Consider the following 55,056-nt stretch of genomic DNA (forward strand, 5'->3'; position numbering starts at 1 on the left):
ACCCGCTCTCCAAGCTGCTGCTCGACGGCAGCTTCGGGCCGAAGGACACGATCGTCGTCACCACCGACCCGATCCAGGCGCCGGGGCAGTTCAGCTTCCGCAAGGCCGGGGAACAAAGCCTGGAGGCCGTGGCCTAACCTCGATGCTCAACTTTCTTTTGCGCCTCGTTCTGTTCTTCCTGGGCCTCCTGTTCGCGGCCAGCCTCGCAGTGGCTGTGCTGTTGCTGGCGGCGGTCTGGGGCCTGCGCTACGGCTGGGCCCGCCTCACCGGGCAGCCGGTCCAGCCGTGGGTGATGCGCTTCGATCCGCGCCATGGCTTCGATCGCTTTCGGGCTGCAGCGCGCCCGGCCGAGCCCACCGCGGCCGACGTGGCCGCGGCGCGAGCGCGCGGCCAAGCCGCGGACAGCCCGGTGCGCCTGCGCGAACCGGGCCGCGTGACGGACGTGGAAGCGCGGCCCGTGTCCCGCGGCGAGTAGAAGCCCCATCGCTCGCACCGCGGGCGGTCGCCTAGACTCCGGCCATGAACGTGCGTTTTCTCGAGGCCTTCATCTGGGTTGCCAAGCTCGGCAGCTTCAAGGCGGCTGCCGACAAGATGCACACCACGCAGGCCGGCATCTCCAGCCGCATCGCGACGCTGGAGCAGCAGTTCGGCGTCAAGCTCTTCGACCGCGAGCACCGCGGCGTGATGCTCACCTACCACGGTACCGAGCTCATGCCCTACGCGGAACGGATGATCGAGATGCAGGCGCGCATGATCGGTGCCATGGGCCAGGCCGACGCCTTCTCCGGCATGCTGCGCATCGGCGTGATCGAGACGGTGGTCCACACCTGGCTGCCCGATCTGCTGTCGCGCTTTGCCGAGCGCTACCCCAATGCGACGCTCGAGCTCGATTCGGATATCACGCCGCACCTGCGCGACGACCTGCTGCGCGGCACGCTGGACTGCGCCATCCTTTCAGAAGAAATCACGCCGGGCTTCATCGACAACCGGCGCATGGTGAACTTCGCGATGCGGTGGGTCGCGAGCCCGAGCCTGGCGCTGAAGTTGCCCGCGCGCAAGCTGCTGTCTTTTGCCGACATCGCCGAGCAGCCCATCATCTCCTTCCACCGCGAGTCGGGCGTCTACCGCAACATCGCGCAGGGCGCGAGCGGCTGCGCCAACCTGCGCGTGAGCTACTTCTCGTCGCTGGGTGCGATGGTCGATCTCGCGCGCACGGGCTTCGGCACGGCGCTGCTGCCGCTCGCGGTGATCCAGGAAGACCTGCGCCTCGGGCGCCTGGTCGTGCTCGACGTCGACCCCTTGCCGATTCCGCTGCCGCTGGTGGCCAGCATGCGGCTGGAACCTGCGTCGCCGCTGGCCGAGGCGCTGGTCAACATGGCCCAGGCGGCCTGCGACCAGTTCGTCGCCAACAGCCGCGAGGACGTGCTCGCGCCCTGATCCGGCACACCAAGCGCCCATTGCTGGGGCAGAGGCATGCGCCAGGGTCGTGCATCAGAAAATCCTATAGCCCTCCAAAAAAATTTCCCGTTTGACCCGGCCGGGGTGCGCGACAACACTGCGCGCCATGCACAAGGTCATGACAGGCAAATTACATCGCGAGTTCTTCGCGATCCGGCCCGATGCGGCATCGACCACGTGGGCGCCGGTGGCTTCCTCCGCCGGCCGCATCGAGGAACTCGTGCTCGCCGACAACCTCGACGCGGCGGCCCGCACCGGTTCGCGCACGCGGCTCGCGCGCTGGGCCGCCGGCGCGCTGATCGATCGGCCCGTGATCCATGACTTTCACGAGGAGGTCTTCATCGTCGAAGGCGAACTCGTGGTCGGCTGCGATGCCGAAGGGCAGGGCGGCGAAGCCTTCGGCCCCTACACCTTCGCCTGCCGCCCGCCGGGCGTGTGGCACGGGCCCTTCGTGTCGCCGGCGGGCTGCGTGATGCTCGAATTCCAGTACTACGGGTGAGGCAGCCGTCCTGCCCGCCGCTCCCCCTTCCTCGTTCCATTTCTCTTTGTCTCCAGGAGTTCCCGATGAAGCGTTCCCTGCCTCCTCTTGCATGCCTTGCGACCGCCACGATGCTGGTTGCCGTGTCCGCCTTCGCCCAGGTGCCGGCCGGCCCGAAGATCGCCGTGCAGGCCATCACCCAGGTGGCGCCCAACTTGCCGCAATACACCAAGGTCGATCAGCCGATGCTGCGCGACGGCATGGCCAAGGCCACCAACGGGCGTGTCGAAGTCACGCTCTCGTCCTGGCCCGAGCGCAATGTCAACGGCCCCGAAGTGCTGCGCCTGGTGCGCTCGGGCCAGGTCGACATCGCCGCCGCGCCGCTGACCACCGTGTCGGGCGACGTGCCGATGCTCGACGGCGTGGACCTGGCCGGCATGAACGCCGACATCGCGCAGGCCCGCAAGGTGGCCGACGCGATGGTGCCGGTGGCCAACAAGGAACTCGAACGCCTGGGCATCAGGCTGGTTGCGACCTATCCCTTCTCGGGCCAGATGCTGTTCTGCCGCAAGCCGGTGACGAGCCTGGCGGACCTGAAGGGCCTGAAGGTGCGCACCAACGGCCCCTCGGCGGCCGATCTCATGAAGGGCCTCGGCGCACAGCCCGTGTCGCTGGCCTTCGGCGAGGTCTACGCCGCGCTGGAACGCGGCACGGTCGACTGCGGCATCACCGGCGCGGGTTCGGGCAACGGCGTGAAGTGGCCGGAGGTCACGACGCACCTCTACACACTGCCGCTCTCATGGTCCACCTCGGGCTACTTCGTCAACCTGGCCTGGTGGAACAAGCTCGACCCGGCCGTGCGCGCGCAGTTCGAGAAGACGATGTCCGAAGTGCAGGAGGCGCAGTGGAAGCTCGGCGTCGAAGCCACCAACGACGGCATTGCCTGCAACGTGGGCCGCGCGGCCGACTGCAAGCTGCACACGCTGGTCAAGAAGCCGATGGTCGAAGGCAAGCCGCAGGCCGACGTGGCTGCCACCCTCAAGAAACAGCTCGCCGATGAGGTGCTGCCCGGCTGGATCAAGCGCTGCGGCGAACGTTGTGCCGCGGTCTACAACGACGTGATCGCGCCGATCACCGGCATCAAGTACGCCGCGAGCCGCTGATGTTCCGCGTGCTCGAATGGGTCAGCGACAAGGCGATGACCATCGCCGGCTGGTGCTACCTGGCCATCACCGTGCTGATCTGCTTCGACATCGGGGCACGGCGCTTGCTGGGCTTCTCGACCGAGGCGACAACCGAAGTGACCGGCTACCTGATGGCCATCGGCATGAGCTGGGGCCTGGCCGGCACGCTGTTCGAGCGTGGCCATGTGCGCATCGACGTGCTGGTGCAGAAGCTGCCGCTCAAGGTGCGCGTCTGGCTGCACCTCGCTTCGCTACTCGCCCTGCTGGTCGCCACCGGCTTCTTTGCCTGGGGCGCGTTCTCGCTGGCCAAGGACTCGTGGGACTTCGGCGCCACCGACCTCTCGGCACTGCACACGCCGCTGGCGATTCCGCAGGGCTTGTGGGCCGCGGGCTTGGCACTGCTGCTGCTTGCAGGCTTGGTCATCGCCTCGCGTGCGCTGCGCCAGCTGGCCGGCGGCGATGCCGATGCGATGGACCGCATGCTGATGGCGCGCACCTACATCGACGAAGCCGCCGAAACGCTCGAGGCTGTCGCTGAGGCGCAGCAGGGCATGCAGCCCGTCGCCGCCGCGGGAGCCGACCGATGATCGCCATCGTCTTCATCGTCGCGATCGGCCTCCTGATCGGCGGCGCCTCCTTGTTCGGCGTGCAGGGCCATGCCGCAGCGGTGGCCTCGGCCGGCGTGCCCTGGTGGGCGCTGGCCGCGGTGCTGCTCGCCTTCGTCGGCTTCTTCGCGGGCGGCATCTACGTCGGCGCCGCGCTGGCCGTGCTGTCGCTGCTGGCGGGCTTCGGCCTGTCGGACCGGCCGTTCTGGAACTTCATCGGCGAGATGATCTGGGGCCCGTCGACCAACTTCGTGCTGGTGTCGGTGCCGCTCTTCCTGCTGATGGGCGAGATCATGCTGCGCGCCGGCCTTTCGGAGCGGCTCTACCGTGCACTCAACATCTGGATGGGCCGCCTGCCCGGCGGCCTGCTGCACACCAACATCATGGCCTGCGGCGTGTTTTCGGCGGTGGCCGGCTCCAGCGTGGCGACGGCCGCGACCATGGGTTCGGTCGCGCTGCCGTACTTCGAGAAGAGCCACTACCCGCCGAAGCTGGTGCTGGGGTCGCTGGCGGCCGGCGGCGCCTTGGGCAACCTGATCCCGCCGGGCATCACCTTCATCATCTACGGACTGATCACCGAAACCTCGGTGGGTGCGCTGTACCTGGCGGCGGTGGGGCCGAGCATTCTGGTGGTGCTGCTGTTCACGGCCGTCATCCTCTACTACAGCTTCAAGCTCGAACTGCACGGCGACGCGGCTTCCAAGACCATCTCCTGGAAGCACCGCATCGCGAGCCTGTCGGACCTGGTGCCGACGGCGCTGCTGATCGCGCTCGTGCTTGGGACCATCTACGCCGGCTGGGCCACGCCCACCGAATCGGCCGCGCTGGGGGTGGCCGGCAGCGTGGTGCTGGCTCTGGCGGACCGCAAGCTCACGTGGAAGATGATGGCCGAATCGATGCGCGCCACCGCGCGCACCACCTCGATGATCGCGCTGATCCTGTTCGGCGCCTATTTCCTCAACTACATCCTTTCGTCGCTGGGCATTCCGCAGATGCTGGCGAAGTTCCTCACGGGGCTGCCCTTTCCGGGCTGGGTGATCATGCTGGTGATCATCGGGTTCTACCTCGCGCTGGGCACCTTCATGGAAGGGATGTCGATGGTGATCACGACCATTCCGCTGCTCTTTCCGGTGGTGACGGCGCTGGGCTACGACCCGGTGTGGTTCGGCGTAGTGATCACCATGCTGGTCGAGATCGCGATGATCAGCCCGCCGGACGGCACCGTGCTCTACGTGCTGCAGGGCATGCGAAGGCAGCCCGGGCCGATCACGGACGTGTTTTCCGGCGTTCTGCCCTTCATGGGCGTCTACATGCTCGCGATCGTCATGCTGATGGTGTTTCCCGCCGTCGCACTGTGGCTGCCGGGCGTGCTCATGTAATTTCTTCACGGACTTCATTCATGACATCGAAGCTTCATTTCGCCTGCGAGTCGATCGCCGGCGACGGCACGCGCTCCGCACAACTGATCGCCATCGCGCCGCAACGCCTGGTCGTCGCGGGCTGGACCGGCCGCGACGCGGCCGCCATCGCGCACCACATCGAGGAACTCGAGGCTATCGGCGTGCCGCGGCCGTCGGGCGTGCCGCTCTATTACCGTGTCGGCGCCAACCTGCTGACGCAAGCGAGCGCTATCGAGGCGCTCGGCGACGAGAGCTCCGGCGAGGCAGAGCCGGTGCTGTTCTTCGCGCGCGGTGAATGGTGGCTCAGCGTCGGCTCGGACCACACCGACCGCAAGGTGGAGGGCTACTCGGTCGCCGTTTCCAAGCAAATGTGCGCAAAGCCGGTGGCCACGGCGGCGTGGCGCTGGGCAGACGTGGCCCCCTACCAGGACGAGCTGCTGCTGCGTTCCCGCATTCTCGAAGACGGGAAGTGGGTGAGCTACCAGCAGGGTAGCTTGGCGGCCATCCGCCCGCTGGCCTCGCTGCGCGACGGCATCTTCGCGGGTGCGACAGGCGAGGAGGGATCTTTCATGACCTGTGGCACGCTGGGCGCTCTGCCGAACGCGCGCGGCGAGGGCATCCGGCCCGCGCCCGAGATGGAAATCGAGATCCACGATCCGCGCCTGAAGCGCAGCATCGTGCATCGCTATGCGGTCCAGCCGTTGCCGGTGGTGGCTTGATGAGCGGCCAGACGATCGCCGCGCTGCGCAGCCGCATGGCGCGCGACGAGATTTCGCACGAGCACCTGGTCGCACAGGCGCTGGAAGGCGCCGCGGCCGCCGGCGCGCAGCATGTGTTCACGCAGCTGTATGCCGAGGCCGCGCTGGCCGTGGCGCGCCATGCCGATGCGGCGTTGCGTGCAGGCATCGCGCTGCCTGCGCTCGCTGGCCTGCCGGTGTCGATCAAGGATCTCTACGACGTGGCCGGCGAAACCACGATGGCCGGCTCCATCGTCTGCCGTGACGAGCTGCCGGCCACGGCCGACGCGCCGGCCGTGGCGCGGCTGCGCGCGAATGGCGCCGCAATCGTGGGCAAGACCAACATGACGGAGTTTGCCTTCTCCGGCGTGGGCATCAATCCACACCACGGCACGCCGCGCAATCCGGCGGATGCCGCGGTGGCGCGCATCCCGGGCGGCTCCTCCTCGGGCGCCGCCGTGTCGGTGGCGCTGGGGCTGGCGGTCGCCGGCCTGGGTTCGGACACCGGCGGCTCGATCCGCATCCCGGCTGCGCTCTGCGGGCTGGTGGGCTTCAAGAGCACCCAGGCGCGCACGCCGCGCAGCGGCGCCCTGGAGCTGTCGCGCACACTCGACACGGTTTGCGCGATGGCGCGCAGCGTGGAGGACTGCCTGCTGGTCGATGCCGCCATCGCCGATGCGCCGCTGGCCGTGCGGCAGCGGCCGCTCGCGGGCATGCGCTTCGCCGTGCCGCAGACGCTGATGTTCGACGGCATCGAGCCTGCAGTGGGTAGTGCCTTCGAGCGCGTGCTGAATATCCTGTCTGCCGCCGGCGCGCTGATCGTCGACCTCGGGTTGCCGGAACTGGCCGAGATCGCGCAGCTCAACGCGCCCGGCGGCTTCTCGGCGGTCGAGGCGCATGCCGTGCATCGTGAACGCCTGGCGCAAGCACGGGAGCGCTTGGACCCGCGCGTGGCCGCGCGCATCGCGACCGGCGCCGCGGCCAGCGCCGCCGACTACATCGCGATGCAGGACAAGCGCTGCGCCTGGATCGCGCGTACCGAGCGCGCGCTCGAAGGCTTCGATGCGCTGCTGTGTCCGACGGTGCCCATCGTCGCGCCGACTATCGACGAACTGGTGCGCTCGGACGAGGCCTTCTTCAAGGCCAACGGGCTGCTGCTGCGCAACACCTTTGCGATCAACTACCTGGACGGCTGCGCGTTCAGCCTGCCGTGCCATCGTGCGGGCGAACTGCCGGTGGGACTCATGCTGTCCTCGGTGCAGGGCGACGATGCTCGGCTGGCCTCGGTGGCGCTGGCGGTGGAGGCGGCGCTGAAGTAACGCCTATCGCCGCTTCTCGTAGGTGCCTACCAGCTCCGCCTGCGCGAGCACGTGTCCCTTCATCGCCTTCTCGAGCGCGGCCTTGTCCGGGCGCTCGAGTTCCGGCAATACGGCATCGAGCGCGTAGAGCTTGTGGAAGTAGCGATGGCGGCCGATGGGCGGGCAAGGCCCGCCATAGCCGGTACGGCCCCAGTCGTTGACGCCCTCGCGCGTGCCCGTCGGCAATGCCGCCGGCTTGACCGCTTCGGGCAGCCCGCCGGCCTCCGCGCCGATGTTGTAGAGGACCCAGTGGACCCATGTCATCTTGGGCGCCGCGGGATCGGGCGCATCCGGGTCGTCGACGATGAGCGCGAAGCTCAGGGTCGCCGCGGGTGCGCCACTCCACGCCAGCGGTGGCGACACGTCCTTGCCTTCGCAGGTATGGAGGGCCGGTATCCCGCCGTCCGGTGCGAACGCGGTGGAAGTGAGGGTCAGGCTCATGGGGGTCTCCTTTATGACGGCAGGGATTGCGCTGCCCGCACGGGGATGCGCCGACGGCCGAAGCAGTGTTCGAAGGCGCCGAAGCGGCCGGCGATCGGCGTGCCGCAGCGCGGGCATTCGCCGCGCGCATCGAGTTCGCAGTCCAGCACGAGATACCAGTCGCGGCGCACCAGCGGCGCGCGGCAATGCGGGCAACGGGTCGTCCCGCCTTCCACGTCGTGGACATTGCCGGTGTAGACATGGTGCAGCCCGTTGGCGAGGGCGATGGCGCGGGCGCGCGTCAGCGTGGCTGGCGGCGTCGGCGGCACGTCCATCATCTTGTAGTCAGGATGGAAGGCGGTGAAGTGCAGCGGCACGTCCGGCCCGAGGTGATCGGCGATCCAGCGGCTCATCGCGTCGATCTCGGCATCGCCGTCGTTGTGGTCCGGGATCAGCAGCGTGGTGATCTCGAACCAGCAATGCGTCTCGTGGCGAAGGTACTGCAGGGTGTCGAGCACTGGCGCGAGGTGGGCGCCGGTCTGCTGGAAATAGAAGGCTTCGGTGAAGCCCTTGAGGTCGACATTGGCCGCATCCATCCTGGAATAGAACTCGCGCCGCGGCGCGGCGTGCATGTAGCCCGCGGTCACGGCGACGCTGAACAGGCCCAGCGCGTGGCAGGCATCGGCCGCGTCCATCGCGTACTCGGCGAAGATCACGGGGTCGTTGTAGGTGAAGGCCACGCTCAGGGCGCCGCGCTGGCGCGCCAGTTCGGCGATGCGTTGCGGCGATGCGGCATCCATCAGCCGGTCCATCTCGCGGCTCTTGGAGATGTCCCAGTTCTGGCAGAACTTGCATGCCAGGTTGCAGCCTGCGGTGCCGAAGGAGAGCACGCTGGAGCCGGGATGGAAATGATTCAGCGGCTTCTTCTCGATCGGATCGAGGCAGAAGCCCGAGCTGCGTCCGTAGGTCGTCAACACCATTTCGTCGCCGACGCGCTGGCGCACGAAGCACATGCCGCGCTGGCCTTCGTGCAGCCGGCAGTCGCGCGGGCACAGGTCGCACTGGATGCGCCCGTCGTCCAGCCTGTGCCACCAGCGCCCGGGACGGCTCGCGCTCATGATGCCGGCGCCTCGAATGCGATCGCCGCGTAGCCGACCACACGACGGCGGTCGCCCGCGGTATCGCCGGAATTGCGCAGGTCCAGCAGGCGCGGCTGCAGGCCGTGGCTGCGTGCCGCCTGCAGCGCGCCGTTGATCGCCAGCGCGCCGCAGGCCTCCTCGGGAACCAGGGCCCCGTCGAAGGCGAGGATGCGCTGCACCGTCGCGCGGTCGCGCGCCTGCGCCTGCGCATACGGCAGGTAGTGCGACAGGTCGGAGCTGACGACGATCAACGTTTCGTCTTCGCCCCACAGCCGATCCAGAACCTGGGCCAGCTCGGAGGGGTTCGCGCCGCCGACGAGCAGGGGGACCAGCGCGAAGCTGTCCAGCGCCATCTGCAGGAACGGCAGCTGCACCTCCAGCGAATGCTCGAAGGCGTGAGGCCAGTCGTCGTGCACGACCTGCGGCGGGCTGCCGAGCCGGGCCAGGGACGCATGTTCCAGCGCGATCCGGCCGAGCGGCGTATCGAAGGCGTCCGCTTCCGGTGCCGCCAGCGCGCGCACTGCGCAGCGATGGGCCGGACCGATCAGCACGACGCGCGTGATCCGTTCGCGCCACGGTGCGAGCAGGGCATAGGCCCGTGCGGCGACGACGCCGGAATACACGTAGCCGGCGTGCGGAACGATCAGCAGCTTCGGGGGATGCGCAGATCCTTCGACCGCGCTGCCAGCGGCGGCGAGGCAATCGCGGACCTCGCGCTGCAGCTGCAGCGCATCGTTGGGGTAGAAGGTCCCCGCGACGGCGGCGGGGCGAACGGCAGGCATGGCACCACACCTCCTGCATGGAATATGGACCCGTCGCGGGCCAGCGTCAAACAGCATGCGAGCCCGTTCTCTGTGTGCACTCGCAACAGGCTGTGACTCGTTGTAAGCGCTTCGCCGACCGCGCAGATTGATCTGCGCCTACGCGGCGGCCGCTTGCCTGCGCATTCAATCCAGCCACCATCCGCCGATCAAAGCGGGCAAGGAGCGAGACATGCGCAAAGCCCATGGCACCGAGGCCTTCGAACACGCGGCGGATTCGCAGCGCATGCTGCCCGAGCCTTCGCGCCGCTCCTTCATCCGCAGCGCTGTGCTCTATGCCATGTTCGTGGGCAGCGGCGTCAGCGTGTCCGGTTGCGGTGGGGGCGGCGGCGGCGGTGGGGGCGGCGGTGGCTTGCCTCCTCCCGGCGACACCGGCGGGCTGTTCTCGCACGGTGTCGCAAGCGGCGACCCCTTGTCCGACCGTGTCATCCTGTGGACGCGCGTCACCTCGCCGAGCCCGGGCACGCTCAACCTGAGCTGGGAGGTGGCGAGCGATCCCAACTTCGGCGGCATCGTCGCCCGCGGCACGGCGAGCACCGGCGCGGAGCAGGACTACACCGTCAAGGTGGATGCCGCCGGATTGCAGCCTGCGAGCGTCTACTATTACCGCTTCTATGTCGGCTCGGAGCCGTCGCCCACGGGGCGCACGAAGACCTTGCCGGTCGGCAATGTGTCGCAGCTGAAGCTGGCCGTGGTCTCGTGCTCGAACTTTCCGGCCGGCTACTTCAATGTCTATGCCGAGCTGGCCAAGCGCACGGACATCGATGCGGCCCTGCACCTGGGCGACTACATCTACGAGTTCGGGCTGCTGGGGTTCGGAGCGGAACTGGCCTTCACGATCGATCGCGAAGCGAAGCCGCCCCACGAACTCATCACCCTCGACGACTACCGCCGCCGCCATGCGCAGTACCGCACCGACCCGGACCTGATCGCATTCCACGCCAAGCTGCCGGTGATCGCGGTGTGGGACGACCACGACGTGGCCGACAACGCATGGTCCGGCGGCGCGGTCAATCACGATCCGGCCACGGAAGGCAGCTTCGTCGCGCGCCGCGCAGCGGCGGTGCAGGCCTATCGCGAATGGCTTCCGGTCCGCATGCCCGACCCGTCGAATCCGCTGAAGATCTACCGCTCCTTCGACTTCGGCACGCTCGCGTCGCTGCACATGCTCGACACCCGGCTGATCGGGCGAGACCAGCAGGTCAATCTCGATCAGTATCTGGCCGGCGCGGCGGCCGGCGCGTCGCGCCAGCTTCTGGGCGCCGAGCAATCGGACTGGCTGTCGGCCCGGCTGGCTGCTTCCGGCGCCACTTGGCAGCTGCTGGGGAACCAGGTGCTCATGGCGCGCATGGAAATACCGCTGTCGATCGCAAGCGCATTCACGCCCGAGACGGTGGCCGAATTCCTGGCCGCACAGGCGACGCCGGAGGCCCTGCGCAGCGACAGCCAGCGTGCCTTGCTGAACCAGCGCCGCGTGCCCTACAACCTCGATGCCTGGGACGGCTATCCCGCCGCGCGCGAGTCGGTTCTGGCCACGGCCCGCTCGCTGAACAAGAACCTCGTCTCGCTCGCCGGCGATACGCACAACGCCTGGGCCAGCAACCTGACCGATGCCGCGGGCCTGCGCGTCGGCGTGGAGTTCGCGACGGCTTCGGTCAGCTCGCCGGGTTTCGAGCGCGCGCTGCCGCTGATCTCCGGTCCGGTCCTCTCGGATGCGTTTCCCAGGTTGGTGAGGGACCTGCGCTATGCGGAGACGAGCAAGCGCGGTTACCTGGTGCTCACGCTCACGCCGGCAGAAGCCCGGGGCGACTGGACGGAAGTCAGCACCGTACTCAGCCGCTCCTATTCCGCACGGCTCGCGGCGAGCCTGCATGCCTTGCCTGGCGCTGGCCAACTGGACGTGCTGCCGGTGTAGCGGCCGGGCGGGCCAGAATAGCGGATGCCCGCGCCGCGCCCGCCCATCCTCGTCGACCCTCTTGAAGTCGAGTTCAGCGCCATCCGTGCGCAGGGCGCGGGCGGGCAGAACGTCAACAAGGTGTCGAGCGCGCTGCACCTGCGCTACGACATCCCGGCGAGCTCGCTGCCCGAGGACGTGAAGGAACGCCTGCTCGCGCTGCGCGACAGTCGCATCACGCAGGAAGGCGTGCTGGTGCTGAAGGCGCAGAAGCACCGCAGCCAGGACATGAACCGCGCCGACGCGCTGGCGCGGCTGCAGGAGCTGGTCGACGGCGTCGCCGCGCCGCCCCGCGTGCGCCGGCCGACCAAGCCCAGCTATGGCGCGAAGCAGCGGCGGCTCGAGGGCAAGAGCCAGCGCTCGGAGATCAAGAGCCTGCGCGGGCCGGTGAAGGATTGAGCACCGGCGCGCTGCCGACCTCGACCGTGAGCAGCGGATCGAACAGCGCGTTCTCGTTGACCCCGTCGCGCGCATAGCCGCGCGGGTTGCACAGCACGCGGGTGCCGTTCACCTGGTAGTCGAAGCTGTCGTGCGTGTGGCCGTGAATCCAGAATTCGGGCCCGCCGCCGGGCATCAACGCCTCCAGGTCGGACACGAAGGAGGCATTGATCGGCGAGCCGGCAAAGCGCGGATGGATGCTCTTCGGCGAAGGTGCGTGGTGCGTGACGACCACGGTCGGCTCTGCATGCGGCTCGGCCAGCCGGTCGGCCAGCCAGGCCGCGTGGCGCCGGAACAATGCGGCAGCGTCTGCCGGCGTGAAGAGGCCGGGCGAGTCCTCGTTCAACCGGATGCGGCTGAAGTCGCGCATGAATTGGGCGGCCATGGCCATCGCCGACGTGCGCGCCTCGCCGGCGCCGAACAGCAGGTAGTCGGTCCACAGCGTGCTGCCGAGGAAGCGCACGCCGTCGATCACGACCTCCTCGTCGTCGAGCACGCGGATGCGCGTTCCGGCTGCGCGTGCCTTCAGCTCGCGCATCGTGCCGTCGATGCTGCTGCCGTAGAACTCGTGGTTGCCGGCCACATAGAGCACCGGCTTGTCGAAGCCCGCGGCCCAGGCCAGCGCTTCGGCCGGGCGCGCGATGTCGCCGGCCAGGATGACCAGGTCGGCCTCGGTCTGCGGGTGCGGCAGCACACCGCGGCTCAGGTGCAGGTCGGAGAGGATGTGGAGCTTCATGCGACGCTCTCCTGCTGCAGGATGGATGCATCGGCCAGCGCGGCCAGCGCGTCGCCGTCGGTCCGGTAGACGAACAGCATCGGCCCGGGGCTCAGCAGCCCGGCGCGTTCCAGCACCTGCTGCGCCGGCAGCTTGAGGCCGCTCAGGTGCAGCCGCACGCCCTTGGATTCCACGAGCCGGCGGATCGCGCCGAACACCTCGGCGCCGGTCACGTCGATGCGGTTGATCGGCTGCGCGAACAGGCAGATGTCGGTCAGCTCGGGCCGCATCGCCAACGTGACGGTGATGGCGCGCTCCAGCGTGCTCGCGGTGGCGAAGTCGAGCTCGGCGTCCATGCGCATCGCGTGCAGCTGCGGCGCCAGCGGCGGCAGGTTCCACAGGTGGCGGTCGCGCAGGCTGCCGTCGGGATGCAGGCCGACTTCGATGATGCGCGGATGCAGGTGCCGGTACATGTAATGGCTGAGGCTCATCAAGAGGCCGGCCAGCACGCCCCAGTAGATCGAGGGCGAGGTCGCGATCGTGAGCACGAAGGTGACCAGCGCCGTGACTGCTTCGACGCGCGAGATGCGCCACAGCGCGATGAACTGCCCCGGCCGCACCAGGCCCAGCATGGCGACCACCACGATCGCCGCGAGCACCGCCTGCGGCACGTGATAGAGCAGCGGCATCGCCCACAGCAGCGCGGCGCCGATCAGCAGCACGCAGAACACCGTGGCCCAGCCGCTCTGCGCACCGGCAAAAAGATTGATGGCCGAGCGCGAGAAAGAGGAACTGGTGGGGAAGGCGCCCGAGAGGCCGGAGGCGATCTTGGCCAGGCCCTGGCCGATCAGGTCCTGGTTCTCGTTCCAGAGCTTGCCGGCGCGCGCGTTGTCGACCTTGGCGCTCGAAGCGGTTTCGAGAAAGCTCACCAACGTGATCATCAAGGCCGGCAGCAGCAACGCGCCGAAGGTGCCGAGCGGCAGCGGGCCGGGCCAGTAGAAGGAAGGCAGGCCCGAGGGCAGGGTGCCGACCACCGCGCCGCCGCGCAGCGCATAGCCGATGGCCGCGCTGATGGCCGCACACGCGCCCACCACCACCATGGCAGCCGGAAAGCGCGGCCAGCGCTCCTTGGCGAGCCACAGCGCCGCGATGCTGCCGAGCCCGAAGGCAATGGCCAGGAAATCGGGCGGCGCGCCGTGCAGCAGCTGGCCGATGCTGCGGCCGGTGAAACCGAAGAGCGCCGGCAGCTGCGACAGGATGATCAGCACCGAGGCCGCCTGCGTGAAGCCCATCAGCACCGGCGAGTTGACCAGCCGCAGCACCCAGCCGAAGCCGCCGAGCCCGAGCAGCAGCTGGATCCCGCCCGACATGAGGCACAACCACACCGCGAGCGACACCCACTCGGCACTGCCCGGAATGGCCAGCGGGCCGAGCGAGGCCGCGACCAGCAGGCTAGACAAGGCGGTCGGTCCGACCGACAGCCGCGTCGACGCGCTGAACAGCACACCGATCAAGGCCGGCAGCAGCGAAGCGTAGATGCCGGTGACCAGCGGCATGCCGGCCAGCGCCGCATAGGCCACGCCCTGCGGGATCACCATCAATGCGACGGTGATGCCGGCCAGCGCTTCGCCGGTGAGCAGCGCGCGGCTCGGGCGGGGCCAGCCGAGGAAGGGAAGCCAGCGCACGAGCTGGTCGCGATGGAGGGCCATGCCTTCAGCGCGCGGGATGTGGTTCGGGGTGCACCTGCCGATGATACGAAAGCACGACCCCGTGCCCGCGGACAGCTACTTCTTCTTGTGCTGGAACGCCGTTGGCGATTTCCCCGTCGCGGCCTTGAACATCGCGCAGAAGGCGCTGTCGGTCGCGTAGCCGCTCGCCGACGCCACCTGGCTCACGGCCATGCCGCGCGCGAGCAGGGGAAGCGCATGCGCGAGCACGGCCTGCTGGCGCCATTGCTGCCAGCTCATGCCGAGCTGGTCGCGGAACAGCCGTGCCACGGTGCGCTCGCTGGCGCCGATGGCTTCGGCGCGTTCGGCCAGCGTGGCGCGGCTGGCCGGGTTGCGCAGCAGCGTCTCGCACAGCTGGCGCAGGCGCTTGTCGGCCGGCAGCGGCACGTCGATGCGGATCTGCGTCGCGCGCTCGAGCTCGTCGACCAGAAGCGGCGCGATCCAGCGCTCGCGCTGCGCCGCATGCGGGTCGGCCGGCGGCAGGCCGTCGGGCGTGGTGTCGAGCGCGAGCATCAGCGCACGCAGCAAGGGGCTGATCTCAAGCACCTCGCATTTCTCCCAGGCGGGCCCGAGCCAGCTGTGCAGGTAGACGGTGCGCAGCTCGGCGTCCTCGATCAGCGTGACGCTGTGCGGCATGTCGGCCGGCACCCAGAGTGCGCGCGAGGGCGGCACGATGTAGCTGCCGTCCTCGGTGCTGAGGCGGATCACGCCGCGCGTCGAGAAGGTCAGCTGCGGCCACGGGTGGGAGTGCAGCTCGACGAAGGTGTCGGCCTTGAGAAAGTGTTCCTTGGCGCGCAGCGGGCGCAGCGCGTCGGGCGCATAGAGGTGGGGCGTGAGCGAGGCGACGCTGTAGATCGGCGTGGCGGCAAGAGGCGGCATGATTTCGACAAATGTTGTCTCTGTATCGGCATTCTGCCGCCACCTCCGGGAATACGATCGGTGCCCGCTCCGGTTTCTTGTTGCAATTCATGTCTTCATCCCCCGCTTCCGCCGCCACGCCCACCCTGCGCTCCGACGCCAAGCTGATCGGCCTGGTCGGCTTGGCGCATGCCATCAGCCATTTCGCCCAGCTCGTGCTGCCGCCGCTGTTTCCGTGGCTGAAGGACGCCTTCGCAGTGAGCTACACCGAGCTCGGCGCGGTACTGACCGTGTTCTTCGTCGTCTCTTGCGTGGTGCAGGCGGCCTCCGGCTTCCTGGTCGACAAGCTGGGTCCGCGGCCGGTGCTGTTCGTGGGGCTCGGGTTGCTGGCCCTCGCGGCTTTTGGCTATGCGCTGGCGCAGAGCTACTGGATGCTGCTCGCCAGCGCGGTGGTCGCGGGCGTCGGCAACGGCGTGTTCCATCCGGTCGACTACACGCTGTTCAATCGCAAGGTGGCGCCCACGCGCTTGGGCCATGCCTACAGCGTGCACGGCATCACCGGCAGCCTGGGCTGGGCGGTGGCGCCGGCCTTCGTGGTGCCGCTGGCCATCGCGTTCTCGTGGCGCGTGGCGCTGGCGTCCGCCGGCGCGCTGGCGCTGGTGGTGCTGGCGGTGTTGTGGTGGAACCGCAGCGTGCTCGCGCTCGACGTGAAGGCGGTGCACAAGGCGACCGGCTCGGACACGGCCGCGGGCGGCGAGTTCGCCTTCCTCAGGATCCCGGCGGTGTGGATGTGCTTCGGCTTTTTCTTCTTCTATGCGATGGCGCTGAGCGTGGTGCAGACCTTCGCGCCGGCCGCGGCCGGCCATCTGCACGCGGTGCCGGTGGCGCTGATCGCGGTGTGTCTCACGATCTACATGGTGGCCAGCGCGGCCGGCATGGTGGTGGGCGGCTTCCTGGCGTCCGACCCCTCGCGCTGCGAGCGTGTGGTGGGCGCCGCCTTCGGCATGGCCGCGGTGCTGGCGCTGGTGCTCGCGCTGGCCGACTTCCCGCCCATCGTGGTGCCGGTGATGTTCGGCGCGATGGGCTTCGCCTCCGGTATCGCGGGGCCTTCGCGCGACCTGCTGGTCAAGCGTTCGACGCCGGCCAATGCGACCGGCCGGGTCTACGGCGTGGTCTATGCGGGCCTGGACATCGGCCAGGCGGTGGCGCCTCTGATCTTCGGCCGCTTGATGGACCATGGCCAGTACACGAGCGTGATCGTCGGCCTGGCGGTGGTGCAGGCGGTGCTGATCGCCAGTGCGTTCAACGTGCGGCGGGTGCGGCGCGAGGCTCTGGTTCCTGCCTCTGCATGACGAGGCCCCACGCTCGGCACCGCGTGTCTTCGCCCTGGGTCGGCCGATTCCCTTGTCTCTCTATCTGATCGTCGCGCTCGGCGCCGTCGTGGCCGGCTTCGTGCAGGGCCTGTCGGGCTTCGCCTTCGGGCTGGTCGCGATGTCCTTCTGGGCCTGGACGGTGGACCCGAAGCTGGCCGCGGTGCTCGCGACCTTCGGCGCGCTCACCGGCCAGGTGATCGCGGCCGTCACGGTGCGCCGCGGCTTCGACTGGGCGTTGTTGCTGCCCTTCGTCCTCGGCGGCCTCGTCGGCGTGCCGCTCGGCGTCTGGCTGTTGCCGCGGCTCGACGTGCCGCTGTTCAAGGCCTGCCTTGGCGGCCTGCTGGTGCTCTGGTGCCCGGCCATGCTGATGGCGCGCAATCTGCCGCGCGTCAGCGCAGGCGGCCGGCCGGCCGATGCGGTGATCGGATTGATCGGCGGCGTCTGCGGCGGCCTCGGCGGCTTCACCGGCGCAATTCCCACGCTCTGGTGCACGCTGCGCGGCCTCGAGAAGGACGTGCAGCGGGCCGTGATCCAGAACTTCAATCTCTCGATGCTGGTGGTGGCCTTCTCGTTCTATCTGGGCGCGGGCCTGGTCGGCGTCCGGACGCTGCCCTTCCTCGGCATCGTTGCAGTCGCGGTGCTGGTACCGGTGCTGCTGGGCGCGCGGCTCTACATCGGGATCAGCGAGGCGAGCTTCCGCAAGGTCGTGCTGGGACTGCTCACGCTGTCGGGCGTGGCGCTGCTGGCGTCCTCGCTGCCGGTGCTGCTGGCGCGGACCGGCTAGTTCATTCCAGGTAATCGGTGAACTGCGGGATCACCTCGCGCAGGAAGGCGATTTCTTCCGCCTGAATGCTGCGCGGCTCGAGATCGAAATGGATGAAGGTGCCATAGGGCGTGCCGTCGGCGCGCGTCAGCAACTGGCCATAGTAGGACTCGACGAAGCCGGCGTAGGGGCGGTTCGTCAGGCGCTGGTCGACGGAGGCATGGCTGGTCACGAACTCGCCGTGCTCGATCGCATACTGGCAGAAGCTCCTGCCGAGCGGCACCACCTTGAGCCAGGTGCGGTATTCGGAAATGCGGTCGAAAGCGTGCGCCGCATGCATCACCTCGCCGCTCAGCTTGTAGATCGCCGTGAACCGATAGAGCGTCCGGTCGTTGAGCAAGGCCAGCGCCGGGACGATCCCGTGGTTGGCAAGAAGGCTGCGAACCGCCGCAGCAGGCACGGGCAAATCGATGTCGAGCATGTGGATCCTGGTTGGCGTGGGCGCGAATCTTACGCAATCCTTACAGGACTTGGGAACAGGGTTTGACGCCGATCTTGTCAGCGCAAACCCTTGGATGACCCCACGGGGGGCTCAGGCCTCCACGGCCTCCCAGCCGGGCGTGAAGGGATAGCGCGCGGCCCAGAATTCGGCCAGGCGCGGCTCGGCATCGACGCGGCGAACCACCTCGGCCATGCGTGGCGCCTCGCGATAGAAGCGCAGGCGCCGCGGCGTCCAGCGCGAGACCACCGTCACGTAGAGATCGAGCATGCCGATGGCGTCGCCCAGCAGGTAGGGCGTGCCGCGCGGCATCTTCGCATCCATGAGGCGCCAGCATTCCGCGATGCGTTCTTCCGTGCGCTCGAGGATCACTTTTTCGGCCGCCGCGTCGGCGGCGAGGCGCGAGGGCACATCGCGCACCCAGAACAAGGAATAGATCGCGGCGGAGACGAAGCTCATCCAGCGCAGGTACTGCGCGCGCCGTGGATCGTCGACGGCAGGCGCAAGGCCCGCCTCGGGATGGCGCTCGCCGAGCCAGACCAGGATCGCGGCGCTTTCGGTCATGAGCTCGCCCGAAGGCAGCGCCAGCACGGGCGCTTGCCGCATCGCGTTGACGGGCAGCAGCTTGTTGCGTTCAGCGTCGCTCTTCCAGGGCGCGACGTCGACGATGGTGCAGGGGGCGCCGATGAGCGTGAGCGCGGCATGCACCGGCGTCGCGCCGGAACCGGGCGCGCCGTAGAGGGTGTAGGGCTTGGCGACGGCATTCATCGCGACAGCCTAGCTCAGGCGGCGAGCGGCGCGTCGATCCGCCGCAATCCCTCCAGGGTCTTCACGCAGGCCTCGGCCACTTCCGTGCCCTTGACCGCGAAGTGGCGGTGGAAGTACTTGCGGTGCTCGATGTGTTCGTGGAAGTGGTGCGGCGTGAGCACGGCCGAGAAGACCGGCACGTCGGTCTCGAGCTGCACCTGCATCAGCGACTGCACCACCGTGCCGGCGACGAACTCGTGGCGGTAGATGCCGCCGTCGACCACCAGCGCGCAGCCGACGATGGCAGCATAGCGCCCCGAGCTAGCGAGCCGCTTCGCATGCAGCGGAATCTCGAAGGCGCCGGGGACGTCGAAGATGTCGATGCGGTCCTGCGGCACGCCCTGGCGTTGCATCTCTTCGAGGAAGGCGTCGCGCGCCTGGTGGACGATGTCCGAATGCCATTGCGCCTGCACGAAGGCGATGCGCTGGCCGCGTGGTGCATCCGACTGCGCGACGGCGGAAAGGGGAAGGTCGTTGATCTGACTCATGGTTTGCCTCTTGAACAAGGATTGCCTGAATCAGGGCGCACGAGCCCGAGGCCGGGGCACGCGCGCGAACGCGCCTGCCCGGCAACGGGTCGCGCTCTCTTTCATCCGGACTGTGAGGTCTTGTCTTGCCGCCATTGGCGCACGCGGTTCGCCGTACTTGGGCGCTTTGCGTCGTTGCCAAACGCTTGTGTGGCGTGGCCACACGGCGCGTCCGGCGCCTCGCACTGCATCCCAACACGACGACCGCCTGCGCCACTGACGGCAACACAAGCCCTGAACCGTCGGCCCCGGGATCTCACCAGGTCTGCTGACCCTGCGGCGCATGGCGCGCCGCAGGCGCTCGCGGGCTCGTGCGAACGTGTCGCCATCACCGCCGGTGGGGAATTTCACCCCGCCCTGAGAACGCTTTGCCGACGCGCTTTCGTGCGGCGGCCCGGCGATTCTAGGAGCGGCCCGGCGAGCATGTTGTCGCGCGTGCGCCAGACCTCGCGCGGCGCGGGGCCTTCGCTGGAAATGCAATGAAATGGTTGCGTTTGGCGTTGGCACTGCCTAATATGCAGCCAGGAGGTTGCATATGAACGCATCCACGGACCGTATCGAAAGAAGGATCCTGCTCAAGGCGCCGCGCTCGCGAGTCTGGCGCGCGCTGTCGAATGCCGAGGAGTTCGGCGTATGGTTCGGCGTGGCGCTGAAGGGCCAAGCCTTCGTCGCCGGCCAGCACGCGCGCGGGAACATCACCTATCCGGGTTACGAACATCTGGTCTTCGATGTGCTGGTCGAGCGCATCGAGCCGGAGCGCCTGCTGGCCCTGCGCTGGCATCCCGCGGCGATCGACCCCGCTGTCGACTACTCGAAGGAGCCGACTACGCTGGTCCAGTTCGAGCTGACCGACGTCGAGGGCGGCACCCTGCTGACGCTGGTCGAATCCGGCTTCGACAAGATCCCGCCGGAACGCCGGATGGAAGCTTTCCGCATGAACAGCGGCGGCTGGGACGAGCAGATGAAGAACATCGAGAAGCATGTCGCCACGCCCTAGCGTGCCTGCGAAGCGCTCGCCGCTGAAGAAGCCGGCGCTCAGGAGTTCGGCGTCGATCTTCGCGGCGCTGGGTGACGAGACGCGCCTGCGCCTGGTCACCGTGCTGTGCGCCGGCGGCGCGATGTCGATCGCTCAGCTCACCGCCGGCACCGAGATCACGCGGCAGGCAGTCACCAAGCACCTGCAGGTGCTGGCCGGCGCGGGCCTGGTGCATGACCTGAAGGTCGGCCGCGAGCGGCTGTGGGAGCTGGAGCGGGCGCGGCTGGAAGAAGGCCGACGCTCGCTCGATGCCATCGCCCGGCAGTGGGATCAGGCACTCATGCGGCTGAAGCTGGCCGTCGAGGCTTGAGCGCTGGCCTCCGGGCCAGGAATTCGGTCATGCGTTGCAGCTCATCGTCGAGCGCCGCGCGAAAGGCCGCATCGCGCGGCTTCGCGCCGGCGTAGCCGAAGGCCGGCTGCAGCCGGCCTTCGCGCGCCGTGACGTTGGCCCAGCCGATCACGCGGTCGTGCCGCAGCAGGGGCAGCGCGTAGTAGCCGAACTGGCGTTTCTCAGGCGGCGTGTAGGCCTCGAACTTGTATGTCCAGCCCCACAGCAGCACGAAGCGGCGGCGGTCCCACACCACCGGATCGAAGGGCGCGAGCAGGCGCACCGCCTCGTCGGGGGCGTGGCGGCGCGAGGCGGGGTTCTCGTCGGCCGGCCAGTACCAGGTGGTGCCTTCGATGCGGCAGCTGGCGAGCGTTTCGCGCGCTTCGCGCAAGGCCGCCTGGGTGTGCGCCGACAGGTGCGGGGCGCCGTAGCCCAGCAGGCGAACGAGGTAGGTGAGGCTCGCGCCCGGCAGCGGCGCGTACTTGCGCACCACGAGATCGATCAGCGCGGCGGCGCGCTGTGCCCGGCCGGCGGGGCTGTCGTCGCCGGGCGCGTGGGCTGCCGCTTCGTAGACGCGGGTACCGCTGTCGCGCCGCGCCACGCGCAGCATGCCGCGGTAGTGCATGCCATCGAGCAGGTGGGTTGTGGCGTTGCTCGAGCCGCCCCAGTAGTTCTTCACGCGTCCATGCGCGAAATGCTGTTCGACCTGGCGCGGATGCACTTGCCCGTGCTCGCGCACGAAGGCCAGCACCTCGGCCGCCTTGCGGCGGGTCTCGGCGTCCCATGCGCGCTTGGCCTCGCGCGGATGCATCAGGGCCAGGTGCTCGCGCGGCAGGAAGCCGTAGTTGACGAGGCAGTCTTCGTCGATCGCCAGCCTGGCGTACCGGCTTTCGAGATCGCCCGCGCGGTAGTCCTCGACGCGGTGGCGCAGCGTCAGGTCCTGCGCGCGCGCCGGCGCGCGGATCGGATCGGCCTGCACGAAGCCAAGGCGCCGGATCGCGCGCGGGAGCGTCGTGGCCTTGAAGAGGGTGCGCGCCACGGCATAGCGGCGCAGGTCGTCGAGGGTCGGGGGAGCCATGCGGCGGATTGCAGCACAACCGCCCGCCGCGTGCAGCAGGGCCTGTTCAGGCCTAGACCGCGCTGCTGTGGCGCTCGATGCAGGTGTCTAGCACTTCCTCGCCGGGGCGCTGCCACCAGTCGAGCGCCGAGAAGATCTCGACCTCGCTGAAGCCGTCGAAGCCGGCGGCCTCGACCCAGCCGCGGATCTTCTTGAGCTCGACCACGCCGTCGCCCATCATTCCGCGGTCGCTCAGCAGGTCGCGCGTGGGCGTGAGCCAGTCGCAGACGTGGTAGGCGAGCAGGCGCTCCTTGCCGGCGCGCGCGATCTGCTGCTCGAGCTTCGGGTCCCACCACACGTGGTAGATGTCGAGCGCGACGCCGAGCATGCCCGAGCGCTGCGGATCGAGTTCGTCGCACAGGTCCAAGGCGTGCTCGAGCGTGTTGATGCAGGCGCGGTCGGCCGCCTGCATCGGGTGCAGGGGCTCGATGGCAAGCGGCAGGCCGACCTCGCGCGCGTAGTCGAGCGAGGCGGCGATGCCGTCGTGCACTTCGGCGCGCGCGCGGGCGAGATCCTTGTAGAGCGCCTTGCCCTCGAGCGCGCCGGGAAGCGAGCCGACCACCAGCACGAGGCAGGGCGCACCCAGCAGCTTGGCTTCGTCGATGGCGCGGCGGTTGTCCTCGAGCGCGGCCGCGAGGCCGGCCGCATCGGGCGCCGGGAAGAAGCCGCCGCGGCAGTAGCCTGAGAGGCCGATGCCGTGCGCCTTGAGCTGCTTCGCGATCTTGTCGATGCCGGCGGCGGCGACCTGGTCGCGCCAGGGGCTGATGGCGCGGATGCCGCGCGCGGCGCACTGGTCGATGATGCGGTCGAGCGGCACTTCGGCGCCGCGTTGCTTGCGCACGGTGGCGGTATTGATGGAGAGCCATTCGTGGTCGTGAGAGAAATCGCGCATGGGGAAAGTTGGAAGCGAAGGGTTAGTGAGGAAATCAGGTGGCGAGCGCCGTCATGGCGTCGAATTCGGGCATCGCGGAACTCGCGAAACCGGGGCAATCCAGCGAGCCGAGGGCGATGCGGCCGTTCGCGATGCGCAGGCGCACCGCACCGTGCGAGCGCTCGTAGAGATCGCCGTGCGCGTCGAGAAAGGCCTGCTGCTCTTCGCCCGGCAATGCGGCCATGCCGTTGACGTAGTGGTGGCCGTTGCGCTCCACGTGCGCGATGCCCAGCAGGTTGACCAGGGCCAGGTCCTGCTGCACGGCCAGGCCGGCCTGCGTGGTCAGGTCCTCGGCCGACATGAAGTAGCGGATCTGCGAGGCCTCGGCATTCCACGCCGCGCAGCGCGCCGCGTTGAGCAGCGACTTGTAGAAGCCCTTGCAGGTTTTCGATGACACGCCGGCATAGCCGCGCGCCCGGGCCCGGACGAAGCTGTCGAGCTCGCCGTCGGACTCGTCGATGATCACCGGCTTGCCGATGCTCGCGCTGCGCAGGTCGCGAAGGTCGCGTTCCAGCGCCAGCTTGCGCACGATCGGCTGCTCGATGAACAGGATCGAGGCGTAGAGGCGCGCCAGCGCAGGCGTCTCGCGCATGCGCGCCATCAGCTCGGCGATGCCGGCCGCATCGCTGTATTGCTCGTTGCCATCGAGCGAGACGAAGTAGGGATCGCCGATGCGGTCCAGCACGGCTTCGATCGCGCGCAGGCGCGCGAGGTCGGCATCGATGTCGCCGCCCACCTTGAGCTTGAAATAGCGGTGGCCGTAGGCGCGCACGACGTCCTCGAGCGTTTCCGGCAGGCCGTCGGCCACGGGCGCCTTCAGCTCGGCCGCGGTGATGGCATCGAGCATGCCGACGGTGTGGCGTGCCTCGATGTGCGCTGCGGGCGCGAGGCTGGCGAGGAAGGCGTCCATCTCCAACCCGTCGAACTCCGGGCGTGCCCGACCGATGCCCGCGGCATTGCTGCGCACTGCCGCGTAGAAGGACATCTGCAATGCCCGGCACAGCGCATCGAGCACAGCGCGGTCGAGCAGCGCAGGCCCGTAGCTGGCGAGGAGCGGATTGAAGCCGAGCCGCCCGGCCGCCAGGCGGTGCGCATCGTGGTGGCGCGCGAAATGGCCGAAGGCGCTCGCGCGCGTGCCGTCGCTCAGGTAGGCCTCGCGCGCGAGCGCGGTGACGCGGCGCAGCTGGTCGAAGTTGTCCTCGTTGCTGAGCGCGAGGTCCTTGTCGAACCACTTGGGCGCCATCAGTTCGGCGGCAGCGCCCCAGGCGCTCTGCCCATCGACGAACTCGATGCGCACGCGCGCGAAGGCCTGGGGACATTCGGTCAGCGTCACCACGCCGAAGCGGAAGGGCAGGCGCAGCACCACCGGGCGCTCGTACAGCGCAATCTCGCGGATCACGAAGCGCGGTGCCTCAACCACGGCCGACTCCGGCTGCTTCTTCGAGCCCGCGCAAATAGCCGATGGCGCGCGCGGCCGAGCCCATGCCGTCGGGCACGTAGTCGAAGGGTTCGACCGCGACGATGCCCTCGTAATGGCCGGCCTGCCGCATCTCGCGCAGCGCCGCGAGGATGGGCGCGAAGCGCATCTCGCCTTGCCCCGGCCCGCGGCGATTCGGGTCGTTCACCTGCACGTGGGCGATGTGGCCGGTGGGCATCCAGCGACGCATCAGCCCGGGCACGTCTTCGGCCTCGACCTGGCCTGCGGCACTGCAATCGATCATGGTCTTGAAGGCGGGCGAGGCGATAGCTTGGACCAGCTCGACCGCCTGGGCCACGGTGTTCAGCAGGTCGGTCTCGGCGGCGGACAGCGGCTCGATGCAATAGACCACGCCGCATTGCTGCGCGGACCGTGCGGCGGCCGCCAGGCATTCGCGCGCGCGTTCGAGCGCCGCCGCAGGCGTATCGCTCGGCGGCACCGAGCGCTGCTTGGGCGAGCCGTGCACCAGGTAGCGCCCGCCCATCAGCGCGCAGAGCTCGACCAGGCGCTGCATGACGGCGGTGGTCTTCCGGCGCAAGCCGGCGTCGGCGCTCACGATCGACAGGCCCGCGGGCGCCACCAGCAGCCAGTGCAGCCCGCTGATCTCGATGCCGTGGTCTCGCGCCATGCGGCCGAAGGCGCGCGCCTGCGCATCGCCGATGGCCATCGGGTCGGCCGCGAGCGTGAAAGGCGCCACCTCCAGCGCGTCGTAGCCCAGCGCCGTCGCGGCGCGGCACTGCGCCTCGAAGGGCAACTCCTTCAGGACCTCGTTGCAGAGAGAAAACTTCATGGATGGCCGACCTCAGGCGCTGCGGCGAAACACGAAGCGCTTGGCGCCGCCCCAGGCGCGGCGCAGGCGAACGTTCACGGCCGGGATGTACATCAGCATGGTGAGGATGGTGACGGCCGCCAGCGCCGCGCAGATGGGCCGCGTGAAAAAGGGCGCGACGCTGCCGTCGGACAGCACCAGGCCGCGTCGCAGGCTCTTGTCCAGCAGTTCGCCCAGCACCAGGCCCAGCACGAAGGGCGCCATCTCGTAGCCGCGGCGGCGCAGGAAGAAGGCGCCCACGCCGATGGCCAGCATGCAGTAGACGTCGAACAGGCGCGAGGCGATCGCGAAGGCGCCCACCGTGCACAGCACGAAGATCACCGGCATCAGCACCGAACGCCGCACGCGCAGCACGTGCAGCAGCGGCCGCACGAGGAAGAGCCCGAAGATCAGGATGCTGAAGGTGGCCAGCGTGGTCATCGCCACCACGTCGTAGACGAACTGCGGCGTCTTGATCATCAGCATCGGGCCGGGCTGGATGCCGTGGATGATCATCGCCGCCATCAGCACCGCCGCCGGCGCCGACCCCGGGATGCCGAGCGCCAGCGCCGGGATGATGCCGCCGGGGATGGCCGACATGTCGCCGGTCTCGGCCGCCATCAGGCCGTCGATCGAGCCCTTGCCGAACTGCTCGCGCTCGGGGCTCACGGTCTTGGCGGCCGCGTAGGACATCCAGGCGCCCGAGTCCTCGCCGATGCCGGGCAGGATGCCGGTCACCACGCCGATCACGCCGGAGCGGATCACGGTGCGCCAGTACTTCACCACCTCGCGAAAGCGCGGCAGCACCGAGTCCTTCATCTCGACGATCTTGCGCTCGATCGGGTCGGCCAGCGAGGTCAGCACCTCGGCGAAGCCGAAGGCGCCGATCAATGCCGGGATCAGTGCGATGCCGCCGGAGAGCTCGTCCCACCCGAAGGTGAAGCGGTCGTAGGCGTAGAGGCCCTCCTGCCCGATCTGCGCGATCAGGAGGCCCAGGCAGCCCATGATCCAGCCCTTGATTGGGTCTTCGCCGACGATGCTGCCCGACATTGCCACGCCGAAGAGCGCGAGCCAGAAGAACTCGAAGGCGCCGAAGGACAGCGCGATCTCGGCCAGCGCGGGCGTGAACATCGCCAGGCACAGCACGCCGAACAAGGTGCCGGTGAAGGCGCCCGAGGTCGCGATGCCGATCGCACGGCCGGCCTCGCCCTTGCGCGCGAGCGCATAGCCGTCGGCGCACGACGCGGCATTGGCCGCGGTGCCCGGGATGTTGAGCAGGATCGCACTGCGGCTGCCGCCGTAGAGCGTGCCGACGTAGGCGCAGATCAGGATCAGGATGGCGTCGTTGGGCGCCATCTTGATCGTGAGCGTGGTCAGGAGCGCGATGCACAGCGTGGCCGACAGGCCCGGCATGCAGCCCACCAGGATGCCCAGCAGCGCCCCGCCCAGGCCGTAGGTGATGGACCAGAAGTTCAGGAAGCTGAGGTACGAATGCCCCAGCATCTGCAAGCCTTCGAACATGTATGTTCCCCGCGCTCAGGGCAGGCGCACCAGGAAGAATTCCTGGAACACGAGCGTGATGATGACGCCGGCGCCGAGGCCCACGGCCAGTGCGAAGGCCAGGCCGCGCAGGCGCTGGTTGTTTGCCGTGCGCTGCGCGAACTGCAGCAGGCCGATGGTGACGGTGACGAAGATGGCGGCGGCGAGCCAGAAGGGCAGGCCGTGGCCGACCAGGCCGCCCGCGAAGCCGATGCACAACGCGAGCACGGTCCACATGCGGCGCATCTCGGCGCGGTCTTCCTCGGTGCGCGCGTGCGGCACGTGCGGCGCCTTGGCGAGGCGGCGCCATGAGCGGTAGAGCATCAAGAGGCCGAAGAACACGATTGCCGCGCCGAGCAGGCCCGGCAGCAGGCCCGGCACGGTGTAGGGGTTGATGTCCTGCCGCTCGAGCCGGTCCATGCGCAGCGAGCCGATGGTGGTCGCGATGCCGAGCGCGATCCAGCCCAGGGATTGCCAGAGGTCCGCGCGCGGCGAGGTCTTGCGCTCGTGCGCCGCGGCCTCCGCCTCTGCCGCGGCGCGCTCGGCGCCGGCGCTGTGGGCGGTATCGGTGGTCACGGCCGCGCGATGCCGAGCGTCTCGGGCGAGACTTTGGCCTTGCCGCTGTCGAAGAGCAGCCAGGCATTGGCCTGGATCGCCGGCGTCACGGCCGTCTGCGCCTCAGCGCCGTGGAGCGGCGCGAAGAGGGCGCCCCGGCTGGTGGCGTATTTTTTCAGCACCTCGCTCTTGGAAATGTTGTCGACCCAGATCTTCTCGACCGTCTTGACCACCTCGTCGGGCACGCCCTTGGGAATGAAGATGCCGAAGTAGTTGGCCGGCGCCTTGAAGCCCGGCAGCGTCTTCGAGAGCGGCTCGATGGGTCCGAAGCCTTCCAGCTCCAGCGCCTTGTCGCTCACCGTGGCCAGCGGGCGGATGCGCTTGCCGCGGATCATGTCGGCCTGCTCGACCGCGAGCTGCGTCGTGACCTCGGTCTCGCCGGCCACCGTGGCCACCACCGCCGGGTTGCCGCCGTCGTAGGTCACATGGCGGTACTTGACGCCGGTGCTCTTCGCGATGAGCTCCATCGCGTTGTGGCCGGCCGAGGTCACGCCGGCCGTGGCCACGCTGATCTGGCCGGGCTTGGCCTTCATCGCGTCCAGCAGCTCCTTGGCGTTCTTGTACGGCGCGGCTGCGTTCACGCCGATGACCTGCACGTTGGCGACGTTGAGGAACAGGTGCCAGTCGGCGATCTTGGTCTTGAGCATGCCCAGCGTTTCGTAGGAGCCCAGGTCCTGCGCCGCGCCGGCGGTCCAGGTGTAGCCATCCTTGGGTGCATCGAGCGCGCTCTTGCTGCCGATGGAGCCGGAGGCGCCGGGCTGGTTGACGATCACCACCTTCTGGCCCAAGGTCTTTTCGATCTCCGCCGCGGTGACGCGCGTCACCTGGTCGGTGGAGCCGCCAGCGGCCCACGGCACGATGATGGTGATGGGCCGCTCGGGCTTCCACTGCTGGGCCAGGGCAGACCCGCCGAGCGCGGCGAGTGCCGCGGCGACGGCGATGCTTCGGATCAAGGTGCGCTTCTGCATGGTGTCTCCTGGTGATGAGTTGGACTGGGGAAACGGGATGCGAAAACCTTTGAAAATGAAGCGGCCCTCAGCCGAGCCAGCGCTCCAGATGTTCGGCGACGAAGCCGTCGTCGTGCAGTTCGGGGTAGGCGTCGTGCACGCGCGTGAGCTCGGCCGCCTGGCCCGGGCTCAAGCCTTCCTGCGGGTCGAGGCACCAGGTGCCCGCCAGCAGGCCCTGGCGCCTGAGCACCTCGTGGCAGCCGGCGATGCAGCCGCGGAATTCGTTGGCGACGTCGAACAGGGCGGCGTTGCAGTCGGTCACCTGCGCGTCGAGCGTCAGCAACTCCGCGGGCACCGATGGGGCTGAAGCGATGTCGTGGATGCGCGCGAGCAGCTGCACGGCGCGGCGCGTGCCCACGCTCCAGTGCCCGAGCAGGCCGCCCTTGATGCGCACCGGAACTTCCTTGCCGTCGCGCATGAAGCGGTAGGGCGTGAGCAGGTCCAGCACGATGTGGTCGTCGTTGCCGGTGTAGAGCGTGACGCGCGCCTCGGCGCCGGCCTCGACCACGCCGCGCAGCACGTCCAGCGTGCGGTAGCGGCTGAAGGGCGCCATCTTGATGGCCACCACGTTGTCGATGGCGGCGAAGCGGCGCCAGAAGCTGGCGGGCAGGTGGATGCCGCCCACCGCGGGCTGGAGATAGAAGCCCACCAGCGGCATGAGCTCGGCGATGGCGTGGCAGTGGTCGACGAGCGCGTCTTCGCCCGCGCCCTTCATCGCGGCCAGGCTCAGCAGGCCGGCGTGATAGCCCAGCCCGCGCGCGGTGATCGCTTCGGCGGCGGCTTGCGCGGTCGAGCCGGCCAGGCCGGCGACCATGAAGAGCGGGCGCTTGCCGTCCAGCGTTTCCCACGTGAGCGCTTCCTGCATCGCGAGTTCGAGCACCGGCTCGTAGAGGCCCGCCTCGCGGATCGCGAACTGGGTCGAATGCACGCCCACCGCCAGGCCGCCGGCGCCGGCGTCGAGGTAGTAGCGGCTCATCGCACGCTGGCGGCGTTCGTCGAGCTTGCGGTCGGCATCGAGTGCGAGCAGGTGCGCAGGAATCACTGCGCCGCGCTTCAGCAGCGCGAACGAGGCGGGCGGGATCTCGGAGTAGTGCATGGTCAGTACTTGCCGTCGCGCGCTTCGAAGTGCGTGGGCTTGCGGAGGCTCGTCATGCCGCGTCGCGTCCAGTCGGCCGCCCAGTCCATCATGCGCGCGAGCGAGACCTGCTGCGGGCCGAACAATGCGAAGGCGCGGCTGCAGTCGATCAACCAGGCGGTGCCGGCCTCGCGGCCGGCGAAGATGGCTTCGACGCCGAGGCGCTGCGCGAGCCCTTCCGCCGCTTCGCGAATCGAGATGGCCGGCCCGCTCAGGTTGAGCGGCGAGGTCGGCGTGTCGCAGTGGGCCAGGGCGCGCAGCGTCCAGTCGTTGGCTTCGCCCTGCCAGATGATGTTGGCGTGGCCCATGGTCAGATCGATCGGCTCGCGCGCGATGAGCTTCTGCGCCAGGTCGTGCAGCACGCCGTAGCGCATGTCGATCGCATACGAAAGCCGGATCAGCCGCCCTGGCGTGCCGTGCAGGTGGGAGAAATGCTGGAACATCCGCTCGCGCGCGACGCAGGAGTTCGCGTACTCGCCGGGCGGCGGCGTCGGCGGCACGTCTTCGCGTGCGCCCGGTCCGCGCACGTCGGCGAAGGGGTACACGCAGGCAGTCGAGAAGGCCACGATGCGCGAATTGCGCCAGCGCTCCGCCACCAGCGCCGGCACATGGGCGTTCATCGCCCAGGTCAGCCATTCGCTGCCGGAGGAGCCGAACTTGCGCCCGGCCATGAAGACCACATTCGGCGCGTCGGGCAGGGCGGCCAGCGCCTCGCGCGAGAGCAGGTCGGCTTCGATGCAGTCGATGCCCTGGCTTTCGAGCCGTTCGCGCAGGCCGGGTTGGGAAAAACGCGCCACGCCGATCACGCGCCGTCGGGGCGTCGCGCGCTTGGCCATGCGCGCCAGCGTCGGGCCCATCTTGCCGCCCACGCCAAGCACCAGGATGTCGCCGTCGACCTTCTGAAGCGTCTGCATGAGCGCCGCGGAAGGCTGCGACATGACGTCCTCGAGCTGTTCGAGGTCTTCGAAGCGGTCGGGCAATGGCATGTGGCGATCCCCGTGTGGCGTGTGCGATCAGCCGTCCACGCCGTGCATCGCGAGCAGCGTTTTCATGCGCGTGACAGCCAGTTCCGGCTGCTCCAGCAGATTGGCCGCATCGGCCAGCCGGAACAGCTCCGCGAAGTGCGGCAGCGAGCGCGTGCTCTGCTGGCCGCCGACCATCGCGAAGTGCTTCTGATGGCCGTTGAGCCAGGCCATGAACACCACGCCGGTCTTGTAGAAGCGCGTGGGCGCCGCGAAGATGTGGCGCGACAGCGGCACCGTGGGGCCGAGGATCGCGTGGAACTGCTCGGTGTTCCCTTGCGCCAGCTCACCCAGCGCTGCGCTCGCGGCCGGCGCGATGGCGTCGAAGATGCCCAGGAGCGCATCGCTCTGCCCGTGCATCGGCTCGCTGCCGTGGCCATCGCCCTCGATCAGCTCGGCATAGTTGAAGTCGTCGCCGGTGTACATGCGCACGCCCGAAGGCAGGCGGCGGCGCATCGCGATCTCCTTGTCTTTGTCGAGCAGCGAGATCTTGATGCCGTCGACCTTGCGCGGATGGGCGGCGATGATGCCGAGTGCGGTCTCCATCGCGGCGTCGATGTTCTTCGTCCCCCAGTAGCCCGCGAGCGCCGGGTCGAACATGTCGCCGAGCCAGTGCAGCACCACCGGCTGCCTCGCCTGCGAGAGGATGCGGTCGTACACGCGCTCGTAGTCGGCCGGGCTCTTCGCGACATGGGCCAGCGCGCGGCTGGCCATCACGATCAGCTTGCCGCCGAGCGCCTCGATGGCTTCCATCTGGTCTTCGTAGGCGCGGATCACATCGTCGACGTTCTTGACGTCGATCAGGCTCAGGTGGTCGGTGCCGCAGCCGGAGGCGACCAGTGCGCCCGGCACGTCCTTCGCCGCGTCGAGCGAGCGGCGAATCAGCTCGAGCGAGGTCGGCCAGTCCAGGCCCATGCCGCGCTGCGCGGTGTCCATCGCCTCGGCCACACCCAGGCCCAGCGACCACAGATGGCGGCGGTAGGCGATGGTGGCGTCCCAGTTGACGGCACATTCGAGCCAGGGGTCGATCGCGGCCAGCGGATCGGCCACTACGTGCGCGGCCGAGTAGGCGATGCGGTCGAACTTGACGCCCGCGGGCGGCTTGACGGGCGTGCTGCCGCGCAGCGTATAGGGTGCAAGCGCGCCGCTTGCGGTGGGAAGCGTCAGGGAGAGAGCCATCGGACCATCCTCAGATCTTCAGCGCCGGCACGTCGATCCAGCGCCGGTCCTTCCACGATTCGAGCGCAGCCTCGACCAGCTGCACGCCCTTGGCGCCTTCGGGCAGCGTCCACTTGTAGGGCGCGTTCTCCACCACGTGGCGAATGAAGTGTTCCCACTGGATCTTGAAGCCGTTGTCGTAGGCCTGCGAGTCGGGAATCTCCTGCCACTGGTCGAAGAAGTTCATGTTCTGCTTCTCGTCCGGGTTCCACACCGGCCGCGGCGTGGCGACGCGCGATTGCGCCCGGCACGACGAGAGCCCGGCGACGGCAGAGCCGTCGGTGCCGTCGACATGGAAGGTCACGAGGTCGTCGCGGCGCACGCGCGTGGCCCAGCTCATGTTGAGTTGCGCGATCACCGGCTCGCCGTTGTGTCCCTTAAGTTCGCAAGTGGCGTATGCGGCGTCGTCGGCGGTGGCTTCGTAGGGCTTGCCGTCCTCGTCCCAGCGCTTCGGGATGTGCGTCGCGCCGAGGCAGGACACCGATTGCACCTCGCCAAACAGGTTGTCCAGCACATAGCGCCAGTGGCACATCATGTCCAGGATCATGCCGCCGCCGTCTTCCTTGCGGTAGTTCCACGAAGGGCGCTGGATCGGCTGCAGGTCGCCCTCGAATACCCAGTAGCCGAACTCCAGGCGCACCGACAGCATGCGGCCGAAGAAGCCGGCGCGGCGCAGCATATCGAGCTTGCGCAGGCCGGGCAGGAAAAGCTTGTCCTGCACCGCGCCGTGCTTGAGGCCCGAGCCCTCGGCCAGGCGTGCGATCTCCACCGCCTCGTTGAGGTTGGTCGCGATCGGCTTCTCGCAATAGACATGCTTGCCGGCGCGGATCGCCTTCGCGAGCAAGGTGGGGCGCATCTGCGTGGTGCCGGCATCGAAGAAGATCGAGTCGTCCCTGTTCTCGAGCGCGCGGTCGAGATCGGTGCCCCAGCGCTGGATGCCGTGCGCCTTGGCCAGCGCCTCGATCTTCTCGGCATTGCGGCCGATCAGGATCGGGTCGGGCATGACCCGGTCGCCGTTGGAGAGCGTGACGCCGCCCTGGGCGCGGATCGCGACGATGGAGCGAATCAGATGCTGGTTCATGCCCATGCGTCCGGTGACGCCGTGCATGATGATTCCGAGTCGTTGCTGTGCCATGTATGTGTTTCCTTCCTTGGGTCCTTACTGCGTCGGCGTGAGGCCTGCAGCCTTTACGAGCTTGGCGTTGCTGGCGATTTCTTCCTTGATGTAGGCGTCGAACTGCTCGGGCTTGAGCGTCCAGGCGTCGGCACCGAGCTTCAGGAAGCGTTCCTTGACTTCCGGGCTGGCGAGCGCCTTCGCGACCTCGTCGTGGAGCCGGTTCACGATCTCGCGCGGCGTCTTGGCGGGCGCCATCATTCCGATCCAGAAATTGAACTCGGAGCCGGGCACGCCGGCCTCGGACGTGGTCGGCACGTCGGGCAGCGCCGCCGCGCGCTTGGGCGAGCCCACGGCCAGCGCGAGCAGCTGGCCATCCTTGATCTGGCCGATGACGGGCGCGATCGGCGAGAAGTAGTAGTCGACGCGGCCGGCCAGCACTTCGGTCACGGCCTCGGCCGAACCCTTGAACGGGATGTTGGTGGCATCGATGTTGGCCGCCAGCTTGAACTTCTCGGCGTTCAAGTGCGTGGCGCTGCCCTGGCCGGCGGAGGCGAAGTTGATGCTGCCGGGCTTGGCCTTGGCGGCGGCGATCAGCTCCTTCAGCGTCTTGATGTTCTTCGAGGGCGAGATCACCAGCGCGTTCGGCAGCGAGGCGATCGGCGTCACGCCGGTGAAGTCGCCCACCGTGTCGAAAGGCAGCTTGGCGAAGGTCGAGGGGCTGACCGTGTGCGAGGACGAGTGGATCATGATCGTGTAGCCGTCCGGCGCGGCCGTCGCCACGGCCTGCTGGCCGATGGTGCCGCTGGCGCCGCCGCGGTTGTCGATCACCAGCGTCTGGCCCATGCTGGCTCCCATCTTGTCGGCGATGGCGCGCGCAATGATGTCGGTGGTGCTGCCGGCCGCGAAGGGCACGATCACGCGGATCGGCTTGTTGGGATAGGCGCCCTGCGCCGCGGCGCCGAACGAGGTGCAAAGCGCCAGCGCGGCGATGAGGGCGGTGCGTCGGGTGGTGGGTCGCATGGGGAGTCTCCTTGTGTGCAATTCACCAAAAAGTGAATTAGAGATTCTAGGAAGGCACTCGCCGGCCCGTCAACGGCCGGACCCTAGGAGATACCCCTATCAGCGCAGCACGTAGCCCAGCACCAGGTCGGTCATGTGCGACAGCCGCTGCGCCATGGCCTTGGGCGCGCGCAGGTCGCGGCCGAAGACGGCCGACAGCGTGTCGTTGTTCGAGAGGTAGAAGTAGCAGAGCGAGGCGATGGAGATATAGAGCTGCACCGGGTCGACGCCGGCGCGAAAGAGGTTGTCCCGGCGCCCGCGCTCGAGCACCGTGTCGAGCAGCTGGACCAGCGGCGAGTTCATTTCCTGGATGCGGTCCGAGCGCTTGAGATGCGCCGCGCGGTGCAGGTTCTCACTATTGAGAAGCGTGATGAACTCGGGGTGCTCGAGGTAGTAGTGCCAAGTGAAGGAGATCAATCGGCGGATCGCTTCGACCGGCTCGATCTCGTCGAGGTGGAGCATCTGCTCTGCCTCGCGGATATCGGTGTAGGTGCGTTCGAGCACGGCCAGGAACAGGTCGTCCTTGCTGCCGAAGTAGTAGTAGATCAGGCGCTTGTTGAGCCCGGCGCGCGCCGCGATGCTGTCCATGCGCGCACCGGCGAGGCCGCGCTGCGCGAACTCGTCCCGGGCCGAGGCGAGGATCGCGAGTTGCGAGCGATCGGCATCGCGCGAGCGCGGTTCGGCGGGCGTGGGGGATGGAGCCTTCATGGACGAAATTTAACCAGTTAGTGAATTAAGGCAAGGGATTTCGGCGCACGCAGATAATCCGCGCACCGATATTGCAACAGAGGCATCACGTCCATGAGTTCATCGCAACCCGCAGGCCATTTGATCGTCGAGTGCCTGGTCGAGCAAGGCGTGGAACTGGCCTTCGGCGTCCCGGGCGAGAGTTTCCTGGCGGTGCTCGACGGCTTCCATGCCTACGGCGAGCGCATCCGCTTCATCGTCAATCGCCAGGAAGGCGGGGCCGCCTTCATGGCCGAGGCGCACGGCAAGCTCACGGGCCGGCCGGGCATCTGCTTCGTCACGCGCGGTCCTGGTGCCACCAATGCCTCGATCGGCGTGCACAACGCTTTCCAGGATTCGACGCCGATGATTCTTTTCGTGGGCGACGTCGGCAGCGACTTCCGCGATCGCGAGGCCTTCCAGGAGGTCGACTACGGCAGCTTCTTCGGTCCCAGCACCAAGGGTTTTGCCAAGCGCGTGGAGCGCATCGACGATGCGAACCGCATCCCCGAGTACATCGCACGCGCCTTCGCCACGGCGATGAACGGCCGTCCCGGGCCGGTGGTGCTCGTGCTGCCCGAAGACATGCTGCGCACCATGACCTCGGCGCGGCCGCTCGCCCGCGTGGAGGCCGTGCAGCCCTGGAGCGACCCCGGCGCCTTGCGTACGCTGCGCGAGCTGCTGATGAAGGCCGAGCGTCCGCTGGTGATCGCCGGCGGCGGCGGCTGGACTGTGCAGGCGGCCCAGGCGCTGCAACGCTTCGCGGAGAACTGGCGGCTGCCGGTCGCCAATGCCTTCCGCTTCCAGGACACCTTCGACAACCATCATCCGCTCTATGCCGGCGACGTCGGCATCGCGATCAATCCGAAGCTGGCCGAGCGCGTGAAGCAGAGCGACCTGATCCTCGCGATCGGCCCGCGCCTCGGCGAGATGACCACCGGCGGCTATACGCTGCTCGAAGCGCCGAAGGCAAGGCAGACGCTGGTGCACATCCATGCGAGCGTCGAAGAGCTCAACCGCGTCTACCAGGCCGACCTGGCCATCAATGCAGGCATGAGCGCAGCCGCACGCAGCCTTGAGGTGCTGAGCGCGCCGGCCGAACTGCCGTGGGAAGCGTGGACCGCGCAGGCCAACGCGGACTACCTCGCGAACCTCGAGCCCCAGGCCCTCGCAGGCCTGCCGGCGGAGGCGCCGCGCGGCGCGGTCGACATGGCGGCGGTGGTTCGCCTGCTGCAGCAGCACCTGCCCGAGGACGCAGCCATCACCAACGGCGCGGGCAACTTCGCCGGCTGGGTGCATCGCTACTTTCGTTATCACGGCCTCGTGAAGGGCCACAAGACGCAGCTCGCGCCGACCAGCGGTGCGATGGGCTACGGCGTGCCTGCAGGCATCGCGGCCAACCTCGCGACCGGGCGCATCGCCTTCACCATTGCCGGCGACGGCGACTTCCTGATGAACGGCCACGAGCTCGCCACCGCTTCGCAGCATGGCGGCAAGAGCATCATCGTGCTGCTCAACAACGGCATGTTCGGCACCATCCGCATGCACCAGGAGCGCGAGTACCCGACGAAGGTGAGCGGCACGGCTCTGCGCAATCCGGACTTCTGCGCGCTGGCCCGCGCCTACGGCTATGCGGCCGAACGCGTGACAGAGACCGGCCAGTTCGAAGCGGCGCTGCTGCGCGCGCTGGCGGCCGATACGGGGACGCTGATCGAGATTCCGCTGGACCCCGAGGTGATCACCACGCGCGGCACGCTGTCGTCCATCACCCAGGCCGCGCAGGCGCGGCCGGCCGCGTAGGCGAAAAAAAGCCGGCTTGCGCCGGCTTCTTTCATTCGGGCGCCGATGGCGCCCGAGGCTCACTTGACGTGCTTGCCGATCAAGGAGGCGAGCTCGAACATCGACACTTGCGGCTTGCCGAAGATTTCCTTCAGCTTGGCATCGGCGTTGATGTTGCGCTTGTTGGCCTTGTCTTGAAGGTTGTTCTTCTTGATGTAGTCCCACAGCTTGCTCACGACAGCGGTGCGCGGCAGAGGCGTCGAGCCGACCACGGCAGCGAGTGCCGGGCTGGGGGTCAAGGCCTTCATGAACGCGGCGTTGGGCGTGCGCTTCTTTGCGGGAGCTGCCTTCTTCGCAGGAGCCTTCTTGGCGGGAGCGGCCTTCTTAGCGGGTGCTGCCTTCTTCGCCGCAGCCTTCTTGGCAGGCGCCGCCTTCTTGGCCGGAGCGGCCTTCTTCGCAGGAGCTTTCTTGGCCGGAGCCTTCTTTGCAGTTGCCATGGTTGATTTCCTTTTTTGGATTGGACACTTTCACCAATGAAAAGCGGTGTCTCCACTGGCATTGCGGATGCTAAAGGAGAAAAAACGCGTTTCCAAGGGAAAAAGCGCTTTTTTCATTGGGAGCTGTTGTTTTTTCAGAGGAGAGAAGCGCTCGTTTTCCCTCTGAGCGACGCGCGAGCTGTCTCAGGGGCGGCGCGAAGGCCACGTCGCGAGCACCACGCCGAGCAGCGCAAGCGCGAACGCACAGACCTGCAGCAGCGACAAGCTCTCGCCGAGAACGAGCACGCCGACGACGGCCGCGCTGACAGGTAGCATCACGGTGAACACGCCGGCCTGCGAGGCGGGCACCCCCTTCAAGCCGGTCATCCAGAGCCACACGGTCCAGATGCTCGCGGCCAGCGCATAGACGATCAGGAGGCCCCAGAGGCCGAGCGACACCGCGCCGAAATCGAAGCGAAGCGCGAACCAGATGCCCAGCGGCGTCGAAAGCACGAAGCCCCAGAGGTTGATCAGCGAAGAGATGCGCTTGGGTCCGAGCCGCCCGGTGAGCGACTTGCCGATCACCGCGTACGCGGACTCGCAGAGCACGGCGCAGAAGACCAGCAGGTTGCCGAGCCAGGGCATCGATGCCGACGCGCCGCTGCCTGGATGGGCTTGCGCATGTGCCGGCGCGAACGCGAGCAGGCCGATGCCGAGCGCCGCGCAGGCGATCGCGATCCAGATGCGCAGCGTGATGCGCTCGCGCAGGAACAGCCAGCTCGTGAGCGCGACGACGGCGGGGATCGACGCCATGATCACGCCGGCCGACACCGCGCTGGTCAGGCTCACGCCGAACAGCATGCAGATCGAGAACATGAAATTGCCGAGGAAGGACTCGAGAAAGACCAGGCCGCGCGTGCGCGCCGTCATCGCGGGCTCGTCGCTCGGACGGCGCAGCCAATGCGGCATCGCCAGCGCCGCGATGCCGAAGCGCAGCCAGGCGAGCAGCAGCACCGGGAAGGCAACCACCAGGGGCTTGGAGAGCGCGACGTAGCTGCCGACGAGCGACATGCTCAAAGCCAGGCAACCGTAGGCCACGAAGCGGCCGGGTGCGGGGAGGGCGGTGTTCAATAGACTGGGGCGCGTTGCGCTGCAAGGATTGATTCGATGATGCCCCATTCCGCAGGCCGGGCAGGCCCGACCCGCCACGTGTTCGTCTACGGCACCCTGCGCGCGGGCGGGCGCAACGACATCGCGCGCTTCTCGCCCGCGCCCGAGCATGTGGCCGACACTTCCGTCGCCGGCACGCTGTACGACCTGGGCAGCTATCCGGGCGCCGTGCTCGGCGGGACTGCGCGGGTGGTCGGCGAGGTCTATGCCATCACATCGGCACTCGAAGCACAGCTCGATCTGCTCGAGGAAGTGAAGCCTGACGACAGCGGCGAATACATCAAGCGCGAAGTGAAAGTGCAAGCCGGCGCGGAGGAACTCGTGTGCCTGGTCTACGAGATCCATCCGAAGCGCATCGTCGGCAGGCCGGTGATCGCAAGCGGCGACTGGCTGGCGCACAGGCCCTCGATTTCATGAATGAAGAGTTCATTGCGTATTGTGAAATCCGCGCATGCTGCATCGCAATATTTTTTCTCAATACAAGAAAATTTATTCCGCATTGAGAAAATCATGCGTAAGTGATTGATTTTTAAGGGTGAAATATATGTCTTCTATAAGACATAAGAGTAGAGGCTTGTCGTACAGTCATTCCACGGCCGCAACGCCCAACTCTCAACCAACCCTCGGAGTAACCATGCCCCAAACCATCACTGAACAAATGAGCCGCGAACAGCAAATCGCTGCCCTCGAAAAAGACTGGGCCACCAACCCGCGCTGGAAGGGCATCAAGCGCGGCTACAGCGCAGCCGACGTGGTGCGCCTGCGCGGTTCCTTCCCGATCGAGTACACCCTCGCGCGCCGCGGCGCCGAGAAGCTCTGGGATCTCGTGAACAACGAGCCTTACGTCAACTGTCTGGGCGCACTCACCGGTGGCCAAGCCATGCAGCAGGTCAAGGCCGGCGTCAAGGCGATCTATCTGTCCGGCTGGCAAGTCGCTGCCGACAACAACAGCTACGCCTCGATGTACCCCGACCAGTCGCTCTACCCGGTCGACTCGGTGCCGACGGTGGTCGAGCGCATCAACAACACCTTCCGCCGCGCCGACGAGATCCAGTGGTCCAAGGGCAGCAACCCCGGTGACAAGGACTATGTCGACTACTTTGCGCCGATCGTGGCGGATGCCGAAGCAGGCTTCGGCGGCGTGCTCAACGGCTTCGAGCTGATGAAGGCGATGATCAAGGCCGGCGCCGGCGGCGTGCACTTCGAAGACCAGCTCGCTTCGGTCAAGAAGTGCGGCCACATGGGCGGCAAGGTGCTGGTACCGACCACCGAAGCAGTGCAGAAGCTGATCGCGGCGCGCATGGCGGCCGACGTCTGCGGCACGCCGACGCTCGTGATTGCCCGCACCGATGCCGAAGCGGCCGACCTGCTGACCAGCGACTACGACGAGAACGACAAGCCCTTCCTCACGGGCGAGCGCACCGCCGAAGGCTTCTACAAGACCAAGAAGGGCATCGACCAGGCCATCTCGCGCGCCGTCGCCTACGCCCACTACGCCGACCTGGTGTGGTGCGAGACCGGCACGCCCGACCTCGAGTTCGCGCGCAAGTTCGCCGAAGCGGTGCACAAGGTGCATCCCGGCAAGATGCTGGCGTACAACTGCTCGCCCTCGTTCAACTGGAAGAAGAACCTCGACGACGCGACCATCGCCAAGTTCCAGAAGGAGCTGGGCGCCATGGGCTACAAGTACCAGTTCATCACGCTGGCCGGCATCCACTCGATGTGGTTCAACATGTTCGACCTGGCGCAGGACTACGTGAAGCGCGGCATGTCGGCATACGTCGAGAAGGTGCAGGAGCCCGAGTTCGCGGCGCGCGACCGCGGCTACACCTTCGTGTCGCACCAGCAGGAAGTCGGCACCGGCTATTTCGATGAAGTGACCACCGTGATCCAGGGCGGCAAGTCGAGCGTGACGGCGCTCACCGGTTCGACCGAGGAAGAGCAGTTCCACTGATCTCTGATCTCATCGACGCTTGAGTTTTGTCCCCGCGCGAGCAATCCGCGGGGTTTTTTTCGCCTCGCCTCGCCTCAGTCGACCGTGCGCAGCTCTCGCACGCCGCGGCCTAGGCGCTGGCGCAGCAGGGCGCGCAGCGTCACGCCCTCGGCGTAGCCCACCAGCGTCGCGATCTGTTCCAGGCTCTTGTCGCTGGTCTTGAGCAGATGGACGGCGCGTTCCACGCGCAAGTCCTGGAAATAGGACAGAGGCGTCTTGCCGAGCACCTGCTGCATGCGGCGGGCCAGGGTGCGCTTGCTGGTGCCGGCGGCCGCAGCCGCCTCGTCGAGTGAAAAGCCGTTTGCCAGCCGGCCGCGGGCCCAGCGCTCGAAGCGCTCCACGGTCGGGTCCGAGTGGCTTAGGTGAGCGGTGATCACGTAGGCGGACTGGGAAGGCCGCGAGTCGACGATCAGGTATTTCGCCACCAGCGCTGCGAGTTCGGGGCTGGCTTGGCGCACTAGCAGCAAAGCCATGTCGATGTGGCTCAGCGCCGCGCCTGCCGTGACGAAGGCGCCGGAGCTCACCAGCATGCGCGATTCGTCGAGCTTCACTGTCGGATAGCGCTGGCGAAACAACGAGGCCAGCCACCAGGTTGTGGTGGCGTGTTGCTGGTCGAGCAGCCCTGACTCCGCCAACACGAAGGTGCCGATGCAGGCTGCGGCGATCCGGACACCCCGGCCGGCTTGCGTGCGCAACGCGTCGCCGGTCTCCGCGACGTCGCGTCGTTGCAGCGCGGTCTGAAGGCCGTCGGGCATCTTCTCGCCGATTGCGGGCACGACGATCCAATCCGGCTTGCCGGCGTCGGGCGATGAGGCCACGGGCACGCTCAGGCCCTGCGAGGTGCGGATCCTCTTTCTCACACCGGTGAGCTTCGTCTCGAAAGGAGCGACGTCCAGACCGAGCATGTCGGCCAATTCGTTGGCTGTGGTGAACACGTCCTGGACCGTGGCCAGGCCGGTGTCGAACACGCCGTCGAGTGCGAGGATGTTGACTTTCATGGCAACAACGATATCAAAGATGTCAAAAATGCCAATGGATCCTGTGCCACTGGAGGCCTAGAGTCACCGCCATGGACGCGCAATCCCGCGCTTCCGTATCTACCGGAGACCTTCATGATCAAGTTCGCACTGTTCGCCCGCCTCGAAGCCAAGCCTGGCAGGGAAGCCGAAGTCCAGCAGTTCCTCGAAGCGGGGCTTTCGATGGCGCGCGACGAGAAGACCACGCCGATCTGGTGTGCCCTTCGCATCTCGCCGACGACCTTCGGCATCTTCGACGCATTCGAGGACGAGGCCGGTCGCCAGGCGCATCTGGCCGGCCCGATCGCCCAGGCCTTGATGGCCAAGGCGCCGGAGCTGTTCGCCAAGCCGCCGGCCATCGAACCCATTGATGTGCTCGGGCTCAAGAACGCGGCACCTGCGTCCTGAGCAGCCTGCGGATAGAATGCGCAGCTCCGTCTCAGCAGCAACAAGAGCGAGAAAGGCACCCTGGTTATGACACCGCGAACTACACCGCAGGCAACGAGCGGTCTTTTCCTTGAAGGAAGAGGCCGGTAGTCCGCGCACGCTGGAAGCATCCAGCACATGATCAAGCCAAAGCGCGGTCCCAGACCGCGCTTTTTTGTTTTCTCGCGAGGTTTTCTTCTCATGATCCAGATCACGCTCCCCGACAACTCGCGCCGCGAGTTTCCCGGCCCGGTTTCGGTGGCCGACGTTGCCAAGTCCATCGGCCCCGGCCTTGCCAAGATGACCGTGGCCGGCAAGCTCGACGGCCAACTGGTCGATGCGAGTGACCTGATCGACCGCGACGCGAAGCTGCAGATCATCACGCCGAAGGACGATGAGGGCCTGGAGATCATTCGCCACTCAACGGCCCACTTGGTCGGCCATGCCGTGAAGCAGCTCTACCCGACGGCGAAGATGGTGATCGGCCCGGTGATCGACGAAGGCTTCTACTACGACATCTCCTACGAGCGCCCCTTCACCCCCGAGGACATGGAGGCGATCGAGGCGCGCATGCGCGAGCTGATCGCGCAGGACTACGACGTGGTCAAGAAGATGACACCACGCGACGAGGTCATCGAAGTGTTCAAGTCGCGCGGCGAGGACTACAAGCTGCGGCTGGTGGAGGACATGCCCGACGAGAAGGCGATGGGCCTGTACTACCACCAGGAATATGTCGACATGTGCCGCGGCCCCCACGTGCCGAACACGCGCTTTCTCAAGGTCTTCAAGCTCACGAAGCTGGCCGGCGCGTATTGGCGCGGCGATGCCAAGAACGAGCAGCTGCAGCGCATCTACGGCACGGCCTGGGCCGACAAGAAGCAGTTGGACCAATACATCCAGCGCATCGAGGAAGCCGAAAAGCGCGACCACCGCCGGCTGGGCAAGGAGCTGGACCTGTTCCATATCGACGAGGTGGCGCCCGGCGTGGTGTTCTGGCATCCCAAGGGCTGGGCGATCTGGCAGCAGGTCGAGCAATACATGCGCCGTGTTTACCGCGACACGGGCTACCAGGAAGTCAAGGGGCCGCAGATCCTCGACAAGAGCCTGTGGGAGAAAACGGGCCACTGGCAGAACTACCGCGAAAACATGTTCACGACGGAATCGGAGAAGCGCGACTACGCGCTCAAGCCGATGAACTGCCCGGGCCACGTGCTGATCTTCAAGTCCGACCTGCGCAGCTACCGCGACCTGCCGCTGCGCTACGGCGAGTTCGGCCAGTGCCACCGCAACGAGCCCTCCGGCGGCTTGCACGGGATCATGCGGGTGCGCGGCTTCACGCAGGATGACGGCCACGTCTTCTGCACCGAAGACCAGATCCTCGAGGAGTGCGTGGCCTACACGGGGCAATTGCTCAAGGTGTATGCCGATTTCGGCTTCACCGAGATCCTCTACAAGGTGGCGACGCGGCCCGACAACCGCATCGGCTCCGACGATCTCTGGGACAAGGCCGAGCACGCGCTGATGGAGGCGCTGCGCCGATCGGGCGTGGAATTCGTGATCTCGCCCGGCGAAGGCGCCTTCTATGGGCCGAAGATCGAATACACGCTGCGCGACGCCATCGGGCGCCAGTGGCAGTGCGGCACGATGCAGGTGGACTTCAACATGGCCGAGCGCCTGGGCGCGGAGTACGTCACCGAGTCCAGTGGCCGTGCACATCCGGTAATGCTGCATCGCGCGATCGTGGGCAGCCTCGAGCGCTTCATCGGCATGCTGATCGAACATCATGCTGGCGCGCTGCCCGCCTGGCTGGCCCCGGTGCAGGTCGCAGTGCTCAATATCAGCGAAGGGCAGGCAGATTACGCATCTCAAGTTGCGAAATCGCTGCAAAATCAAGGGCTTAGAGTTTTGCTCGATCTGCACAACGAGAAGATTACGTATAAAATACGGAAGCATTCGTTGCAAAAGCTTCCCTACATCCTCGTCGTGGGCGACAAGGAGAAGGAAGCAGGTGCCGTCGCAGTGCGCGCCCGGGGCAATCTTGATCTCGGTGCCATGTCGGTGGAGGCGTTCTCCCAAAAGATCGCCGACGACATCCAACACAAGCTTTGAATTTGAACTGGTTCAAAGGCTGATTTTGAGCAATCAGGCTGCTTGTGGGCGTGGACTAGACGGCGTTCGCTACAGTTTTTGTAGCAAATTGATTGAAGGATCCTGACCATCGCTACTGCATTTCGCGACCGCCGCCACCGCGAGGAACGCCAACACCGCCTGAACCGGGAAATCATGGCCCCGGAAGTCCGCCTGATCGGGCCCGATAACGAGCAATTGGGTGTCGTGAGTCTTGCCGAGGCCCTGCGGCTGGCCGGTGAGCAAGACGTGGATCTGGTGGAAGTCGTCGCGGCGGCCAATCCGCCAGTCTGCCGCCTGATCGAGTACGGCAAGTTCAAGTACCACGAGCAGAAGAAGGCCGCCGAAGCGAAATCGAAGCAGAAGGTCATCGAGGTCAAGGAAATCAAGTTCCGGCCGGGTACCGACGAAGGCGACTACAACATCAAGATGCGCAACATCCGGCGTTTTCTTGACGAGGGCGACAAGTGCAAGATCACGCTGCGCTTCCGGGGGCGCGAGATCACGCACCAGGAACTCGGTCTGGCGCTGTTGCAGCGCATTCGCGAGGATCTCGGCGACGCGATCGTGGTCGAGCAGTTTCCGAAGCTCGAGGGCCGGCAGATGATCATGATGATCGCACCGGGCCGCAAGAAGGCGGGTGGCGCGGCCAAACCGGCGGCTGAGTCGACAGCCGCACCCGCCGCGGCCTGAGCTGACGAGATAGAAGGATTCGAAGGGATTTCGCCCTTGCCGGCACTCCAAGTGCAAGCAAGGGCGGGATAAAGAAGTGTCTCGGGGCCAACAAGCCCGTGGAATATCCGCGGCGCCTCACGAGCACAAACTAAAGGAGCATGCACATGCCCAAAATGAAGACCAAGAGCAGCGCGAAAAAGCGTTTCCGCGTTCGTCCCGGTGGCACCGTCAAGCGCGGTCAAGCCTTCAAGCGTCACATCCTGACCAAGAAGACCACCAAGAACAAGCGTCACCTGCGTGGTGCAACGGCAGTTCATGAGACCAATATGGTTTCGATGGCCGCCATGTTGCCCGGCAGCGGCATTTAATCCAGACGAACAAGGAGTACACACATGCCTCGCGTCAAACGTGGTGTAACGGCTCGCGCCCGCCACAAGAAGGTTCTCGCACTCGCCAAGGGTTTCCGCGGTCGCCGCGGCAATGTCTTCCGCATCGCCAAGCAGGCGGTGATGAAGGCAGGCCAATACGCCTACCGTGACCGCCGCACCAAGAAGCGCGTGTTCCGCCAACTGTGGATCGCCCGTATCAATGCGGCTTCGCGCGAACTGGGCCTGACCTACAGCCAGTTCGCCAACGGCATCCGCAAGGCCGGTATCGAGATCGACCGCAAGGTCCTGGCCGATATCGCCGTGCACGACAAGGCCGCTTTTGCCGGCATCGTGGAGCAGGTCAAGGCCAAGCTGGCTGCTTGATCCCGCACAGCAGGTTGCCGTCTTCCGGATGGCGGCCTGCGCCCACGGCACAAGGGCTGGCGCTTGAAAGGGCTCCAGCCCTTTTTTCTTTCACCTCGAAATATTCCCCATGAACGAGTTGGATTCCCTGGTCGACACCGCACGCGCTGCCTTCGCGAAGGCCAAAGCCCCGGCCGAACTCGAGAACGCCAAGGCGCAGTTCCTCGGCAAGGCTGGCCGCATCACCGAGCTGATGAAGGGCATGGCTGCGCTCTCCGTCGACGAGAAGAAGTCGCGCGGCGCGGCGATCAACGTGGCCAAGCAGGCCATCGAGGCCGCGCTCACCGAACGCCGCCAGCAGCTGGCCGACGAGGAGCTTGCCGTTCAGCTGCGTGCCGAAGCGCTCGACGTCACCTTGCCCGGCCGCCAGCGCGCGTCCGGCGGCCTGCATCCGGTGAGTCGCACGATGGAACGCATCGAGGCGATTTTCTCGAGCATGGGTTTCGATGTCGCGGACGGCCCCGAGATCGAGAGCGACTGGCACAGCTTCACCTCGCTCAACAACCCGCCGAACCATCCTGCGCGCTCGATGCAGGACACCTTCTACGTCGACATCAACGGCGAAGACGGCATCCCGTACAACCTGCGCCCGCACACCAGCCCGATGCAGGTGCGCTATGCGCATCAGCACGTCAGGAAGTACGCGGCCGAATTCGAGGCTGCGGCGTCCGACACCACCGGCGCGGTCAAGGCGCCCGAGATCCGCGTGATCGCGCCGGGCCGCACCTACCGCGTCGACAGCGATGCCACCCACTCGCCGATGTTTCATCAGTGCGAAGGCCTGTGGCTGGGCGAGAACGTGAGTTTCAAGGACCTCAAGGTCGTGTTCACCGACTTCTGCCGCACCTTCTTCGAAACCGACGACTTGGTGCTGCGCTTCCGTCCCAGCTTCTTCCCGTTCACCGAGCCGAGCGCGGAGATCGACATCCAGTTCCAGACCGGCCCGCTGGCCGGCCGCTGGCTCGAAGTCGCCGGTTCGGGCCAGGTGCATCCGAACGTGGTGCGCAATATGGGCCTGGATCCCGAGCGCTACATCGGCTTCGCTTTCGGCATGGGCCCGGACCGGCTCACGATGCTGCGCTACGGCGTGAGCGACCTGCGCCTGTTCTTCGACGGCGACCTGCGCTTCCTGAGCCAATTCCAGTAAACAGAGAACGAGAACGACGAGATGCAATTTCCAGAGTCCTGGTTGCGCGAGTTCTGCAACCCGCCGCTTTCCAGTGCAGAACTGGCGGAGACGCTCACGATGGGCGGGCTCGAGGTCGAAGAGCGCCGGCCGGCAGCTCCGCCCTTCACCAAGGTCGTGGTCGGCGAGATCAAGGAAGCGGCCCAGCATCCCAACGCCGACCGTCTGCGCGTGTGCCAGGTCGATGCGGGGCAGGGCACCCTGCTCAACATCGTGTGCGGTGCGCCCAATGCGCGCGCCGGCATCAAGGTGCCGCTGGCGCTGGTCGGCGCCGAGCTGCCGCCGGGCGACGACGGCCAGCCCTTCCTGATCAAGCTGGGCAAGCTGCGCGGCGTCGAGAGCCAGGGCATGCTGTGCTCGGCGCGCGAGCTCAAGCTGAGTGAAGACCACGGCGGTCTGCTCGAGCTGCCCGGCGATACGCCCATCGGCGCCGACGTGCGCGAGGTGCTGAAGCTCGACGATTCGTTGCTGACGCTCAAGCTCACGCCCAACCTGGCGCACGGGTTGAGCGTCTACGGCATCGCGCGCGAGCTCGCGGCGTTGACCGGTGCACCGCTCAAGACGCCGGCCATCGCCCCGGTGGCGGTGGAATTGAAGGACAAGCTGCCGATCCAGGTCGCGGCCCCCGATCTGTGCGGCCGCTTCTCGGGCCGCATCGTCCGCGGCGTCGATACGAAGGCCGCCACGCCGGCCTGGATGGTCGATCGTCTTGCGCGCTGCGGCCAGCGCAGCGTGTCGCCGTTGGTCGACATCTCGAACTACGTGATGTTCGAGTACGGCCAGCCCAGCCACATCTTCGATCTCGACAAGATCCACGGCGGCCTCACGGTGCGCTGGGGCAAGCCGGGCGAACAGCTCAAGCTGCTCAACGGCAACACGGTCACGGTCGACGAGAAGGTCGGCGTGATCGCCGACGAACGCGGCGAAGTCGAATCGCTCGCCGGCATCATGGGCGGCGATGCCACGGCGGTGTCCGACGACACCCGCAACATCTATGTCGAGGCCGCCTTCTGGTGGCCCGAGTCCATCCAGGGGCGCTCGCGCCGCTTCAACTTCAACACCGATGCGGGACACCGCTTCGAACGCGGCGTCGACCCGAGCCGCACGGTCCAGATCATCGAGCGGATCACGCAGCTGATCGTCGACATCTGCGGCGGCCAGGCCGGCGCGATCGACGACCAGACCCTGCGCCTGCCGGAAGCCAGGCCCGTCACGCTGCGCGTGGCGCGTGCGGCCCGCGTGATCGGCATGCCGCTCACCCAGGCCCAGTGCGGCGACGCGTTGCGCCGGCTCGGCCTGCCCGTGGAAGAGGGCGAAGGGACGCTGGTGGTCACGCCGCCGCCGCATCGCTTCGACCTTCAGATCGAGGAAGACCTGATCGAAGAGGTCGCCCGCCTGGTCGGCTACAACAATCTGCCGACCATGGCCCCGCTGGCGCCGATCACGGCGCGCGTGCGGCCCGAAGTCCAGCGCGGCCGCTTCGCCGTGAGCCATCGCCTCGCCGCGCTCGGCTACCAGGAAACCATCAACTTCAGCTTCGTCGAGGCGCACTGGGAGCAGGAGCTCGCCGGCAACGCCAATCCGATCCAGCTGCTGAACCCGATCGCGAGCCAGATGAGCGTGATGCGCTCGTCCCTGATCGGCTCGCTGCTCCAGGTGCTGAAGTTCAACCTCGACCGCCGCGCGCCGCGCGTGCGCGTGTTCGAACTCGGCCGCGTGTTCGTGCGCGACGACGCGGTCGCCACCACCGACAGCACCGTGAAGAGCATCCACCAACCCATGCGCGTGGCCGGCCTGGCCTGGGGCGATGCCGAAGCGGCGCGCTGGGACGGCAAGGCGCAGCGCGTCGACTTCTACGACATCAAGGGCGACGTCGAAGCGCTGCTGGCACCGCTGGTGCCCAACTTCGAGGCGACCGAGCATCCTGCGCTGCATCCCGGCCGCGCGGCGCGCGTGCTGCTCGACGGCCGTGCCATCGGCGTGGTGGGCGAGCTGCATCCGCGCTGGCGCCAGACATGGGAATTCGCCCAGGCGCCCGTGCTGTTCGAACTCGAGCTCGATGCAGTCGCCTCGCGGCCGCTGCCCGAAGCCCAACCGGTGCCCAAGCACCAGGCGGTGGAGCGCGACATCGCCGTCGTGGTGGCAGAAGCGATCACGCACGATGCGCTGATGCGCACCATCCGCGCGGCCGCAGATCCCGGCCTGCTGCGCAATGCCGTGCTGTTCGACATCTACCGGCCGCCCGTGGCGCGCGACGGCACCGTCGCCCCCGGGGGCCTGGCGCAAGGCGAAAAGAGCATGGCCGTGCGCCTCAGTTTCAACAGCGACAGCGCCACTCTGACCGACGAGCAGGTCGAAGCGGCGGTGGCCACGATCCTCGAGCAACTCAGCGCGCGGCTCGGCGCACATCTGCGGGTATGAAAGCCATGGAATTCACGCTCGAAGTCCTCGAAACGCCTGCGCTCACCAAGGCGCACCTGGCCGACCTGCTGTTCGAGCAGATCGGCCTCAACAAGCGCGAATCCAAGGACATGGTCGAAGCCTTCTTCGAGCTGATCGCGGCCAGCCTGATCGAGGGCACGGACGTCAAGATTTCGGGCTTCGGCAACTTCCAGATCCGCGTCAAGGCGCCGCGGCCCGGCCGCAACCCGCGCACCGGCGAGGCCATTCCGATCGGCGAGCGCCGCGTCGCCACCTTTCACGCCAGTGCCAAGCTGAAGGAACAAATTCACGGCAGCATCGGCGAAGAGGGGCCGCAAGAGGTGGAGTGGAGCCTCGGCGCCGAATAGTGCTTGGTCGCGCGCGGTGCGTGGAGTAATCTCTAAGGTTTCCCTCGCACCGTCTTGATTTCAATGGAGAAAACGCTCCCACCGATTCCCGTCAAACGCTACTTCACGATCGGTGAGGTCGGCGAGTTGTGCGGCGTCAAGCCGCACGTGCTGCGCTACTGGGAGCAGGAGTTCACGCAGTTGCGCCCGATGAAGCGGCGCGGCAATCGGCGCTACTACCAGCACCACGAGGTGCTGATGATTCGCCGCATCCGCGACCTGCTCTACGACCAGGGCTTCACCATCAGCGGGGCGCGCAACAAGCTGCAGGAGATGGTCCAGTCGGAGCGCGACCGTCGCAAGGCCGGCGAAGTGCCGCTCGAAGGCATGGAGGCGGTCGAGATCGATCAGGAAGAGTTCGAAGCCGCGCTCAAGGAAGGCACTGAGATGCCGCAAGGTGCAGACCGGACCATCGATTTGTCGCAGCTGCTCAATCTGCGGCGCGAACTGTACGAAATTCGCGAACTGCTGAGTCCAAGCCACTGAAAACGCACGGCTATAATCGAACGCTTCGGTGTGTGGCGCAGCCTGGTAGCGCACTTGCATGGGGTGCAAGGGGTCGAAGGTTCGAATCCTTTCACACCGACCAATATTGACGGGGTTAGCAGATAGGCATCTGCTAACCCCTTTGTCATTTCTGCGCCCAAGCGACACGCGCCGGCGGGTATCGGAACGCCGGGCGTGCTGGTCGCCAGCCAAGGAGTTCAGCGCTCTCCGTCCACCTCGATCTCGACGCGCCGGTTCGGCGCCAGGCAGGCGATGAGTTCCTCGCGCTTCTTCTGCTCGCATTCCACCTTGGGCTCGGTCTCGCCCTTGCCCAGCACCTGCATGCCCCGCGCTGGCACGCCAGCTTGCACCAGATGATCACGCACGGTCGTGGCGCGCGCGAGCGACAGCTGTTCGTTGAAGGAGGTCGAGCCCAGACGATCCGTGTGGCCGGTGATGCGCAGCCGGCCGGATTCGCGCGCGCCGCGCAGGCTGGCAGCCAGCGTATCGAGCTCTCGCCGGCCCTGCGGCAGCAGGTCCGCCGGGCCCGAGCGACCGAAAGCGAAGAGCGCATCGGCAGACAGCTCGACCCGCTGCGGCACTGCTGCCTTTTCGGTCACGCGCTCGGCGGCAGGCGAAGCCACCTTCAACAGCTCGGCGCAATCCGCCGGCAGCCAGTGGAAGCTCTGAGCCCGCAACGCGGTGTCGTAGATCACCTTGTATTGGCAGGTCTTCACGCCGCCCGGGACGCGGAAGTTGAAGATGTAGTCCCACTCGCGAACCCCGAACAGGCTTTCGCGGAAATGCGGCCGGCCCACCAGGTCATAGAGCTGGTCCTTCGTGACGCCGGGTGCGATGCGGCGCAGGTTGTCGACGTTCGGGAAGGTGCCTTCTTTCAACCAGGCATCTTTCCCGATGTCAGGGAAGACAACTTCGCCTGCGCGGCCATCGTCCGAGATGTTCTTGCTGACCGTGGACGTGCCGCAGCCCGCCAGCGACAACAGTGCCGCGATCGCCAGCGTGGCGCCAGCCGCTTTGATTTGCTTGTTCATGAATGATCTTGGAAATTGGTTGCAATCAGGTGCCTACCAGTGGAAGCCCATGCCGGCGGCGACGCCGACCTTGCCGCGAGAGTTGGCCGTGCCGCTGAACTTGACGATCCATCGGCCGTTGTCCGCGAGCTTCGACACACCGAGCGCCAGCGCAGCCTGGCCATCGAAGCCTGCGACACCCGCGGCCACCATGCTCTTGCCGGGGATGGCGGCCTGCGGCAGATTGGCCATCGCCATCGCGCCTGCCGCGGCGGCGTTGGCCTCTCTGCTCACCTTGTCGATATTGGCCTGCACCTGGCCCAGCTTGGCGTCTGTGTACTGATTGGCAGCCGCAAGGCCGGCATTCAGCTGATTCACGTTGACGGCGTCGTTGCCTGCCACGCCGTCGGCGACGTTGTGGAGGGTCACTGGCGCGTTCGTGTTCGTGCCGCCCAGGGTCACGCTGTTGTAGTTGGTGGTGCCGTCGGCGTTGGTCTCGTACTTCACAGCGGACTGGTCGATGCTGGCCACCGTGGTCTGCACCGCCTTCAGTTGCGACACGTTGACCGCGTCGCTGTCCAGCGAGCCCGCTGCCACGCCGGTGATCTGGCGGAACTGGCCGTTGGAAGCATCGCCCACCGATACCGCCGACAGCGTGCTGGTGGTCGCGTTGATGGCCGCGGTCTGCGAGGTGGATGCACCCGTGGGCACGTAGCCAGCCGCCCCTGCCGCAGTGGAGGCGACCGAGCCGGCGCCCAACGCCACGCCACCGGCCTGGGTCACGCTGGTGCCTGCGCCGATCGCAACGCCTTGGACCGCTGCCGCGGACGACTGGGTGCCGATCGCGATGGAGTCCGCCCGGTGCGAAGTCGCACCCTGGCCGACAGCCACGCCGCCCGGCGCGGTCTGCTGAACCACGGCGCCGTTGCCGATGCCCACCCCGTTGTCGCCGTTGACTACCGTCTGCGGGCCGACCGCCACCGATTCGGCACCGATGGCCAGCGAATCCATTGCGGTGGAGTTCGCATGGAAGTACTGGAGCGGCGTGACGGCGAAGGATTGCAGCGCGCCGCTGAGCTGGCGTACCGTGACCGCGTCCTGCGATTGCGTGCCATCCGCCACGTTGGTGATCTGGCGGTAGGTAGTCGCGCTGCCGACGGAGACGGCGCCCAGAAGCGCGCGGTCGGTCGTGTTGAACGGAATCAGCGAGCTACCTGCGGGAATGTCGCCCGTGCTGCCTGCGACGACCCGGTCGGAGACCGAGCCTGAACCGAGTGCAACCGAACCATCGACGGTTGCACTGGCGCCAAGGCCCTGCGCAATGCTGCTCACCCCCGTGGCGACGGCGTTGGGGCCGATGGCAACGGAATTCGTTCCCAAGGCCTGCGAGTCGGGCAGGGTCGAGTTGGCGTGGAAGTACTTGATGCCAGCACCGGTGTTGATGTCGCCGATCGTGTTGCTGAGATTAGTGATCTGGGTCGTGTTCGCGGTCACCTGCTGGTTCGTGGCGAACAGCTGTGAGCCGTTGATCGCATCGGTGGAGCTGCCGTCGAGCCGGCCCGCCGCCACGTTCGTGATGGTGCGCTCGGCGCCCAAAGAGCCCACGCTCAATGTCGCGAAGGGCGTCGCGCCCGCGAAGTTATAGGTCGTGGTGCCGATCACGGCGCTGGGCGTGCCGACCGCTGCCGCAGTCACCGAGCCGGAGCCCAGCGCCACGTCGCCTGCATTGTTGGCTACCGCATTCGGGCCAATGGCGACGGAATTCGTCCCCAGGGCTTGCGAGTCGGGCAGGGTCGAGTTGGCGTGGAAGTACTTGATGCCCGCGCCGGTGTTGATGTTGCCGACCGTGTTGTTGAGATTGGTGATCGAGGTCGTGTTCGCCGTCACCTGCTGATTCGTGGCGAACAGTTGCGAGCCGTTGATCGCATCGGTGGAGCTGCCGTCGAGCCGGCCCGCCGCCACGTTCGTGATGGTGCGCTCCGCACCTGAGGCGCCGACGCTGACTGTGCTCGTCGGGGTGGCGCCCGCGAAGTTATAGGTCGTGGTGCCGATCACGACGCTGGGCGTGCCAACCGCTGCCGCAGTCACCGAGCCGGAGCCCAGCGCCACAGCGCCGGCGTTGTTGGCGACCGCGTTCGGGCCGATGGCGACCGAATTCGCCCCCAGGGCTTGCGAGTCGGGCAGGGTCGAATTGGCGTGGAAGTACTTGATGCCCGCGCCGGTGTTGATGTCCGTGATCGTGTCACCGAGGGTGGTGATGTCGGCCGTGTTCTTCGTGACCTGCTGGTTCGTGCCGAACAACTGCGAGCCGTTGATGGCGTCCGTCGAGGTGCCGGAGATCCTGCCGGCGGCCACATTGGTGATGGTGCGCTCGGTGCCCAAAGCGCCGACGCTGACCGTGCTCGTCGGCGTGGTGCCGGCGAAGTTGTAGGTCGTGGTGCCGATCACGGCGCTGGGCGTAGGGACAGCCGCCGCAGTCACGGAGCCGGAGCCCAGTGCCACGTCGCGCGCGTTGTTGGCCACCGCTGTGTCGCCGAACGCGACCGCGCCCGCAGCCAGTGCCTTGCTGGTGCTGCCGATCGCGACGCTGCCCTGGCCGACCACCGTGTTCTGGAAACCGATGCCGACCGCGCCTTGCGCCGAGATGCCGGGCGTGCTGACCGCCTGGCCGCCGCCGCCGACCATGTTGGTATTGCCCATCGCGACCGAGCCGTTGCCGGTGGCGGTGTTGTCCATGCCCTGCGCCACCGCGCCATCGCCGGTGGCGGTGTTGGGATCGCCGATCGCGACTGCGCCATTGCCGCTGGCGACGTTGCCCGAACCGATCGAGACCGCGCGACCTCCAGTGGCGGTGGCGTTGGTGCCGATCGCCACTGCTTCGGCCGAATCGGCCCGCGCATTGCTGCCGACCGCGATGGTGTTCAAGGCCGAGGCGCTCGCCAGGCGGCCCATCGCGATCGCTTCCGTCTGTGTCGCGGACGACTCTCCGCCGATGGCGATGGCATTGGTGCCCGCCGCGTTGGCGCCCGCGGTCGCGTTGCCGCCCAGCGCCACAGCACCGGTGCCCGAGGCGCGCACGGCGGTCGCGGCGTCGGTTCCGCCCGAGCCGAGTGCGGTGGCGTTGGCCGCCGCCGCGTTGGCCCGGGATCCGACCGCTACCGCATTGGCGCCGGTTGCCCGGCTCACGATCCCCATTGCGATAGCTTGATCCTGCGATGCCGTCACATCCGTGCCGATGGCGATGGCGCCCGCCGCCGTGGCGCCCGCTCCCACAAGCGTGCGCGCACCGAGATTGATGGAATTGATCTCTGAGGCGATCGACTGGAAGCCGATTGCGATGGCGTTCCGGCCGCCCGCGTCGGCGCTGTTGCCCTGCGCGACGGCATCCAGTGCGGAAGCCTTTGCCTGGGAGCCGATGGCGATCGCCCTGTCCGCGCTCGCATTCGCGCTCAGGCCGATCGATGTCGTCGCGTTGCCCGCGACGCCGATGCCTGCGTTGGTGCCGATGGCGATATTGTCGTTGCCGCTTACCAGGCTGCCTGCCGCAGCGTCCAAGGTCCCATCGTAGGCGACCGTGCCATCGCCTGTGCCGAAGGCGACGTTGCGCGTTCCCGTGACGCCCGAACCCGCGCCCCGCATCACGCTGGCAATGCCGCCGCCGATGGCGGTGTTCAGAGCGCCGGTAACCAGCGCCCCGGATGCAATACCCAATGCGATTGAACCGGTATTGGCAGCCGTCGAGCCCGCACCGGCACCCTGGCCGACCGCAACGGTGCTGGTACCCATTGCGAGCGCTTGCGCCCCGAGCGCAAGCGAACTGTTTCCTACCGCTCGAGCGGCGTTGCCGACGGCGGTAGCTGCGTCGCTGGTTGCCTCTGCCTCATTGCCTACTGCGACGGTGCGCAGCGCGGTTGCCTGGGATAAAAAGCCTCCGGCGAACGCGAAGTTTCCGCCTGCCACAGAGTTGACACCGACTGCGGTGGAATTCCCTCCCGTAGCCTGAGAGGCGGTGCCCAACGCGCTTGCGCCAGCTCCGGTGGCATTGGCGTTAACTCCCAGCGCGACCGTATTGATATTGTTGGAGACCGCGCTGCCACCTATCGCGACTGCACCGCCCGTGCCTGAGGCTGCCGCATTCAAGCCGATGGCCACCGAGTATTGGGTCGACGAGACGGATTGACCCCCAATGGCAATGGCGTCGACGCCCGATGCAAGTGCGCCACTGGTGGCATTGCCACCGAGAGCCGTCGAACCGACGCCGGTGGCTCGTACGGCTGTTGCTGGGCTGATGCCACCGCCGCCGAGTGCTGTCGCATAGTCGACCGCGGCATTGGCTTGCGGACCCAAGGCAACGCCCCTAAGTCCCATTGCTCTCGACTGCACGCCGACAGCGGTGGCTGCCGCGCCGCCGGAGTTGACATCCGTACCGATAGCAATTGACGACTCCCCGGACGCTCCCACTCCACCGGTGCGCGCACCCACGTAAATGGAGTTGGTGGCTGAAGCAAGGGCTTGGTAGCCGAGAGTCGTGGCATTCAGCCCCGTACTGGCGGCGTTAAAACCTATAGCAGTGGCTCCGCCGAAAGTCGCTTGGGACTGAAAACCCGCGCAGGTCGAGCTGCCGTTGTAGAAGTTGTACGGCGACGCAGTGCAGTTCACCTGCGCCTGCGCCGACG

General features: G+C 67.4%; 54 protein-coding genes and 1 tRNA gene (1 of these 55 only partly in view). 27 read left to right on the forward strand and 28 right to left on the reverse strand.

The genetic code is table 11. The features are described from left to right. Positions 1–142: 142 nt before the first annotated feature. The 8 genes from AC3A6B_RS28300 to AC3A6B_RS28335 all read left to right on the forward strand — a co-directional run bounded on the left by AC3A6B_RS28300 (position 143) and on the right by AC3A6B_RS28335 (position 7,181). A complete protein-coding gene (locus AC3A6B_RS28300) occupies positions 143–475 on the forward strand; it encodes a hypothetical protein (protein WP_487839964.1) in 333 nt (110 codons plus the stop codon). 44 nt (positions 476–519) lie between these two features. After that, on the forward strand, positions 520–1,437 hold the full coding sequence (locus AC3A6B_RS28305) for a LysR family transcriptional regulator (protein ID WP_487839965.1): 918 nt from the start codon (positions 520–522) through the stop codon (positions 1,435–1,437). A gap of 127 nt (positions 1,438–1,564) precedes the next feature. Next, positions 1,565–1,957 carry a cupin domain-containing protein gene (locus tag AC3A6B_RS28310; protein ID WP_487839966.1) on the forward strand — a complete coding sequence of 131 codons (393 nt, stop codon included), beginning with the start codon at positions 1,565–1,567 and terminating at the stop codon, positions 1,955–1,957. A 65-nt stretch (positions 1,958–2,022) separates the two neighbouring features. Continuing rightward, complete coding sequence (locus AC3A6B_RS28315) at positions 2,023–3,099, forward strand: TRAP transporter substrate-binding protein (RefSeq protein WP_487839967.1); 1,077 nt, start codon at positions 2,023–2,025, stop codon at positions 3,097–3,099. Beyond that, the gene (locus AC3A6B_RS28320) at positions 3,099–3,707 is read left to right on the forward strand and encodes a TRAP transporter small permease subunit (protein ID WP_487839968.1); all 609 of its coding nucleotides are present in this window, start codon (positions 3,099–3,101) and stop codon (positions 3,705–3,707) included. The genes AC3A6B_RS28315 and AC3A6B_RS28320 overlap by 1 nt, the downstream gene beginning before the upstream one ends. Further along, entirely contained in the window at positions 3,704–5,104 is a 1,401-nt protein-coding gene (locus AC3A6B_RS28325; RefSeq protein WP_487839969.1) for a TRAP transporter large permease, read from the forward strand. The genes AC3A6B_RS28320 and AC3A6B_RS28325 overlap by 4 nt, the downstream gene beginning before the upstream one ends. A gap of 20 nt (positions 5,105–5,124) precedes the next feature. Further along, positions 5,125–5,844, forward strand: coding sequence for a DUF2848 domain-containing protein (locus AC3A6B_RS28330; protein ID WP_487839970.1), 720 nt, complete (start codon positions 5,125–5,127; stop codon positions 5,842–5,844). After that, positions 5,844–7,181 (forward strand): amidase, encoded by a 1,338-nt coding sequence (locus AC3A6B_RS28335; RefSeq protein WP_487839971.1) that lies wholly within the window; start codon positions 5,844–5,846, stop codon positions 7,179–7,181. The genes AC3A6B_RS28330 and AC3A6B_RS28335 overlap by 1 nt, the downstream gene beginning before the upstream one ends. 3 nt (positions 7,182–7,184) lie before the next feature. Here the strand turns inward: AC3A6B_RS28335 and AC3A6B_RS28340 are convergent, their stop codons facing one another. The 3 genes from AC3A6B_RS28340 to amrB are packed head-to-tail and all read right to left on the reverse strand — an operon-like array spanning position 7,185 to position 9,561. Continuing rightward, positions 7,185–7,661: a YbhB/YbcL family Raf kinase inhibitor-like protein gene (locus AC3A6B_RS28340; protein WP_487839972.1), complete on the reverse strand. Its 477-nt coding sequence runs from the start codon at positions 7,659–7,661 to the stop codon at positions 7,185–7,187. Between the two features lie 11 nt (positions 7,662–7,672). Beyond that, positions 7,673–8,758: an AmmeMemoRadiSam system radical SAM enzyme gene (amrS, locus tag AC3A6B_RS28345; RefSeq protein WP_487839973.1), complete on the reverse strand. Its 1,086-nt coding sequence runs from the start codon at positions 8,756–8,758 to the stop codon at positions 7,673–7,675. Then, entirely contained in the window at positions 8,755–9,561 is an 807-nt protein-coding gene (gene amrB / locus AC3A6B_RS28350; RefSeq protein ID WP_487839974.1) for an AmmeMemoRadiSam system protein B, read from the reverse strand. The genes amrS and amrB overlap by 4 nt, the downstream gene beginning before the upstream one ends. Positions 9,562–9,772: 211 nt before the next feature. Between amrB and AC3A6B_RS28355 the strand changes: the two genes are divergently transcribed. Together AC3A6B_RS28355 and arfB are read left to right on the forward strand one after the other, a co-directional pair. Next, positions 9,773–11,515 carry an alkaline phosphatase D family protein gene (locus AC3A6B_RS28355; RefSeq protein WP_487839975.1) on the forward strand — a complete coding sequence of 581 codons (1,743 nt, stop codon included), beginning with the start codon at positions 9,773–9,775 and terminating at the stop codon, positions 11,513–11,515. Between the two features lie 24 nt (positions 11,516–11,539). Next, positions 11,540–11,953: an alternative ribosome rescue aminoacyl-tRNA hydrolase ArfB gene (arfB, locus tag AC3A6B_RS28360; protein ID WP_487839976.1), complete on the forward strand. Its 414-nt coding sequence runs from the start codon at positions 11,540–11,542 to the stop codon at positions 11,951–11,953. Here arfB and AC3A6B_RS28365 read toward each other — a convergent pair. From AC3A6B_RS28365 to AC3A6B_RS28375, 3 genes are all read right to left on the reverse strand, one after another. Then, positions 11,922–12,728, reverse strand: coding sequence for a metallophosphoesterase (locus AC3A6B_RS28365; RefSeq protein WP_487839977.1), 807 nt, complete (start codon positions 12,726–12,728; stop codon positions 11,922–11,924). The two genes, arfB and AC3A6B_RS28365, sit on opposite strands and share 32 nt — an antisense overlap. After that, positions 12,725–14,416, reverse strand: a complete 1,692-nt coding sequence (locus AC3A6B_RS28370; RefSeq protein WP_487839978.1) for a SulP family inorganic anion transporter — start codon at positions 14,414–14,416, stop codon at positions 12,725–12,727. The genes AC3A6B_RS28365 and AC3A6B_RS28370 overlap by 4 nt, the downstream gene beginning before the upstream one ends. 75 nt (positions 14,417–14,491) lie before the next feature. Then, the gene (locus AC3A6B_RS28375; RefSeq protein WP_126836518.1) at positions 14,492–15,313 is read right to left on the reverse strand and encodes an AraC family transcriptional regulator; all 822 of its coding nucleotides are present in this window, start codon (positions 15,311–15,313) and stop codon (positions 14,492–14,494) included. A gap of 89 nt (positions 15,314–15,402) precedes the next feature. Here AC3A6B_RS28375 and AC3A6B_RS28380 point away from each other — a divergent pair, with 89 nt between their 5' ends. Then, positions 15,403–16,644 (forward strand): MFS transporter, encoded by a 1,242-nt coding sequence (locus AC3A6B_RS28380; protein ID WP_487839979.1) that lies wholly within the window; start codon positions 15,403–15,405, stop codon positions 16,642–16,644. Positions 16,645–16,696: 52 nt separating this feature from the next. Beyond that, the gene (locus AC3A6B_RS28385; protein ID WP_487839980.1) at positions 16,697–17,449 is read left to right on the forward strand and encodes a sulfite exporter TauE/SafE family protein; all 753 of its coding nucleotides are present in this window, start codon (positions 16,697–16,699) and stop codon (positions 17,447–17,449) included. 1 nt (position 17,450) lies between these two features. Here AC3A6B_RS28385 and AC3A6B_RS28390 read toward each other — a convergent pair whose 3' ends face one another. From AC3A6B_RS28390 to AC3A6B_RS28400, 3 genes are all read right to left on the reverse strand, one after another. Then, positions 17,451–17,909 (reverse strand): hypothetical protein, encoded by a 459-nt coding sequence (locus AC3A6B_RS28390; RefSeq protein ID WP_487839981.1) that lies wholly within the window; start codon positions 17,907–17,909, stop codon positions 17,451–17,453. A 111-nt stretch (positions 17,910–18,020) separates the two neighbouring features. Beyond that, on the reverse strand, positions 18,021–18,695 hold the full coding sequence (locus tag AC3A6B_RS28395) for a glutathione S-transferase family protein (protein WP_487839982.1): 675 nt from the start codon (positions 18,693–18,695) through the stop codon (positions 18,021–18,023). A gap of 14 nt (positions 18,696–18,709) precedes the next feature. Beyond that, positions 18,710–19,222: a 6,7-dimethyl-8-ribityllumazine synthase gene (locus tag AC3A6B_RS28400; RefSeq protein ID WP_487839983.1), complete on the reverse strand. Its 513-nt coding sequence runs from the start codon at positions 19,220–19,222 to the stop codon at positions 18,710–18,712. A 574-nt stretch (positions 19,223–19,796) separates the two neighbouring features. On the opposite strand from AC3A6B_RS28400, the gene AC3A6B_RS28405 reads away from it, so the two are divergent. After that, entirely contained in the window at positions 19,797–20,258 is a 462-nt protein-coding gene (locus tag AC3A6B_RS28405; RefSeq protein WP_487839984.1) for an SRPBCC family protein, read from the forward strand. Then, a complete protein-coding gene (locus AC3A6B_RS28410; RefSeq protein ID WP_487839985.1) occupies positions 20,242–20,607 on the forward strand; it encodes an ArsR/SmtB family transcription factor in 366 nt (121 codons plus the stop codon). The genes AC3A6B_RS28405 and AC3A6B_RS28410 overlap by 17 nt, the downstream gene beginning before the upstream one ends. Here the strand turns inward: AC3A6B_RS28410 and AC3A6B_RS28415 are convergent. From AC3A6B_RS28415 to AC3A6B_RS28475, 13 genes are all read right to left on the reverse strand, one after another. Next, positions 20,576–21,703: a DNA glycosylase AlkZ-like family protein gene (locus AC3A6B_RS28415; protein ID WP_487839986.1), complete on the reverse strand. Its 1,128-nt coding sequence runs from the start codon at positions 21,701–21,703 to the stop codon at positions 20,576–20,578. The genes AC3A6B_RS28410 and AC3A6B_RS28415 overlap by 32 nt on opposite strands. A 52-nt stretch (positions 21,704–21,755) precedes the next feature. After that, on the reverse strand, positions 21,756–22,634 hold the full coding sequence (locus tag AC3A6B_RS28420; RefSeq protein ID WP_487839987.1) for a sugar phosphate isomerase/epimerase family protein: 879 nt from the start codon (positions 22,632–22,634) through the stop codon (positions 21,756–21,758). Positions 22,635–22,668: 34 nt separating this feature from the next. Beyond that, positions 22,669–24,093 (reverse strand): enolase C-terminal domain-like protein, encoded by a 1,425-nt coding sequence (locus AC3A6B_RS28425; RefSeq protein ID WP_487839988.1) that lies wholly within the window; start codon positions 24,091–24,093, stop codon positions 22,669–22,671. Next, positions 24,086–24,940 (reverse strand): sugar phosphate isomerase/epimerase family protein, encoded by an 855-nt coding sequence (locus AC3A6B_RS28430; RefSeq protein ID WP_487839989.1) that lies wholly within the window; start codon positions 24,938–24,940, stop codon positions 24,086–24,088. Before AC3A6B_RS28430 ends, AC3A6B_RS28425 begins: the two co-directional genes overlap by 8 nt. Before the next feature lie 12 nt (positions 24,941–24,952). Beyond that, entirely contained in the window at positions 24,953–26,479 is a 1,527-nt protein-coding gene (locus AC3A6B_RS28435; RefSeq protein WP_487839990.1) for a tripartite tricarboxylate transporter permease, read from the reverse strand. Between the two features lie 15 nt (positions 26,480–26,494). Beyond that, on the reverse strand, positions 26,495–27,073 hold the full coding sequence (locus AC3A6B_RS28440) for a tripartite tricarboxylate transporter TctB family protein (protein WP_487839991.1): 579 nt from the start codon (positions 27,071–27,073) through the stop codon (positions 26,495–26,497). Continuing rightward, on the reverse strand, positions 27,070–28,080 hold the full coding sequence (locus AC3A6B_RS28445) for a Bug family tripartite tricarboxylate transporter substrate binding protein (protein ID WP_487839992.1): 1,011 nt from the start codon (positions 28,078–28,080) through the stop codon (positions 27,070–27,072). The genes AC3A6B_RS28440 and AC3A6B_RS28445 overlap by 4 nt, the downstream gene beginning before the upstream one ends. 67 nt (positions 28,081–28,147) lie before the next feature. After that, on the reverse strand, positions 28,148–29,215 hold the full coding sequence (locus AC3A6B_RS28450; protein WP_487839993.1) for a dihydrodipicolinate synthase family protein: 1,068 nt from the start codon (positions 29,213–29,215) through the stop codon (positions 28,148–28,150). 2 nt (positions 29,216–29,217) lie between these two features. After that, positions 29,218–30,240 carry an NAD-dependent epimerase/dehydratase family protein gene (locus AC3A6B_RS28455; RefSeq protein WP_487839994.1) on the reverse strand — a complete coding sequence of 341 codons (1,023 nt, stop codon included), beginning with the start codon at positions 30,238–30,240 and terminating at the stop codon, positions 29,218–29,220. A 27-nt stretch (positions 30,241–30,267) separates the two neighbouring features. Continuing rightward, positions 30,268–31,455 (reverse strand): dihydrodipicolinate synthase family protein, encoded by a 1,188-nt coding sequence (locus AC3A6B_RS28460; protein ID WP_487839995.1) that lies wholly within the window; start codon positions 31,453–31,455, stop codon positions 30,268–30,270. 10 nt (positions 31,456–31,465) lie between these two features. Beyond that, positions 31,466–32,629 carry a Gfo/Idh/MocA family protein gene (locus AC3A6B_RS28465; protein ID WP_487839996.1) on the reverse strand — a complete coding sequence of 388 codons (1,164 nt, stop codon included), beginning with the start codon at positions 32,627–32,629 and terminating at the stop codon, positions 31,466–31,468. A 24-nt stretch (positions 32,630–32,653) separates the two neighbouring features. After that, on the reverse strand, positions 32,654–33,631 hold the full coding sequence (locus AC3A6B_RS28470) for a tripartite tricarboxylate transporter substrate binding protein (protein ID WP_487839997.1): 978 nt from the start codon (positions 33,629–33,631) through the stop codon (positions 32,654–32,656). 99 nt (positions 33,632–33,730) lie between these two features. Further along, positions 33,731–34,378 carry a TetR/AcrR family transcriptional regulator gene (locus tag AC3A6B_RS28475; RefSeq protein ID WP_487839998.1) on the reverse strand — a complete coding sequence of 216 codons (648 nt, stop codon included), beginning with the start codon at positions 34,376–34,378 and terminating at the stop codon, positions 33,731–33,733. A gap of 93 nt (positions 34,379–34,471) precedes the next feature. On the opposite strand from AC3A6B_RS28475, the gene AC3A6B_RS28480 reads away from it, so the two are divergent. Beyond that, positions 34,472–36,196, forward strand: a complete 1,725-nt coding sequence (locus AC3A6B_RS28480) for a thiamine pyrophosphate-binding protein (RefSeq protein WP_487839999.1) — start codon at positions 34,472–34,474, stop codon at positions 36,194–36,196. 59 nt (positions 36,197–36,255) lie between these two features. Here AC3A6B_RS28480 and AC3A6B_RS28485 read toward each other — a convergent pair whose 3' ends face one another. Together AC3A6B_RS28485 and AC3A6B_RS28490 are read right to left on the reverse strand one after the other, a co-directional pair. Further along, the gene (locus AC3A6B_RS28485) at positions 36,256–36,672 is read right to left on the reverse strand and encodes an SWIB/MDM2 domain-containing protein (RefSeq protein WP_126836540.1); all 417 of its coding nucleotides are present in this window, start codon (positions 36,670–36,672) and stop codon (positions 36,256–36,258) included. Between the two features lie 183 nt (positions 36,673–36,855). Then, a complete protein-coding gene (locus AC3A6B_RS28490; RefSeq protein ID WP_487840000.1) occupies positions 36,856–37,782 on the reverse strand; it encodes a DMT family transporter in 927 nt (308 codons plus the stop codon). A 39-nt stretch (positions 37,783–37,821) separates the two neighbouring features. Between AC3A6B_RS28490 and AC3A6B_RS28495 the strand changes: the two genes are divergently transcribed. Together AC3A6B_RS28495 and aceA are read left to right on the forward strand one after the other, a co-directional pair. Further along, complete coding sequence (locus AC3A6B_RS28495) at positions 37,822–38,238, forward strand: gamma-glutamylcyclotransferase family protein (protein ID WP_487840030.1); 417 nt, start codon at positions 37,822–37,824, stop codon at positions 38,236–38,238. Positions 38,239–38,455: 217 nt separating this feature from the next. Continuing rightward, complete coding sequence (aceA, locus tag AC3A6B_RS28500; RefSeq protein WP_487840001.1) at positions 38,456–39,775, forward strand: isocitrate lyase; 1,320 nt, start codon at positions 38,456–38,458, stop codon at positions 39,773–39,775. A 74-nt stretch (positions 39,776–39,849) separates the two neighbouring features. On the opposite strand, the gene AC3A6B_RS28505 is transcribed toward aceA, so the two are convergent. Beyond that, entirely contained in the window at positions 39,850–40,812 is a 963-nt protein-coding gene (locus tag AC3A6B_RS28505; protein WP_487840002.1) for a GlxA family transcriptional regulator, read from the reverse strand. A gap of 114 nt (positions 40,813–40,926) precedes the next feature. Here AC3A6B_RS28505 and AC3A6B_RS28510 point away from each other — a divergent pair, with 114 nt between their 5' ends. After that, complete coding sequence (locus AC3A6B_RS28510) at positions 40,927–41,238, forward strand: putative quinol monooxygenase (RefSeq protein ID WP_487840003.1); 312 nt, start codon at positions 40,927–40,929, stop codon at positions 41,236–41,238. 219 nt (positions 41,239–41,457) lie between these two features. Continuing rightward, positions 41,458–43,365: a threonine--tRNA ligase gene (thrS, locus tag AC3A6B_RS28515; protein WP_487840004.1), complete on the forward strand. Its 1,908-nt coding sequence runs from the start codon at positions 41,458–41,460 to the stop codon at positions 43,363–43,365. A 69-nt stretch (positions 43,366–43,434) separates the two neighbouring features. Here the strand turns inward: thrS and AC3A6B_RS28520 are convergent, their stop codons facing one another. Continuing rightward, positions 43,435–43,629, reverse strand: coding sequence for a hypothetical protein (locus AC3A6B_RS28520; RefSeq protein WP_251010462.1), 195 nt, complete (start codon positions 43,627–43,629; stop codon positions 43,435–43,437). On the opposite strand from AC3A6B_RS28520, the gene infC reads away from it, so the two are divergent. The 8 genes from infC (at position 43,540) to AC3A6B_RS28560 (ending at position 49,452) form a co-directional block, all read left to right on the forward strand. After that, positions 43,540–44,076, forward strand: coding sequence for a translation initiation factor IF-3 (infC, locus tag AC3A6B_RS28525; protein WP_487840005.1), 537 nt, complete (start codon positions 43,540–43,542; stop codon positions 44,074–44,076). The two genes, AC3A6B_RS28520 and infC, sit on opposite strands and share 90 nt — an antisense overlap. Positions 44,077–44,222: 146 nt before the next feature. After that, entirely contained in the window at positions 44,223–44,426 is a 204-nt protein-coding gene (gene rpmI / locus AC3A6B_RS28530) for a 50S ribosomal protein L35 (protein ID WP_028253491.1), read from the forward strand. A 24-nt stretch (positions 44,427–44,450) separates the two neighbouring features. After that, positions 44,451–44,810 (forward strand): 50S ribosomal protein L20, encoded by a 360-nt coding sequence (rplT, locus tag AC3A6B_RS28535; protein ID WP_028253492.1) that lies wholly within the window; start codon positions 44,451–44,453, stop codon positions 44,808–44,810. Between the two features lie 109 nt (positions 44,811–44,919). Continuing rightward, positions 44,920–45,996, forward strand: a complete 1,077-nt coding sequence (pheS, locus tag AC3A6B_RS28540; RefSeq protein WP_487840006.1) for a phenylalanine--tRNA ligase subunit alpha — start codon at positions 44,920–44,922, stop codon at positions 45,994–45,996. A gap of 21 nt (positions 45,997–46,017) precedes the next feature. Next, positions 46,018–48,456: a phenylalanine--tRNA ligase subunit beta gene (gene pheT, locus AC3A6B_RS28545; protein WP_487840007.1), complete on the forward strand. Its 2,439-nt coding sequence runs from the start codon at positions 46,018–46,020 to the stop codon at positions 48,454–48,456. Then, positions 48,453–48,824 (forward strand): integration host factor subunit alpha, encoded by a 372-nt coding sequence (locus AC3A6B_RS28550; RefSeq protein ID WP_487840008.1) that lies wholly within the window; start codon positions 48,453–48,455, stop codon positions 48,822–48,824. Before pheT ends, AC3A6B_RS28550 begins: the two co-directional genes overlap by 4 nt. 63 nt (positions 48,825–48,887) lie before the next feature. Then, a complete protein-coding gene (locus AC3A6B_RS28555) occupies positions 48,888–49,349 on the forward strand; it encodes a MerR family transcriptional regulator (RefSeq protein ID WP_487840009.1) in 462 nt (153 codons plus the stop codon). 26 nt (positions 49,350–49,375) lie between these two features. Then, positions 49,376–49,452 (forward strand) — tRNA-Pro (locus AC3A6B_RS28560). Between the two features lie 115 nt (positions 49,453–49,567). Here AC3A6B_RS28560 and AC3A6B_RS28565 read toward each other — a convergent pair. Next, complete coding sequence (locus tag AC3A6B_RS28565; protein ID WP_487840010.1) at positions 49,568–50,401, reverse strand: OmpA family protein; 834 nt, start codon at positions 50,399–50,401, stop codon at positions 49,568–49,570. A 33-nt stretch (positions 50,402–50,434) separates the two neighbouring features. Further along, positions 50,435–55,056: the 3' portion of a YadA-like family protein gene (locus tag AC3A6B_RS28570; protein WP_487840011.1), read on the reverse strand. Its footprint extends 205 nt past the window's final position; the window shows 4,622 of its 4,827 coding nt (coding positions 206–4,827); its start codon lies off the right edge, out of view — the gene reads right to left on this strand; the stop codon is at positions 50,435–50,437.

It is taken from the genome of Variovorax sp. Soil_C_33 (assembly GCF_057656935.1).

Excerpts from the sequence above, each read along its gene's own strand:
- AC3A6B_RS28300 (WP_487839964.1), top strand. The coding sequence starts at position 143 with ATGCTCAACTTTCTTTTGCGCCTCGTTCTGTTCTTCCTGGGCCTCCTG.
- AC3A6B_RS28305 (WP_487839965.1), top strand. The coding sequence starts at position 520 with ATGAACGTGCGTTTTCTCGAGGCCTTCATCTGGGTTGCCAAGCTCGGC.
- AC3A6B_RS28310 (WP_487839966.1), top strand. The coding sequence starts at position 1,565 with ATGCACAAGGTCATGACAGGCAAATTACATCGCGAGTTCTTCGCGATC.
- AC3A6B_RS28315 (WP_487839967.1), top strand. The coding sequence starts at position 2,023 with ATGAAGCGTTCCCTGCCTCCTCTTGCATGCCTTGCGACCGCCACGATG.
- AC3A6B_RS28320 (WP_487839968.1), top strand. The coding sequence starts at position 3,099 with ATGTTCCGCGTGCTCGAATGGGTCAGCGACAAGGCGATGACCATCGCC.
- AC3A6B_RS28325 (WP_487839969.1), top strand. The coding sequence starts at position 3,704 with ATGATCGCCATCGTCTTCATCGTCGCGATCGGCCTCCTGATCGGCGGC.
- AC3A6B_RS28330 (WP_487839970.1), top strand. The coding sequence starts at position 5,125 with ATGACATCGAAGCTTCATTTCGCCTGCGAGTCGATCGCCGGCGACGGC.
- AC3A6B_RS28335 (WP_487839971.1), top strand. The coding sequence starts at position 5,844 with ATGAGCGGCCAGACGATCGCCGCGCTGCGCAGCCGCATGGCGCGCGAC.
- AC3A6B_RS28340 (WP_487839972.1), bottom strand. The coding sequence starts at position 7,661 with ATGAGCCTGACCCTCACTTCCACCGCGTTCGCACCGGACGGCGGGATA.
- amrS (WP_487839973.1), bottom strand. The coding sequence starts at position 8,758 with ATGAGCGCGAGCCGTCCCGGGCGCTGGTGGCACAGGCTGGACGACGGG.
- amrB (WP_487839974.1), bottom strand. The coding sequence starts at position 9,561 with ATGCCTGCCGTTCGCCCCGCCGCCGTCGCGGGGACCTTCTACCCCAAC.
- AC3A6B_RS28355 (WP_487839975.1), top strand. The coding sequence starts at position 9,773 with ATGCGCAAAGCCCATGGCACCGAGGCCTTCGAACACGCGGCGGATTCG.
- arfB (WP_487839976.1), top strand. The coding sequence starts at position 11,540 with ATGCCCGCGCCGCGCCCGCCCATCCTCGTCGACCCTCTTGAAGTCGAG.
- AC3A6B_RS28365 (WP_487839977.1), bottom strand. The coding sequence starts at position 12,728 with ATGAAGCTCCACATCCTCTCCGACCTGCACCTGAGCCGCGGTGTGCTG.
- AC3A6B_RS28370 (WP_487839978.1), bottom strand. The coding sequence starts at position 14,416 with ATGGCCCTCCATCGCGACCAGCTCGTGCGCTGGCTTCCCTTCCTCGGC.
- AC3A6B_RS28375 (WP_126836518.1), bottom strand. The coding sequence starts at position 15,313 with ATGCCGCCTCTTGCCGCCACGCCGATCTACAGCGTCGCCTCGCTCACG.
- AC3A6B_RS28380 (WP_487839979.1), top strand. The coding sequence starts at position 15,403 with ATGTCTTCATCCCCCGCTTCCGCCGCCACGCCCACCCTGCGCTCCGAC.
- AC3A6B_RS28390 (WP_487839981.1), bottom strand. The coding sequence starts at position 17,909 with ATGCTCGACATCGATTTGCCCGTGCCTGCTGCGGCGGTTCGCAGCCTT.
- AC3A6B_RS28395 (WP_487839982.1), bottom strand. The coding sequence starts at position 18,695 with ATGAATGCCGTCGCCAAGCCCTACACCCTCTACGGCGCGCCCGGTTCC.
- AC3A6B_RS28400 (WP_487839983.1), bottom strand. The coding sequence starts at position 19,222 with ATGAGTCAGATCAACGACCTTCCCCTTTCCGCCGTCGCGCAGTCGGAT.
- AC3A6B_RS28405 (WP_487839984.1), top strand. The coding sequence starts at position 19,797 with ATGAACGCATCCACGGACCGTATCGAAAGAAGGATCCTGCTCAAGGCG.
- AC3A6B_RS28410 (WP_487839985.1), top strand. The coding sequence starts at position 20,242 with ATGTCGCCACGCCCTAGCGTGCCTGCGAAGCGCTCGCCGCTGAAGAAG.
- AC3A6B_RS28415 (WP_487839986.1), bottom strand. The coding sequence starts at position 21,703 with ATGGCTCCCCCGACCCTCGACGACCTGCGCCGCTATGCCGTGGCGCGC.
- AC3A6B_RS28420 (WP_487839987.1), bottom strand. The coding sequence starts at position 22,634 with ATGCGCGATTTCTCTCACGACCACGAATGGCTCTCCATCAATACCGCC.
- AC3A6B_RS28430 (WP_487839989.1), bottom strand. The coding sequence starts at position 24,940 with ATGAAGTTTTCTCTCTGCAACGAGGTCCTGAAGGAGTTGCCCTTCGAG.
- AC3A6B_RS28435 (WP_487839990.1), bottom strand. The coding sequence starts at position 26,479 with ATGTTCGAAGGCTTGCAGATGCTGGGGCATTCGTACCTCAGCTTCCTG.
- AC3A6B_RS28445 (WP_487839992.1), bottom strand. The coding sequence starts at position 28,080 with ATGCAGAAGCGCACCTTGATCCGAAGCATCGCCGTCGCCGCGGCACTC.
- AC3A6B_RS28450 (WP_487839993.1), bottom strand. The coding sequence starts at position 29,215 with ATGCACTACTCCGAGATCCCGCCCGCCTCGTTCGCGCTGCTGAAGCGC.
- AC3A6B_RS28455 (WP_487839994.1), bottom strand. The coding sequence starts at position 30,240 with ATGCCATTGCCCGACCGCTTCGAAGACCTCGAACAGCTCGAGGACGTC.
- AC3A6B_RS28460 (WP_487839995.1), bottom strand. The coding sequence starts at position 31,455 with ATGGCTCTCTCCCTGACGCTTCCCACCGCAAGCGGCGCGCTTGCACCC.
- AC3A6B_RS28465 (WP_487839996.1), bottom strand. The coding sequence starts at position 32,629 with ATGGCACAGCAACGACTCGGAATCATCATGCACGGCGTCACCGGACGC.
- AC3A6B_RS28470 (WP_487839997.1), bottom strand. The coding sequence starts at position 33,631 with ATGCGACCCACCACCCGACGCACCGCCCTCATCGCCGCGCTGGCGCTT.
- AC3A6B_RS28475 (WP_487839998.1), bottom strand. The coding sequence starts at position 34,378 with ATGAAGGCTCCATCCCCCACGCCCGCCGAACCGCGCTCGCGCGATGCC.
- AC3A6B_RS28480 (WP_487839999.1), top strand. The coding sequence starts at position 34,472 with ATGAGTTCATCGCAACCCGCAGGCCATTTGATCGTCGAGTGCCTGGTC.
- AC3A6B_RS28485 (WP_126836540.1), bottom strand. The coding sequence starts at position 36,672 with ATGGCAACTGCAAAGAAGGCTCCGGCCAAGAAAGCTCCTGCGAAGAAG.
- AC3A6B_RS28495 (WP_487840030.1), top strand. The coding sequence starts at position 37,822 with ATGCCCCATTCCGCAGGCCGGGCAGGCCCGACCCGCCACGTGTTCGTC.
- aceA (WP_487840001.1), top strand. The coding sequence starts at position 38,456 with ATGCCCCAAACCATCACTGAACAAATGAGCCGCGAACAGCAAATCGCT.
- AC3A6B_RS28505 (WP_487840002.1), bottom strand. The coding sequence starts at position 40,812 with ATGAAAGTCAACATCCTCGCACTCGACGGCGTGTTCGACACCGGCCTG.
- AC3A6B_RS28510 (WP_487840003.1), top strand. The coding sequence starts at position 40,927 with ATGATCAAGTTCGCACTGTTCGCCCGCCTCGAAGCCAAGCCTGGCAGG.
- thrS (WP_487840004.1), top strand. The coding sequence starts at position 41,458 with ATGATCCAGATCACGCTCCCCGACAACTCGCGCCGCGAGTTTCCCGGC.
- infC (WP_487840005.1), top strand. The coding sequence starts at position 43,540 with ATGGCCCCGGAAGTCCGCCTGATCGGGCCCGATAACGAGCAATTGGGT.
- rpmI (WP_028253491.1), top strand. The coding sequence starts at position 44,223 with ATGCCCAAAATGAAGACCAAGAGCAGCGCGAAAAAGCGTTTCCGCGTT.
- rplT (WP_028253492.1), top strand. The coding sequence starts at position 44,451 with ATGCCTCGCGTCAAACGTGGTGTAACGGCTCGCGCCCGCCACAAGAAG.
- pheS (WP_487840006.1), top strand. The coding sequence starts at position 44,920 with ATGAACGAGTTGGATTCCCTGGTCGACACCGCACGCGCTGCCTTCGCG.
- pheT (WP_487840007.1), top strand. The coding sequence starts at position 46,018 with ATGCAATTTCCAGAGTCCTGGTTGCGCGAGTTCTGCAACCCGCCGCTT.
- AC3A6B_RS28550 (WP_487840008.1), top strand. The coding sequence starts at position 48,453 with ATGAAAGCCATGGAATTCACGCTCGAAGTCCTCGAAACGCCTGCGCTC.
- AC3A6B_RS28555 (WP_487840009.1), top strand. The coding sequence starts at position 48,888 with ATGGAGAAAACGCTCCCACCGATTCCCGTCAAACGCTACTTCACGATC.
- AC3A6B_RS28565 (WP_487840010.1), bottom strand. The coding sequence starts at position 50,401 with ATGAACAAGCAAATCAAAGCGGCTGGCGCCACGCTGGCGATCGCGGCA.